At 73.9% G+C, this 56,729-nt stretch carries 49 protein-coding genes and 1 tRNA gene (2 of these 50 only partly in view); 29 read left to right on the plus strand and 21 right to left on the minus strand.

Going from position 1 to position 56,729, the window contains the following annotated elements; translation table 11 throughout:
• On the minus strand, nt 1–47 hold the 5' portion of the coding sequence (locus MF672_RS40375; protein ID WP_242374898.1) for a GntR family transcriptional regulator. The gene continues 688 nt to the left of window position 1, outside the view; the window shows 47 of its 735 coding nt (coding positions 1–47); the start codon lies at nt 45–47; its stop codon lies beyond the left edge, outside the window.
• A gap of 98 nt (nt 48–145) precedes the next feature.
• On the minus strand, nt 146–1,435 hold the full coding sequence (locus MF672_RS40380; RefSeq protein ID WP_247815667.1) for an MFS transporter: 1,290 nt from the start codon (nt 1,433–1,435) through the stop codon (nt 146–148).
• 89 nt (nt 1,436–1,524) lie between these two features.
• Here MF672_RS40380 and sucC point away from each other — a divergent pair, with 89 nt between their 5' ends.
• From sucC to MF672_RS40410, 6 genes are read left to right on the plus strand one after another with little or no spacing between them, the layout of a single operon-like run.
• On the plus strand, nt 1,525–2,658 hold the full coding sequence (gene sucC, locus MF672_RS40385) for an ADP-forming succinate--CoA ligase subunit beta (protein WP_242382991.1): 1,134 nt from the start codon (nt 1,525–1,527) through the stop codon (nt 2,656–2,658).
• Nucleotides 2,659–2,661: 3 nt separating this feature from the next.
• Nucleotides 2,662–3,543 carry a succinate--CoA ligase subunit alpha gene (gene sucD / locus MF672_RS40390; protein WP_242382990.1) on the plus strand — a complete coding sequence of 294 codons (882 nt, stop codon included), beginning with the start codon at nt 2,662–2,664 and terminating at the stop codon, nt 3,541–3,543.
• Nucleotides 3,540–4,304 carry a hydroxypyruvate isomerase family protein gene (locus MF672_RS40395; protein ID WP_242382988.1) on the plus strand — a complete coding sequence of 255 codons (765 nt, stop codon included), beginning with the start codon at nt 3,540–3,542 and terminating at the stop codon, nt 4,302–4,304. The genes sucD and MF672_RS40395 overlap by 4 nt, the downstream gene beginning before the upstream one ends.
• Nucleotides 4,301–5,161, plus strand: a complete 861-nt coding sequence (locus tag MF672_RS40400; RefSeq protein ID WP_302893360.1) for a 2-hydroxy-3-oxopropionate reductase — start codon at nt 4,301–4,303, stop codon at nt 5,159–5,161. Before MF672_RS40395 ends, MF672_RS40400 begins: the two co-directional genes overlap by 4 nt.
• Nucleotides 5,158–6,879, plus strand: a complete 1,722-nt coding sequence (gene gcl / locus MF672_RS40405) for a glyoxylate carboligase (RefSeq protein ID WP_242382987.1) — start codon at nt 5,158–5,160, stop codon at nt 6,877–6,879. The genes MF672_RS40400 and gcl overlap by 4 nt, the downstream gene beginning before the upstream one ends.
• A gap of 13 nt (nt 6,880–6,892) precedes the next feature.
• Nucleotides 6,893–8,422 carry an aldehyde dehydrogenase family protein gene (locus tag MF672_RS40410; protein ID WP_242382985.1) on the plus strand — a complete coding sequence of 510 codons (1,530 nt, stop codon included), beginning with the start codon at nt 6,893–6,895 and terminating at the stop codon, nt 8,420–8,422.
• 44 nt (nt 8,423–8,466) lie between these two features.
• Here MF672_RS40410 and pstS read toward each other — a convergent pair whose 3' ends face one another.
• Nucleotides 8,467–9,519, minus strand: coding sequence for a phosphate ABC transporter substrate-binding protein PstS (gene pstS / locus MF672_RS40415; protein ID WP_242382983.1), 1,053 nt, complete (start codon nt 9,517–9,519; stop codon nt 8,467–8,469).
• A gap of 78 nt (nt 9,520–9,597) precedes the next feature.
• Nucleotides 9,598–9,948, minus strand: a complete 351-nt coding sequence (locus tag MF672_RS40420; RefSeq protein ID WP_242382981.1) for a DUF6703 family protein — start codon at nt 9,946–9,948, stop codon at nt 9,598–9,600.
• A 67-nt stretch (nt 9,949–10,015) separates the two neighbouring features.
• On the opposite strand from MF672_RS40420, the gene MF672_RS40425 reads away from it, so the two are divergent.
• Nucleotides 10,016–10,294 carry an antibiotic biosynthesis monooxygenase family protein gene (locus MF672_RS40425; protein WP_308210620.1) on the plus strand — a complete coding sequence of 93 codons (279 nt, stop codon included), beginning with the start codon at nt 10,016–10,018 and terminating at the stop codon, nt 10,292–10,294.
• A 106-nt stretch (nt 10,295–10,400) separates the two neighbouring features.
• The gene (locus MF672_RS40430) at nt 10,401–11,786 is read left to right on the plus strand and encodes a glycine--tRNA ligase (RefSeq protein WP_242382977.1); all 1,386 of its coding nucleotides are present in this window, start codon (nt 10,401–10,403) and stop codon (nt 11,784–11,786) included.
• Here the strand turns inward: MF672_RS40430 and MF672_RS40435 are convergent.
• The gene (locus MF672_RS40435) at nt 11,776–13,269 is read right to left on the minus strand and encodes a cytochrome b (protein ID WP_247815668.1); all 1,494 of its coding nucleotides are present in this window, start codon (nt 13,267–13,269) and stop codon (nt 11,776–11,778) included. The two genes, MF672_RS40430 and MF672_RS40435, sit on opposite strands and share 11 nt — an antisense overlap.
• Before the next feature lie 232 nt (nt 13,270–13,501).
• Between MF672_RS40435 and ppdK the strand changes: the two genes are divergently transcribed.
• Both ppdK and MF672_RS40445 read left to right on the plus strand, forming a co-directional pair.
• Complete coding sequence (ppdK, locus tag MF672_RS40440; protein WP_242380549.1) at nt 13,502–16,138, plus strand: pyruvate, phosphate dikinase; 2,637 nt, start codon at nt 13,502–13,504, stop codon at nt 16,136–16,138.
• Between the two features lie 133 nt (nt 16,139–16,271).
• Nucleotides 16,272–16,430 (plus strand): hypothetical protein, encoded by a 159-nt coding sequence (locus MF672_RS40445; protein WP_242380551.1) that lies wholly within the window; start codon nt 16,272–16,274, stop codon nt 16,428–16,430.
• 9 nt (nt 16,431–16,439) lie between these two features.
• Here MF672_RS40445 and MF672_RS40450 read toward each other — a convergent pair whose 3' ends face one another.
• Nucleotides 16,440–17,966, minus strand: coding sequence for a M48 family metallopeptidase (locus tag MF672_RS40450; protein WP_242380553.1), 1,527 nt, complete (start codon nt 17,964–17,966; stop codon nt 16,440–16,442).
• An 80-nt stretch (nt 17,967–18,046) separates the two neighbouring features.
• On the opposite strand from MF672_RS40450, the gene MF672_RS40455 reads away from it, so the two are divergent.
• Both MF672_RS40455 and MF672_RS40460 read left to right on the plus strand, forming a co-directional pair.
• The gene (locus MF672_RS40455; RefSeq protein ID WP_242380555.1) at nt 18,047–19,297 is read left to right on the plus strand and encodes a deoxyguanosinetriphosphate triphosphohydrolase; all 1,251 of its coding nucleotides are present in this window, start codon (nt 18,047–18,049) and stop codon (nt 19,295–19,297) included.
• A 77-nt stretch (nt 19,298–19,374) separates the two neighbouring features.
• On the plus strand, nt 19,375–20,532 hold the full coding sequence (locus tag MF672_RS40460; RefSeq protein WP_242380557.1) for an NAD(P)/FAD-dependent oxidoreductase: 1,158 nt from the start codon (nt 19,375–19,377) through the stop codon (nt 20,530–20,532).
• Here MF672_RS40460 and MF672_RS40465 read toward each other — a convergent pair.
• A complete protein-coding gene (locus tag MF672_RS40465; protein WP_247815771.1) occupies nt 20,510–21,430 on the minus strand; it encodes a M23 family metallopeptidase in 921 nt (306 codons plus the stop codon). The genes MF672_RS40460 and MF672_RS40465 overlap by 23 nt on opposite strands.
• A 157-nt stretch (nt 21,431–21,587) precedes the next feature.
• On the opposite strand from MF672_RS40465, the gene dnaG reads away from it, so the two are divergent.
• Together dnaG and rpoD are read left to right on the plus strand one after the other, a co-directional pair.
• Nucleotides 21,588–23,429 carry a DNA primase gene (dnaG, locus tag MF672_RS40470; protein WP_242380561.1) on the plus strand — a complete coding sequence of 614 codons (1,842 nt, stop codon included), beginning with the start codon at nt 21,588–21,590 and terminating at the stop codon, nt 23,427–23,429.
• A 361-nt stretch (nt 23,430–23,790) separates the two neighbouring features.
• Nucleotides 23,791–24,894, plus strand: coding sequence for an RNA polymerase sigma factor RpoD (gene rpoD / locus MF672_RS40475; RefSeq protein ID WP_241563834.1), 1,104 nt, complete (start codon nt 23,791–23,793; stop codon nt 24,892–24,894).
• An 82-nt stretch (nt 24,895–24,976) separates the two neighbouring features.
• On the opposite strand, the gene MF672_RS40480 is transcribed toward rpoD, so the two are convergent.
• The 7 genes from MF672_RS40480 to MF672_RS40510 form a co-directional block, all read right to left on the minus strand.
• Entirely contained in the window at nt 24,977–25,786 is an 810-nt protein-coding gene (locus MF672_RS40480) for a transporter substrate-binding domain-containing protein (protein WP_242380565.1), read from the minus strand.
• A complete protein-coding gene (locus MF672_RS40485; protein WP_242380608.1) occupies nt 25,783–27,141 on the minus strand; it encodes a GlnX family signal transduction membrane protein in 1,359 nt (452 codons plus the stop codon). Before MF672_RS40485 ends, MF672_RS40480 begins: the two co-directional genes overlap by 4 nt.
• A gap of 2 nt (nt 27,142–27,143) precedes the next feature.
• Nucleotides 27,144–27,824, minus strand: a complete 681-nt coding sequence (locus MF672_RS40490; protein WP_242380567.1) for an FHA domain-containing protein — start codon at nt 27,822–27,824, stop codon at nt 27,144–27,146.
• A complete protein-coding gene (locus MF672_RS40495) occupies nt 27,824–29,113 on the minus strand; it encodes a vWA domain-containing protein (RefSeq protein ID WP_242380569.1) in 1,290 nt (429 codons plus the stop codon). Before MF672_RS40495 ends, MF672_RS40490 begins: the two co-directional genes overlap by 1 nt.
• On the minus strand, nt 29,106–29,963 hold the full coding sequence (locus MF672_RS40500; protein WP_242380572.1) for a PP2C family protein-serine/threonine phosphatase: 858 nt from the start codon (nt 29,961–29,963) through the stop codon (nt 29,106–29,108). Before MF672_RS40500 ends, MF672_RS40495 begins: the two co-directional genes overlap by 8 nt.
• A 131-nt stretch (nt 29,964–30,094) precedes the next feature.
• Nucleotides 30,095–32,242 (minus strand): serine/threonine-protein kinase, encoded by a 2,148-nt coding sequence (locus tag MF672_RS40505; protein ID WP_242380574.1) that lies wholly within the window; start codon nt 32,240–32,242, stop codon nt 30,095–30,097.
• Complete coding sequence (locus MF672_RS40510) at nt 32,239–33,408, minus strand: hypothetical protein (protein WP_242380575.1); 1,170 nt, start codon at nt 33,406–33,408, stop codon at nt 32,239–32,241. The genes MF672_RS40505 and MF672_RS40510 overlap by 4 nt, the downstream gene beginning before the upstream one ends.
• Nucleotides 33,409–33,591: 183 nt before the next feature.
• Between MF672_RS40510 and MF672_RS40515 the strand changes: the two genes are divergently transcribed.
• Genes MF672_RS40515 through MF672_RS40525 form a run of 3 tightly spaced genes read left to right on the plus strand, consistent with a single transcriptional unit; the run spans nt 33,592 to nt 35,527 of the window.
• Nucleotides 33,592–33,750 (plus strand): hypothetical protein, encoded by a 159-nt coding sequence (locus MF672_RS40515; protein WP_242380577.1) that lies wholly within the window; start codon nt 33,592–33,594, stop codon nt 33,748–33,750.
• A 32-nt stretch (nt 33,751–33,782) separates the two neighbouring features.
• On the plus strand, nt 33,783–35,057 hold the full coding sequence (locus MF672_RS40520; protein ID WP_242380579.1) for an amylo-alpha-1,6-glucosidase: 1,275 nt from the start codon (nt 33,783–33,785) through the stop codon (nt 35,055–35,057).
• A complete protein-coding gene (locus MF672_RS40525; protein WP_242380581.1) occupies nt 35,054–35,527 on the plus strand; it encodes a hypothetical protein in 474 nt (157 codons plus the stop codon). Before MF672_RS40520 ends, MF672_RS40525 begins: the two co-directional genes overlap by 4 nt.
• A 26-nt stretch (nt 35,528–35,553) precedes the next feature.
• Here MF672_RS40525 and MF672_RS40530 read toward each other — a convergent pair whose 3' ends face one another.
• A complete protein-coding gene (locus tag MF672_RS40530) occupies nt 35,554–35,883 on the minus strand; it encodes a YtxH domain-containing protein (RefSeq protein ID WP_242380583.1) in 330 nt (109 codons plus the stop codon).
• 127 nt (nt 35,884–36,010) lie between these two features.
• Between MF672_RS40530 and MF672_RS40535 the strand changes: the two genes are divergently transcribed.
• The 4 genes from MF672_RS40535 (at nt 36,011) to MF672_RS40550 (ending at nt 38,764) form a co-directional block, all read left to right on the plus strand.
• Nucleotides 36,011–36,085, plus strand: a tRNA-Asn gene (locus tag MF672_RS40535).
• A 272-nt stretch (nt 36,086–36,357) separates the two neighbouring features.
• Nucleotides 36,358–36,753 carry a hypothetical protein gene (locus MF672_RS40540; protein ID WP_242380585.1) on the plus strand — a complete coding sequence of 132 codons (396 nt, stop codon included), beginning with the start codon at nt 36,358–36,360 and terminating at the stop codon, nt 36,751–36,753.
• Nucleotides 36,754–36,906: 153 nt separating this feature from the next.
• Nucleotides 36,907–37,368, plus strand: coding sequence for a hypothetical protein (locus tag MF672_RS40545; protein WP_242380586.1), 462 nt, complete (start codon nt 36,907–36,909; stop codon nt 37,366–37,368).
• 259 nt (nt 37,369–37,627) lie between these two features.
• The gene (locus MF672_RS40550) at nt 37,628–38,764 is read left to right on the plus strand and encodes a nitric oxide synthase oxygenase (RefSeq protein WP_242380588.1); all 1,137 of its coding nucleotides are present in this window, start codon (nt 37,628–37,630) and stop codon (nt 38,762–38,764) included.
• Here the strand turns inward: MF672_RS40550 and MF672_RS40555 are convergent.
• Complete coding sequence (locus tag MF672_RS40555) at nt 38,736–39,440, minus strand: tyrosine-protein phosphatase (protein ID WP_242380591.1); 705 nt, start codon at nt 39,438–39,440, stop codon at nt 38,736–38,738. The two genes, MF672_RS40550 and MF672_RS40555, sit on opposite strands and share 29 nt — an antisense overlap.
• 51 nt (nt 39,441–39,491) lie before the next feature.
• On the opposite strand from MF672_RS40555, the gene MF672_RS40560 reads away from it, so the two are divergent.
• Nucleotides 39,492–40,265: an enoyl-CoA hydratase-related protein gene (locus MF672_RS40560; RefSeq protein ID WP_242380593.1), complete on the plus strand. Its 774-nt coding sequence runs from the start codon at nt 39,492–39,494 to the stop codon at nt 40,263–40,265.
• Between the two features lie 11 nt (nt 40,266–40,276).
• On the opposite strand, the gene galK is transcribed toward MF672_RS40560, so the two are convergent.
• Nucleotides 40,277–41,389, minus strand: coding sequence for a galactokinase (galK, locus tag MF672_RS40565; RefSeq protein ID WP_242380595.1), 1,113 nt, complete (start codon nt 41,387–41,389; stop codon nt 40,277–40,279).
• Between the two features lie 43 nt (nt 41,390–41,432).
• On the opposite strand from galK, the gene MF672_RS40570 reads away from it, so the two are divergent.
• Nucleotides 41,433–42,302: a 1-aminocyclopropane-1-carboxylate deaminase/D-cysteine desulfhydrase gene (locus MF672_RS40570; RefSeq protein ID WP_242380598.1), complete on the plus strand. Its 870-nt coding sequence runs from the start codon at nt 41,433–41,435 to the stop codon at nt 42,300–42,302.
• Here the strand turns inward: MF672_RS40570 and MF672_RS40575 are convergent.
• The 3 genes from MF672_RS40575 to MF672_RS40585 form a co-directional block, all read right to left on the minus strand.
• The gene (locus tag MF672_RS40575; RefSeq protein ID WP_242380600.1) at nt 42,227–42,898 is read right to left on the minus strand and encodes a DUF6766 family protein; all 672 of its coding nucleotides are present in this window, start codon (nt 42,896–42,898) and stop codon (nt 42,227–42,229) included. The genes MF672_RS40570 and MF672_RS40575 overlap by 76 nt on opposite strands.
• A 79-nt stretch (nt 42,899–42,977) precedes the next feature.
• Entirely contained in the window at nt 42,978–43,364 is a 387-nt protein-coding gene (locus tag MF672_RS40580) for a hypothetical protein (RefSeq protein ID WP_242380602.1), read from the minus strand.
• 38 nt (nt 43,365–43,402) lie between these two features.
• Entirely contained in the window at nt 43,403–43,951 is a 549-nt protein-coding gene (locus MF672_RS40585; protein ID WP_242380603.1) for a hypothetical protein, read from the minus strand.
• Between the two features lie 123 nt (nt 43,952–44,074).
• Between MF672_RS40585 and MF672_RS40590 the strand changes: the two genes are divergently transcribed.
• From MF672_RS40590 to MF672_RS40610, 5 genes are all read left to right on the plus strand, one after another.
• Nucleotides 44,075–48,730 carry a tetratricopeptide repeat protein gene (locus MF672_RS40590; protein ID WP_247815669.1) on the plus strand — a complete coding sequence of 1,552 codons (4,656 nt, stop codon included), beginning with the start codon at nt 44,075–44,077 and terminating at the stop codon, nt 48,728–48,730.
• 994 nt (nt 48,731–49,724) lie between these two features.
• Nucleotides 49,725–50,444, plus strand: a complete 720-nt coding sequence (locus tag MF672_RS40595; RefSeq protein WP_242378736.1) for a TetR/AcrR family transcriptional regulator — start codon at nt 49,725–49,727, stop codon at nt 50,442–50,444.
• A gap of 1 nt (nt 50,445) precedes the next feature.
• Nucleotides 50,446–52,929 carry a PEP/pyruvate-binding domain-containing protein gene (locus MF672_RS40600; RefSeq protein ID WP_242378735.1) on the plus strand — a complete coding sequence of 828 codons (2,484 nt, stop codon included), beginning with the start codon at nt 50,446–50,448 and terminating at the stop codon, nt 52,927–52,929.
• Between the two features lie 84 nt (nt 52,930–53,013).
• Nucleotides 53,014–53,484 (plus strand): hypothetical protein, encoded by a 471-nt coding sequence (locus MF672_RS40605; protein WP_242378733.1) that lies wholly within the window; start codon nt 53,014–53,016, stop codon nt 53,482–53,484.
• A 21-nt stretch (nt 53,485–53,505) separates the two neighbouring features.
• Nucleotides 53,506–54,423, plus strand: coding sequence for an oxidoreductase (locus MF672_RS40610; RefSeq protein ID WP_242378731.1), 918 nt, complete (start codon nt 53,506–53,508; stop codon nt 54,421–54,423).
• 6 nt (nt 54,424–54,429) lie between these two features.
• Here MF672_RS40610 and MF672_RS40615 read toward each other — a convergent pair whose 3' ends face one another.
• A complete protein-coding gene (locus tag MF672_RS40615; RefSeq protein WP_242378730.1) occupies nt 54,430–56,412 on the minus strand; it encodes an APC family permease in 1,983 nt (660 codons plus the stop codon).
• 176 nt (nt 56,413–56,588) lie between these two features.
• On the opposite strand from MF672_RS40615, the gene MF672_RS40620 reads away from it, so the two are divergent.
• A protein-coding gene (locus MF672_RS40620; protein WP_242378729.1) for an elongation factor G crosses the window boundary here: on the plus strand, nt 56,589–56,729 show its start. 1,878 nt of this gene lie beyond the right edge of the window; the window shows 141 of its 2,019 coding nt (coding positions 1–141); it begins with the start codon at nt 56,589–56,591; the stop codon falls past the right edge of the window.

The raw sequence follows: 56,729 nt of genomic DNA on the forward strand, positions 1-56,729 counted from the left end.
TGGATCTTGGCGGCCGCCGGCTGACCGGCCTGCTCCGACAGCAACATGGTCACCTCTCCAGGAGCCGTTAATGGTTTTTGGTCGACTGCCTACAGCATACCGTTCGCCGCGCCAACGCGGCCGGTGAACCTCGTCACAGGGGTGGTCAGGCGGGCAGCGTGACCGGCAGGCCGGGCAGCCGCAGGCGGAGCGCGGCCAGGGCGGGCAGGGCCGCGAGCGCCGCGGCGACCGGCAGGGCGGTCGCGGGGGCGCTCAGCGCGGCGGCGGCCAGCACGGCCGCGCCGGCGCCCGCGAGGGCCTTGGCGCTGTAGACGACGGCGTGGATCTCGCCGTGCCGCTCCACGCCGAAGAACTCGCGGACGAGGCTGGCGAGCAGCGGGTAGAACGCCCCGCCGCCCAGCCCGGCGGCCACGGCGCCGAGCCACAGCAGCACCTCCCGCCCGCCCGGATGCGGGGCGGCGGGCGGCGCGACGGCGGCCGTCAGCAGGAGCTGGCCGAGGGCGAGCGAGCCGAGCACGGCGGCCAGCGTGCGGCGCCGGCCGAACCGCTCCGAGCAGCGCATCGCCAGCGACCGGCCGGCGCCGTTCAGCGCCACCAGCACCGCCACCGCCGCCCACGACCCGGTCGCCGCCACCACGACCACGTCGGCCACGGACACCGCGCCCGCGCAGGTCAGGATGAGCGCGAGGGCGGGCAGCGCGCGGGTGCGCAGGGCCTGGGGGAGGAGGAACTGGCGGGCCGCGTCCGGGGTGACGCGCAGCCGGGCCGCGTCCAGGGCGTAGGTGCGCGGGTCGAGGTCGCCGGGCCACCACAGCGCGGGGGCCGGGCGCAGCCGCCGCGCGGCCGCCCCGACGGCGACGGCGGCCACGGCCGCGGCGGTCAGGAACGCGGCCGGCGTCGCGCCCGGGGCGAGCCCGGCCCACACCAGGAACGGGACCGCGCCGTAGCCGAAGGCCCCGGTGGCGAGCCCGACCCGGGCGGCGGCCCGCTCCGGGTACCAGGAGGCGACGACCTCGCAGCACACGCCGTAGACCAGGCCCGCGCCGAGGCCGCCGAGCAGCGCGTACCCGGCGAACGCCACGACCCCCGCCATCACCGCCCCCGCCGCCGCCCCCGCCGCCGGCCCGGCCAGCCCGGCGGCGGCCAGGCCGGTCGCGCTCAGCGCCGCGCCGGCCGCCAGCGCCGGGCGTACGCCGAGCCGGCCCCGGCGCACCAGGCGCAGCGCGGGCAGCGCGCCCGCGGCCTGGCAGGCGATCCAGGCGGCGAGCAGGGTGAGGCCCGCGCCCTCGCGGGCGAGGAGGGCGGCGAAGCCGTACTGGAGGGGGCTGATCGCCGCCATGGCGGCGAGGGCGAGCCGGAACATGCGGGTGCGGTCGGCGGGGACGGGCCCGGGGAGGTACGTGCGCCCGCGCCAGTCTCGGATTGCATTCTCCATACTGTATGGAGTATCCCGCTCTCGGATTCCTGTCGAGGCCCTGGACGGAGAATATTCCATACGGTATACCGTAGACAAAGGAGGCTCGCATGGACCTGTACGAACACCAGGCGAAGGAGCTCTTCGGGCGGCACGGCATCCCGGTACCGCGCGGCGCGGTCGCGGCCACCCCGGCCGAGGCCCGGGCGATCGCGGCCGAGCTGAACCAGCCCGTGGTCATCAAGGCCCAGGTCAAGACCGGCGGACGCGGCAAGGCCGGCGGCATCAGACCGGCCGCCGGGCCGGCCTCGGCCGAGCAGGAGGCCGCCCGCGTGCTGGGCATGGACATCAAGGGACACCGCACGCGCCGCGTCCTGGTGGAGGCGGCGACGGTGCCGTTCGAGGAGTACTACGCCGCCTTCCTGGTGGACCGCGCCGAGGGCGGGTTCCTGGCGATGGTGTCCGGCCAGGGCGGCATGGAGATCGAGGAGCTGGCGGCGAGCGACCCCGACGCCGTCGTCCGGCTCCCCGTGGACCCGGTCACCGGCGTCGACGCCGGCACCGCGCGGCTGCTGGCCGCCAGGGCCGGCCTGCCCGAGCAGGCCGCCGAGGCGCTGGAGCGGCTGTGGCGGGTGCTGGTCGCCGAGGACGCCCTGCTGGTCGAGGTCAACCCGCTCGTCTGCACCACCGACCAGCGCATCGTGGCGCTCGACGGCAAGGTCACCCTGGACGGCAACGCCGCCTTCCGGCACCGGCGCGACCTCGCCGAGCCGTCCGACGGCGGCCTGGAGGACCGCGCCCGCGCCAAAGGGCTCAACTACGTCAAGCTCGACGGCTCGGTGGGCGTCATCGGCAACGGCGCGGGGCTGGTGATGAGCACCCTCGACGTGGTGGCCGGCGCGGGCGCGGCCCCGGCGAACTTCCTGGACATCGGCGGCGGCGCCTCCGCCCAGGTGATGGCCGACGGGCTGGAGATCATCCTGGCCGACCCGGACGTGCGCTCGGTGCTGGTCAACGTCTTCGGCGGCATCACGGCCTGCGACGCGGTGGCCAACGGCATCGTCACCGCCCTCGAACTCCTCGGCGAGCGCGGCCGCGGCCGGCCCATCGTCGTGCGCCTGGACGGCAACAACGCCGAGCTCGGCCGGCGCATCCTCGACGAGGCCCGGCACCCGGCCGTCCGCCAGGTCTCCACCATGGACGGCGCCGCCGCCACGGCGGCCGGACTCGCGGCAGGGGCGTGACAGATGGCGATCTTCCTCACCAAGGACAGCCGGGTGCTCGTGCAGGGCATGACCGGCGCGGAGGGCACCCGGCACACGGCCCGCATGCTGGCCGCCGGCACCGACGTGGTGGCCGGGGTCACCCCGGGCAAGGGCGGCCGGTCGGCGGACTTCGGCGAGCGCACCGTCCCGGTGTTCGGCTCGGTGGCCGAGGCGGTGGAGGAGACCGGCGCGGACGTGTCGGTGGTGTTCGTGCCGCCGCGCTTCACCGGCGGGGCCGTGGAGGAGGCGGTGGCGGCCGGGGTGCCGCTCTGCGTGGTGATCACCGAGGGCGTGCCGGTGCACGACACCGTGCGCTTCCGCGCGCTGGCCCAGGGCCGCACCCGGATCATCGGGCCCAACTGCCCCGGCCTGATCAGCCCCGGCCAGTCGTCGGCCGGCATCATCCCCGCCGACATCACCTTCGCCGGCCGCATCGGCCTGGTCTCCAAGTCCGGCACGCTCACCTACCAGCTCATGTACGAGCTGCGCGACCTCGGCTTCTCCACCTGCGTCGGCATCGGCGGCGACCCGGTCGTCGGCACCACGCACATCGACTGCCTCCGGGCGTTCCAGGACGACCCGGGCACCGACGCCATCGTCCTCATCGGCGAGATCGGCGGCGACGCCGAGGAGCGGGCCGCGGCCCACATCGCCGGGCACGTCACCAAGCCGGTGGTCGCGTACGTGGCCGGGTTCACCGCTCCCGAGGGCCGGACGATGGGGCATGCGGGCGCGATCGTCTCCGGCTCCTCCGGCACCGCGCAGGCCAAGAAGGAGGCCCTGGAGGCGGCCGGCGTGCGCGTCGGGAGGACCCCCTCCGAGACCGCGCGGCTGATGCGCTCGGTGCTGGCGGGTGCGCGGTGAGGTTCAGCGTCAACGCCTCCATCCTGCTCACCGGCCTGCCGCTGCTGGAGCGGCCGGCCGCCGCGGCCAAGCACGGGTTCGACGCGATCGAGCTGTGGTGGCCCTTCGACGGGCCGGACCCGTCCGGGGCCGAGCTCGCCGCGCTGCGCGGCGCGATCCGGGACGCCGGGGTCCGCCTGACCGGCCTCAACTTCGACGCCGGCGACATGGCGGCGGGCGAGCGCGGCCTGCTGGCCCGCCCTGACGGCTCGGGCCGCTTCCGCGCGAACGTCGGGCCCGCCGTCCGGCTGGCCGGGGAGCTGGGCTGCACCGTGCTGAACGCCCTCTACGGCAACGGCCCCGGCACCGACAGGGAGCTGGCCGTCGCCAACCTGCGCCGGGCCGCCGACGCCGCCGCCGGCATCGGCGCGACCGTGGTCGTCGAGGCGCTCAACTCCCACGAGAACCCGCACTACCCGATCACCTCGTCGGCGGCGGCGTTCGCGCTGATCGACGAGGTGGACCGGGAGAACGTGGCCTTCCTGGCCGACCTGTACCACCTGCACCGGATGGGCGAGGACGTCCTCGCGCTCATCGACCGGCACGGCGCCAGCCTCGGCCACGTCCAGGTCGCCGACGACCCCGGCAGGGGACGGCCGGGCAGCGGCGACATGCCGTACCCGGAGATCTTCGCCCGGCTGTCGGCCGCGGGCTACCGGGGACACGTCGGCCTGGAGTACCGGCACGAGGGGCCGGGCGCGTTCGACTGGAGGCACGCGTGAACATCGGCTTCATCGGACTCGGCATCATGGGCAGCCCCATGGCCGCCAACCTGCTCAAGGCGGGCCACACGGTGTGCGGCTACGACGTCAGCGCCGCGCGCGTCGAACAGCTCGCCGCCCTCGGCGGCAAGGCCGGCACCGGCGTGGTGGACGCGGTCGGCGGCGCCGACGCGGTGATCACCATGCTGCCCGACTCCCCGCAGGTCGAGGAGGTCGCGCCGCTCGTCGTCGAGTACGGCCGCCCCGGCCTGCTCTACGTCGACATGAGCACGATCAGGCCCGAGACCTCCCGCCGGGTGGCGCGCGAGGCCGCGGCCGCCGGCGTGCGGGCCCTCGACGCCCCGGTCAGCGGCGGCGAGCGCGGCGCGGTCGACGCCACCCTGTCGATCATGGTGGGCGGCGACCGGGAGGCGTTCGAGGCCGCCCGCCCGCTCCTCGGCACGCTCGGCACCACCGTCGTGCACGTCGGCCCGGCCGGGGCCGGGCAGACCGTGAAGGCGGCCAACCAGCTCGTCGTCGGCGGCATCTACGGCCTGGTGGCCGAGGCCATCGTGCTGCTGGAGGCGAGCGGCGTGGACCCGGCGGCCGGCCTGGACGTGCTGGCGGGCGGCCTGGCCGGCTCCCGCATCCTGGAGCTCAAGCGGCACACCATGATCAAGCGGGAGTTCGCCCCCGGCTTCCGCATCGACCTGCACCACAAGGACATGGGCATCGCCGTCGCCGCCGCCCGCGAGGCCGGGGTCGCGCTGCCGCTCACCGGCCAGGTCGCCCAGCTCGTCGCCGCCGCCAGGGCGCAGGGGCACGGCTCGCTCGACCACTCCGCCCTGCTCAAGGTCGTCGAAAGGCTGAACGGATGAAGCGGATCCCCTGTATGGAGGCCGTGACGGCGGTGCTGGAGTCGGAGGGGGTGGACACCGTCTTCGGCATTCCCGGGGCGGCCATCCTGCCGCTCTACGCCGCGCTGCGGAAGAGCTCCGTCCGGCACGTCACGGTCCGCCACGAGGAGGGCGGCACGCACGCCGCCGACGGCTGGGCCAGGGTCACCGGGAACGTCGGCGTCTGCATCGGCACCTCCGGCCCGGCCGGCACCAACATGATCACCGGCCTCTACACCGCGCTCGCCGACTCGATCCCCATGATCTGCGTCACCGGCCAGGCCGTGACCTCCAAGCTGCACCAGGAGGCGTTCCAGGCGGTGGACATCGTGGAGGTCGCCCGGCCGGTCACCAAGTGGGCGGTGCAGCTCAAGGAGCCCGCGCAGGCGCCGTGGGTGTTCCGGGAGGCGTTCCGGGTCGCCCGCTCGGGGCGGCCCGGCCCGGTGCTCATCGACCTGCCGCTCGACGTGCAGCGCGGCACCTGCCGGTACGACCGCGACCTCGACGCCCCGCTGCCGGTCGAGGTGCCGCGCCCCCTGCCCGCGGCGCTGCGGCGGGCGCTGGACCTGCTGGAGGGCGCCCGGCGGCCGATCCTGCTGGCGGGCGGCGGCGTGATCATCGGCGAGGCCGCCGAGGAGCTGCGGGCGCTCGCGGAGCACCTCCAGGTGCCCGTGCAGGTGACGCTCATGGGCAAGGGCGCCTTCCCCGAGGACCACCCGCTGTTCGCCGGGATGGCCGGCGTCCAGACGCAGACGCGGTGGGGCAACGCCGCGTTCCTGGACAGCGACCTGGTGCTCGCGGTCGGGGCCCGCTTCGGCGACCGGCACACCGGCGACCTCGACGTCTACCGGCGCGGGCGCACGTTCATTCACGCCGACATCGAGCCGACGCAGCTCGGCCGGGTCTTCGAGCCCGACCTCGGGATCGTCGGGCACGCCCGGCCGGTGCTGGCCGGGCTGCTGGAGGAGGCGCGCGCCCGCGGCGGCCCGCGCGAGCCGGGCAGGTGGCCGCGCCGGGTGGCCGGCCTGCGCCGCACCATGAACCGGCGCGACGACTTCGACGACGTGCCGATCAAGCCGCCCCGGGTGTTCAGGGAGCTGAACGGCTTCTTCGGCCGCGACACCACGTTCGTCACCGCCATCGGGCTCTACCAGATCTGGTCCGGCCAGTTCCAGACGACGTACCTGCCGCGCCGCTACCTGGTGTGCGGGCAGGCCGGGCCGCTCGGCTGGGAGGTGCCGGCCGCGATGGGCGTCAAGTGCGCGCACCCGGAGCGGCAGGTGGTGGCCGTCGTCGGCGACTACTCCTTCCAGTTCCTCATGGAGGAGGTCGCGGTGGCCGCCCAGTACCGCATCCCGTTCGTCATCGTCATGATCAACAACGAGTACCTGGGGCTCATCAGGCAGGCCGAGCTGCCGTACGACATGAACTACGCCGTGGACCTGCACTACGGCGAGGGCGGCATCGACCACGTCAAGGTCATGGAGGCGTTCGGCTGCCCGGCGCGCCGCGTCGAGCTGCCCGGCGACCTCCGCGACGCGCTCGCCTGGGCGAGCGCCGAGTCGGCCCGCGAGCGGCTGCCGGTGCTGGTGGAGGTGATGGTCGAGCGCGAGGCCAACGCCGCCATGGGCCCCGCCCTGGACGCGGTCAAGGAGTTCGAGCCGCTGCCCGAGCTCATCACCGCCGACTGGTCCGACTGAGGAGGGAACCGACATGCGGCTCAAACCGGGTACGGCCTGGCGTGACGCCTACGACCGCTGCTGCGCGGCGGCGCCCGAGGCCTTCCACGACGACCGGGTGCTCAACCACTGGGGCGGCATCTGGCAGCGCGACGGGCGCCCGGTGCCCGGCTTCTCGCCGCTGGACGGCACCGCCATCGCCGGCCCGCCCCGGCTGGACCGGGCGGGCGCCGGCCGCGCCGTCGCCGGGGCCGTGGAGGAGCACCGGCGCTGGCGGCACGTCCCGCTCGCCGAGCGCAAGGCCATGGTCGCCGCCGCCGTCGAGTCCATGGCCGCGCACCGCGACCTGCTCGCCCTGCTGCTGGTCTGGGAGATCGGCAAGCCGTGGCGGACCGCCCGCGCCGACGTGGACCGCTGCCTGGACGGCGTGCGCTGGTACCTCGGCGAGATCGACCGCATGACCGCCGGGCGCACCCCGCTGCCCGGCCCGGTCAGCAACATCGCGAGCTGGAACTACCCGATGAGCGTGCTCATGCACGCCATGCTCGTGCAGGCGCTGGCTGGCAACGCGGTCATCGCCAAGACCCCGACCGACGGCGGGCTGTGCTGCCTCACCCTGGCCTGCGCGCTCGCCGTCCGCGAAGGGCTGCCGTTCACGCTGGTCAGCGGGGGAGGGGCGGACCTGTCGCCGGTGCTGGCCGGCGGGCGGGCGCTCGGCTGCGTGTCGTTCGTGGGCGGCAGGGACGCCGGGGCGAAGGTCGCCACCTCCCTCGCCGACGTCGGCCGGCGGCACGTCCTGGAGCAGGAGGGCCTCAACTGCTGGGGCGTGTGGGAGTACGGCGACTGGGACACCCTCACCCGCCAGATCCGCGCCTCCTTCGACTACGCCAAGCAGCGCTGCACCGCCTACCCGCGCTTCGTCGTGCAGCGCGCGCTGTTCCACGACTTCCTGCGGGCCTACCTGGCGGCGGTGGACGCGCTGCGCTTCGGCCACCCGCTCGCCGTGGCCGACCCCGAGGACCCGCTGCCCGAGCTGGACTTCGGGCCGCTGATCAACGCCTCCAAGGCCAAGGAGCTGGCCGACCAGGTGGACGAGGCGGTGGCGCGGGGCGGGGTGCCGGTGCACCGCGCGTCCCTGGCCGCCGGACACTTCCTCCCAGGCCAGGATTTATCCGCCTACTTCGCCCCGACCGCCCTCCTCAACCCGCCTCCCTCCTCACCACTCCACCACGCCGAGCCCTTCGGCCCGGTCGACACGATCGTCCTGGTCGACACCGAGGCCGAGCTGCTGGCCGCCATGAACGCCAGCAACGGCGCGCTCGTCGCCACCCTGTCCTGCGACGAGGAGCGGACCTTCCACCGGCTCGCCCCCCAGGTGCGCGCCTTCAAGGTCGGCCACAACCGGCCACGGTCGCGCGGCGACCGCGAGGAGCTGTTCGGCGGGCTGGGGGCGTCGTGGCGGGGCGCGTTCGTCGGCGGCGACCTGCTGGTCAAAGCGGCCACCTCGGGCCCCGACGGCGAACGCCTCCCCGGCAACTTCCCCCACTACACCCTCCTCCCCTGACCCCGCCCACCCGCCCTCGCACCCTGTGGGGGCGGGCCCGGGCGTCAGTCCGTGACGTTGAGGCGGGCGCGGACGCGGGCGAGCAGGGGCTCGGGCAGCGGCGCGTACCCGTACAGGGACAGGTACGACTGCCCCGCGTCCCCCGCCGTGTAGCTGAGGAAGGAGCGCACCACCGGGTCGGGCTCGGCCGCGCAGGCGATCTCGTACGTGACCATCACCAGCGGGTACGCCTCCGGCACCCGGGCCGCGTAGCCGGCCGTCACGACCAGGTCGCGCCCGACCCGCGCGCCCCGCACCGCCGCGCTGGCGCTCTCCGGCGACAGGGCCGCGTACCGCCCGGCGGCGTTGCGGAGCCGGGCGGTGCTGAGCCGGGCGCTCCCGGCGAAGCCGTACTCGACGTACCCGAGGGAGTCCCTGGTGTGCTGGACGGCCTGGGTGATGCCGCCGGAGCCCGCGACGCCGCGTCCCGCGCCGGTCCACCTGGTGTCCGGCCGGTGCGGCCAGCGGCCGGTGGCCCTGAGGTAGGCGGTCAGGTTGTGGGTGGTGCCGGAGCCGTCGGAGCGGTGGAAGACGCGCACGGCCGCGTCCGGCAGCCGCCGGCCGGGGTTGTCGGCGGCGAGCTGCGGGGCGTCCCACCGGGTGATGCGCCCGGTGAGGAGGCCGGTCAGCGTGGCGGGGGAGAGCTGCAGGTCCGGCACGGACGGCAGGTTGTAGACGATCGCGACGGGCCCCACCACCATGGGCAGGTGCTCGGCCCGGCCGCCGCACCGCCGGTCGGCCCGTCGCTGCTCGCCGGCGTTCATCGGCACGTCGGAGCCGGCGAACGCGGTGCGGCCCGCGACGAAGTCGGCGATGCCGGCGCTCGACCCGTTGGCCCGGTAGCGCACGCGCAGCATCGGGTGGAGGCGCTGGAACTCGGCGCGCCAGGCGTCCATCGCGCCTTTCTGCGCGGTCGAGCCCGAGCCGGTGATGGACGCGGTGACCGGCGGCGGCTCGCCGGTGACGTCGCCGCGCGACAACATCAGGGCCACGCCCACCCCGGCGGCGCCGGCGGCCAGGACGGCGGCGGCGATCAGCACCATGGTCGGCTTGCCCACCCGCCCAGGCTAAGAGGCCGCCTCCGGCGAGCGGCGGAGCGACCGGCCGTAGGCGGCGACTTTACGATCGGCCGCCCGTCAGCCCGGGAGCAGCCCGAAGCGGGTCGCCGCCAGGAGCGCGATGAACACGATCATGGCGACCCGCAGCACCCTCCCGCCGGGCCGCAGCGACGGCCACGACAGGTACGCCAGCCAGGCGATGAACACCAGCACGACCAGCGCCGCCGCCCCGCCCAGCGGGTTGGCCACCGCGAGCCCGGTCAGCAGCAGCACCACCAGCAGCAGCGGCGGCACCCACCTCGGCACCTGCGTGAAGAGGTACGCCATCGGCACCGCGCTCCGCCGTTCCACGGCCTTGCGCAGCCCGCCCGCGCCCTCGGTGAAGAACCGCTCGCCCTGCGGAAGCGGGCGCTTGTTGTCAGAGGCCACGTGCAGAGCCTACGGGAGAGGGCACGCCTTGTGGCCGCCGCGCCTCTAGGCTGTTCAGGTGCTCGCCGTGATCCGATACACCGTTCCAGAGTCCCAGTCCCAAGACTTCGCCAAGCAGGGCCAGACCATCCTCGACACGTTCGCCGCCCAGCCCGGCTTCCGGCGGGGCCGTCTGGCCCGATCGGTCGACGAGCCCAATCTGTGGGCCCTGGTCACGGAATGGGAGGGCGCCGGGTTCTACCGCAGGGCGCTGTCCGCCGCCAGGATGGTGATGTATCCACTGATGATCCTCATGGTCAACGAGCCCAGCGCGTACGAGGACGTCTACACGCAGGACGGGGCGTAACGCCACAGAGCGTTACTCGCGCGCGAGACCGCGCGCCCGTCCCCTAAGCTGGGATCTCATCACTTTCACACTCGCCGACCTCCAGCCGGAAAGAGAATCAACCAAAATGGCACGACGCACCGACGTCATGGACACCATCGTCAGCCTCGCCAAGCGCCGCGGGCTCGTCTACCCGTCGAGCGAGATCTACGGCGGACTTCGCGCGTCGTGGGACTACGGTCCTCTGGGTGTCGAGCTGAAGAACAACGTCAAGCGGCAGTGGTGGCTGTCGATGGTCCAGGCCCGCGAGGACGTCGTGGGCCTCGACTCCTCGGTCATCCTGGCGCCCGAGGTGTGGCGGGCCAGCGGCCACGTCGAGACCTTCACCGACCCGCTCACCGAGTGCCTGTCCTGTCACAAGCGCTTCCGGGCCGACCACCTGACCGAGGCGTACGAGGAGAAGAACGGCCACGCGCCCGAGGGCGGCCTGGCCGACATCACCTGCCCCAACTGCGGCAACAAGGGCACCTTCACCGAGCCCCGCCAGTTCAGCGGCCTGCTCAAGACCTTCCTCGGCCCGGTCGAGGACGAGTCGGGCCTGGCCTGGCTGCGTCCCGAGACCGCGCAGGGCATCTTCATCAACTACCTCAACGTGCAGCAGTCGGCGCGCAAGAAGATCCCGTTCGGCATCGGCCAGGTCGGCAAGTCCTTCCGCAACGAGATCACGCCGGGCAACTTCATCTTCCGCACCCGCGAGTTCGAGCAGATGGAGATGGAGTTCTTCGTCAAGCCCGGCACCGACGAGGAGTGGCACCAGTACTGGATCGACGAGCGCTACCGCTGGTACTCCGACCTCGGCATCAACAAGGACAACCTGCGCCTGTACGAGCACCCCAAGGACAAGCTGTCCCACTACTCCAAGCGCACGGTCGACATCGAGTACCGCTTCAACTTCGCCGGCTCGGAGTGGGGTGAGCTGGAGGGCATCGCCAACCGCACCGACTTCGACCTGACCGCCCACTCCAAGGCGTCGGGCGTCGACCTCAGCTTCTTCGAGCAGGACACCGGGGAGCGCTACGTCCCCTACGTCATCGAGCCGGCGGCCGGCGTCGACCGCGCCACGCTGACGTTCCTGCTCGACGCCTACAGCGAGGACGAGGCCCCCAACGCCAAGGGCGTCATGGAGAAGCGCACGGTCATGCGGCTCGACCACCGGCTCGCGCCGGTCAAGGCCGCGGTGCTGCCGCTGTCGCGCAACGCCGACCTGTCGCCGAAGGCGCGCGACCTCGCCGCGCAGCTCCGCCGCCGGTGGAACGTAGAGTTCGACGACGCGGGCGCGATCGGCCGCCGCTACCGGCGCCAGGACGAGATCGGCACGCCGTTCTGCATCACCGTCGACTTCGACACCCTGGAGGACCAGGCGGTGACGATCCGCGAGCGCGACAGCATGGCGCAGGAGCGCATCGCGATCGACGGCGTCGAGTCCTACCTGCGCCAGCACCTCAACGACTGATCCCGCCGCACGTCGCACGTCGCACGCAGGGCCGCTCGCCGCACGGCGGGCGGCCCTCGCCGTTCCCGGCCGCGGGGGCCGCGGGGGGCCGCAGTCGCCGAGCCCGCAGGCGCCCCGGCCTCAGGCCGCCCGCCGGGCCGCGCCGGCGGCAGAGCGCCCGGGTGAGCAGGAACGCGACCACCGGCAGCACGAACACCGCCACCCGCAGCCCCACGATCACCGCCTGGTAGGTGCCGGCCGGCACGGTCAGCAGCGCCGCGGGCGCGGGCGGCGGCGCGGCCGGCCCGGGTGCGGCGGTCACGGCGGGCGGGGCCGCCGAGACCCACGTCCCGGCCCAGAGCACGGTGAAGAAGGTCAGCACCGCGACCCCGAGCCCGGTGCGGACCGGCGCGTCCGAGGGCCGGTCGAGGAGCTGGTGGTGCCCGGTGTCGCCGGTGCGCCGCCGCTCCAGGAACGGGTAGGCGAGCAGCACCAGGAAGAACGCCGTCAGGACCGCCATCGGGATCCAGAGCCCGACCTGGAGCACGTACCCGCCGACGGGGATCTCCCAGGCCGGGGTGAGGCGCAGCGCGCCGTCCAGCACCCCGTAGTACCAGAACGGCTGCGCCGACGGCGGGGCCGCGCCGGGCGTGTACGCCCCGTGCTCCCACACCGGGTTCACCCTGACCAGGGTGGCCAGCAGCGTGATCGCGCCCATGGTGAACAGCGCGGTGGCCCCGTTCTTGATCGCGAAGTAGGGGAAGAACGGCCCGCCGGTCACCTTGTCCTCGGCCGTCGCGGTGGCCTTGCGCTCGGTGTGCTTCTGCCGCCAGGTGAGGATCAGCGCGTGCAGCGGCACCGCGGCCAGCAGGATGCCCGGGATCAGGATGACGTGGGTGAGGAAGAGCCGCGGCACGGCGTCGCCGGGGAAGGCGCCGCCGAAGCCGAACGCCGACAGGTACGTGCCGATCAGCGGCACCGACAGCAGCAGCCCCTGCGCCTCGCGCAGCCCGCTGAAGGCGAGCTGGTCGCCCAGCATGGACACGCCGATGAAGCTGTTGGCCAGCACCATCACGAACAGCACGACGCCGAGCAGCCACGTCAGCTCGCGCGGCTTCCTGAACGCGCCGGTGAAGAAGACCCGGCACAGGTGGGCCACGATCGACAACACGAACACGGTGGCCGACCAGTGGTGGAGCTGGCGCATCAGCAGGCCGCCGCGCACCTCCAGACTGATCTCCCGCACCGAGGCGAAGGCGACGTCCGGGTTGGGCTTGAAGAACAGCGTCAGGAACGCGCCGGTCAGCAGCAGGAACACGAACGAGTAGAGCGCCAGCTCGCCCAGCAGGAACGACCAGTGGCTGGGGAACAGCTTGCGGAGCTGCGGCCGCAGCCAGCGGGCGAAGGGCAGCCGGTCGTCGAGGTAGAGCGCCGAGCCGCGCGCCGCGCGGGCGGCTCCGGCGACGGCCGTGGCGCGCCGCCTGGGCTTGGTAGGAGTGGCCATGGGCGCCTCCTGGCGAGGGGGTGATCCGATTCTGCACCCGCTCCGCTGCTTTCACAAGAATTGGTTTATACCAATTGGTCTAATCCAATTTTCGGCTAAGTCGCCGTATAATTGGATTAGACCTCTCGTGAGGCTTCCACCTGCAGAAACGATGACCTATGCAAGGAGTGCAGTTTCATCATCAAATTCGCCGGTAGAGTCCGGCTCAGAGGCGCGTTGGATTGGAGCTGTGGTGGCCAAGTACGTTTACGACTTCACCGAGGGCAACAGGAATCTCAAGGATCTTCTCGGCGGTAAAGGCGCGAACCTCGCGGAGATGACCAATCTCGGGCTGCCGGTTCCCCCCGGATTCACGATCACCACCGAGGCGTGCCGCCACTACCTGGCGGAAGGCGCCGTGCACGACGGTCTCGACCAGGAGGTGGCCGAGCACCTCAAGGCGCTCGAGGAGCGCATGGGCCGCAAGCTCGGCCAGGCCGACGACCCCCTGCTCGTCAGCGTCCGCTCCGGCGCGAAGTTCTCCATGCCCGGCATGATGGAGACGGTGCTCAACATCGGGCTCAACGACGAGTCCGTGCACGGCCTGGCCAAGCAGGCCGGCGGCAACGAGCGCTTCGCCTGGGACTCCTACCGCCGGCTCATCCAGATGTTCGGCAAGACCGTGCTCGGCATCGACGGCGACCTGTTCGAGCAGGCGCTCGACGCGGTCAAGGGCCGCCGGCACGACACCGACCTGGACGCGGGCGAGCTGCAGCGGCTGGTGGAGACGTACAAGGGCATCGTGCGGGAGCAGACGGGCAAGGACTTCCCGACCGACCCCCGCGAGCAGATGCGGCTGGCCATCAACGCGGTCTTCGACTCCTGGAACGCCCCGCGCGCGATCCTCTACCGCCGCCAGGAGCGCATCCCGGCCGACCTCGGCACCGCCGTGAACGTCATGGCCATGGTCTTCGGCAACTACGGCGACGACTCCGGCACCGGCGTCGCCTTCACCCGCGACCCCGGCACCGGCCGCCAGGGCATCTACGGCGACTACCTGCAGAACGCCCAGGGCGAGGACGTCGTCGCCGGCATCCGCAACACGATCCCCCTCGAAGAGCTCGAACGCCTCGACAAGACCTCCTTCGACGAGCTCGTGCGCATCATGGAGACCCTGGAGACGCACTACAAGGACCTGTGCGACATCGAGTTCACCATCGAGCGCGGCAAGCTCTGGATGCTCCAGACCCGGGTCGGCAAGCGCACCGCCGCCGCGGCCTTCTGCATCGCCACCCAGCTCGTCGACCAGGGCCTCATCACCCTCGACGAGGCCGTCACCCGCGTGACCGGCGACCAGCTCGCCCAGCTCATGTTCCCCCGCTTCGACGGCGGCGCCGAGAAGAAGAAGATCGCCAAGGGCATGAACGCCTCCCCGGGCGCGGCCGTCGGCAAGGCCGTCTTCTCCTCCGAGCGGGCCGTGGAGCTGTCCGGGCAGGGCGAGGAGGTCATCCTGGTCCGCCGCGAGACCAACCCCGACGACCTGGCCGGCATGATCGCCGCCAAGGGCATCCTCACCAGCCGCGGCGGCAAGACCTCGCACGCGGCCGTGGTCGCCCGCGGCATGGGCAAGACGTGCGTGTGCGGGGCCGAGGAGCTGGACGTCTCGACGGCCGAGCACCGGTTCACCGCGCCCGGCGGCGTCGTCGTCGACGAGGGCGACGTGATCTCCATCGACGGCACCTCCGGCGAGGTGTTCCTCGGCGAGGTGCCGGTCGTCGCCTCGGCCGTGGTCGAGTACTTCGAGGGCGCCGAGCCCGACGACGAACTGGTCAGGGCCGTGGACCGGATCATGCGCCACGCCGACGCCCAGCGCCGTCTCGGCGTGCGGGCCAACGCCGACACCCCCGAGGACGCCGCCCGCGCCCGCCGCTTCGGCGCGCAGGGCATCGGCCTGTGCCGCACCGAGCACATGTTCCTCGGCGAGCGCCGGCAGCTCGTGGAGGACCTGGTGCTGGCCGCCACCGACGAGGAGCGCCAGGCGGCCCTGGACGCCCTGGAGCCGCTGCAGAAGTCCGACTTCATCGGCATCTTCCAGGCCATGGAGGGCGCGCCGGTCACGATCCGGCTGATCGACCCGCCGCTGCACGAGTTCCTGCCCGACATCACCGACCTGTCCGTCAAGATCGCCACGTCGCAGGACGTCACCGACAAGGACCGCGCGCTGCTGGCCGCCGTCAAGCGCCTGCACGAGCAGAACCCCATGCTGGGCCTGCGCGGCGTGCGCCTCGGCCTGGTGATCCCCGGCCTGTTCGCGATGCAGGTGCGGGCCATCGCCCAGGCCGCCAAGGAGGTGCCGGGCGCGCGTCCCGAGATCATGATCCCGCTGGTCGCGGCCGTGCAGGAGCTGGAGTCCGTACGCGAGGAGGCCGTCAGGATCCTCGCCGAGGTCGGCGTGGAGGCGCTCATCGGCACCATGATCGAGGTGCCGCGGGCGGCGCTCACCGCGGGCCAGATCGCCGAGGCCGCCGAGTTCTTCTCCTTCGGCACCAACGACCTCACCCAGATGACCTGGGGCTTCTCCCGCGACGACGTCGAGGCCGCCTTCTTCTCCCGCTACCTCGACCTCGGGATCTTCGGCGTCTCGCCGTTCGAGACCCTGGACAGGGAGGGCGTCGGGCGGCTGGTGCGCATCGCCGTCGAGGAGGGCCGGGCCACCCGCCCCGACCTGCACATCGGCATCTGTGGCGAGCACGGCGGCGACCCCGACTCGGTGCACTTCTGCCACGACGTGGGGCTCGACTACGTGTCCTGCTCGCCGTTCCGGATCCCGGTGGCGCGGCTGGAGGCGGGCCGGGCCGCGCTCAGCGACACCGACTCCGACACCCGCTGACCGGCGCGCGGGGAAGGGGCCTGTCCGCTTCAGGACGGCCCCCTTCCCAAGCGCGCGCCGGCGGCGCACGCTGAGCGCAGGGGGCCCGTGAGCCGAGAAGGCGGTAGCGGTGCCGAAGTCGACCTTGGGGAAAGTGATCGTCCTCGTGCTGGTGCTGGGGTTCGTCGTCTACGCGGCCAAGAAGCCGCAGAGCGCGGCGCAGACCGTCCAGGACGCGGTCAGCGTGAGCACCAACGCCCTGCTGACCTTCGGCGACGGGGTCGGCACGTTCCTGGAGAACCTCCAGGGCTGAGCCGCGCGGTCACGGCGCGGCGGCGGGCAGCTGGGGAGCGGAAGGCTGGGGAGCGGGAGGCTGCTCCACCGGCACGTAGTCGTGCCGCATGCCGTGATCGCCCAGCCAGCGCCGCAGCCCGGCGACGGCCGCCGGGTTCGCCGCGACCTGCGCCGCGTACTCCGCCAGCGCCACCTCCTCGCCGTCGTCGAACAGCAGCCGCGCCGGCCCCGACCACGACAGCGTCCAGCGGGCCTGGCCGAGCTGGATGAGCACCGCCTCCAGCGCCTGCCCCAGCACCCCGGCCAGCAGCGTCTCCGACGGGTTCCAGCCCAGCTCCAGCAGCCGCGCCTCCAGCTCGGCCTGCCGCCCCCGCGCGATGGCCTCGAAGGCCGCGTCCAGGTACGGCTGCGCGGCCCCCATGACCCGCTGCCCGGCGACCGCCAGGTCGTGCAGGGCCTCGGCGTTGCGGCCGGCGTACATGCCCTGCGCCACCAGCTCCTCCCACGGCACCGGCCGCAGCGCGGTCAGCGCCTCGGGCGTCCACATGGAGTTCTCGACCGCCTGCACCGCTACGTTCGGGTCGGCCAGCAGGGCGAGCGCCGGGCGCGGGTCGGGGACGTGCTGCGGCTCCGGCAGGCGCTCGATGGCGGCCAGCCGCTCGGCGAGGCCCGGGTGCGAGTCGTACGGCGAGACCTCCTCCGGCTCGGCCCCCAGCCTGGCGAGCTGCGCTTGCCGCTCCGGGTCGCCCATCATGCGCTGGAAGCCGTCGAACACGGTCGCCGGCCGCGCCCCGCCCGCGCCGGTCAGCGACAGGTACGCGTTGACGTACAGGTCCCAGCCCAGCGCGGTCGCGTGGATCTTGGTGAGCGCGCCCGCCATGGCCTGCCGCCCGCTGATCGACACCGCGAACTCGTCGGCCTCCAGCTCCTGCCGGCGCGAGACGGCCTGGGAGATCCGCAGGTACAGCTTGGCGTACCAGGTGAACACCTTCTGGATGAACGGATGGTTGCCGAGGCCCTGGACGGTGGCGATGAGCGAGACGCGGCCCCGGTAGACCGGCGCGCCCAGCCGCGTGTGCGCGCCGCTGTAGTGGCCGAGCTCGTGGCCGAGCACCGCGCGCAGCTCGTCCACCGTGAGCTGCTGCAGCAGCGGCAGGCCGATGAACATGCGCCGCCGCGTCGCCCGCAGCCCCAGCCAGCGGGTGTCCTCCGACACCGCGGCGTTGACCTCGGCGACCAGCCGGATCTCGTCCGGCGGCGCGGTGCGCACCCGCCGGGCCAGGTCCTCGACCGTCTGCCAGAGCACGGGCTCGTGCTCGCGGCCGACGGCCACGCCCGGCTGCTCGCCGCCCTGGCGGCGGCTCACCATGAACAGGGCCCGCACCAGCGCGCCCGCGGCCAGGGTGAGCACGATCGCCAGCTTGAGCGCGCCGGCGTGGAAGTCGACGAGGAGCAGGACGTCGAGGAACACCGCGGCCGCCAGGACGAGGCCGACCAGGACGTAGAAGCCGGCGAGCAAGAAGAAGGCCAGCACCGCTCGGAACGCTGTGGTCATGGGGAAGGACTCCCGGGGAAGGGGTTCTCGCGAGGCTCGACACTAGCGGAGACATGAAACTGGATAAAATCGCTGAACCAATGCCGTACTACGACGAGCACGACCAGGAGCGTTGGGTTCCGGAACCTCCCGGCAATCCGGAACGATCCGCGTTCGAACGCGACCGCGCCCGCGTTTTGCACAGCGCCGCACTCCGCAGGCTCGCCGCCAAGACCCAGGTGGTCGGCCCCGGCGAGCACCTCGGCGGCGGCCAGCACATCCCCCGCACCCGGCTCACGCACTCGCTGGAGTGCGCCCAGGTCGGCCGCGAGATGGGCGCCTCCCTCGGCGTCGACCCCGACCTGGTGGAGACCGCCTGCCTGGCCCACGACCTCGGCCACCCGCCGTTCGGGCACAACGGCGAGCTGGCGCTCAACCGGCTCGCCGCCCCCTGCGGCGGCTTCGAGGGCAACGCCCAGAGCCTGCGCCTGCTCACCCGTCTGGAGGCCAAGGTGCTCGCCGAGGACGGCCGCAGCGCCGGGCTCAACCTCACCAGGGCCGCGCTCGACGCCTCCGTCAAGTACCCGTGGACCTGCGACAAGGGCGCCAAGTTCGGCGTGTACGACGACGACCTGCCGGTCTTCAAGTGGATCAGGGAGGGCGCCCCCGAGGGCCGGGTCAGCTTCGAGGCGCAGATCATGGACTGGGCCGACGACGTCGCCTACTCCGTCCACGACCTGGAGGACGCGCTGCACTCCGGCCACGTCACCCCCGAGGCGCTGCGGTCGCCCGCCGAGCGCAGGCTCGTGTGCGAGACCACCCGCACCTGGTACACCCCCGGCGCCGACCTGAACGAGCTGGAGGAGGTCTTCGCCCGGCTCATCGCCGACCCGCTCTGGCCGCGCCGCTTCACCGGCTCCCTGCCCGACCTGGCCGGCCTCAAGGCGCTCACCAGCGGCCTCATCGGCCGGTTCTGCCGCTCGGCCCAGGCCGCCACCGCGCAGGCCGTCACGGCCTCCTCCGGGGCCGGGCGGGAGCACCAGGCGCGCCACCGCGCCGACCTGGTCGTCCCGCACGCCACCCGGCTGGAGTGCGCGCTGCTGAAGGGCGTCACCGCCCACTACGTGATGACCACCGAGGACCACCACGCCAACCAGGCCCGCCAGCGCGACCTCATCACCGAGCTGGCCTCGCTGATCACGCTCGGCGCGCCCGGCACGCTGGAGCCCGCCTTCCGGCCCGCGTTCCTGGAGGCGGCCGACGACGCGGCCCGCGTCCGGGTGGTCATCGACCAGATCGCCTCGCTCACCGACACCTCGGCGGTCGCCTGGCACCGGCGCCTCACCAGGTGAGGCCGCCCGGCGCCGCGGGGGCCGCCACCTGAGCCAAGTCGCTTTTCCGATCCCCGCCCCGGGCGGATACTGCGCGCATGGCCACATATGTGATCGTCGGCGGCGGGCTGGCCGGGGCCAAGGCCGCGCAGACACTGCGCGAAGAGGGCTTCGACGGCGAGATCGTGTTGTTCGGCGCGGAGCACGAACGGCCCTACGAACGGCCGCCCCTGTCCAAGGACTACCTGACGGGCAGGAGCGAGCGCGAGGCCGTCTACGTGCACGCCCCCGGCTGGTACGCCGAGCACGGCGTGGACCTCCGCCTCGGCATGCGGGTGACCCGCGTCGAGCCCGAGCACCACGTGGTCCGGCTCGGCAACGGCTCGCGCCAGCCCTACGACAAGCTTCTGCTCGCCACCGGCGCCGCCCCCCGCCGCCTGCCCGGCCCCGCCGCCTACCTGCGCACCCTGGACGACTGCGAGGCCATCAGGCGGCGCCTGGCGGAGGTGGGGAGCGTCCTGGTGATCGGCGCCTCCTGGATCGGCCTGGAGACGGCCGCCGCGGCCCGCGCCGCCGGCTGCGCGGTGACCGTCGTCGAGCCCGAGCCCACCGCGCTCAACCGGGTGCTCGGCCCCGAGATGGGCGGCCTGTTCGCCCGCCTGCACGCCCGCAACGGGGTGGACCTGCGCTTCGGCATCGCCGCCGCCGAGGTGACCGACACCGGCGTGCGCCTCAGCTCGGGCGAGCGGCTCACTGCCGACCTCGTCGTGGCCGGCATCGGCGCGGTGCCGGAGGCCGAGCTGGCCCGCGAGGCCGGGCTGGAGGTCGGCCTCGGCGTGCGCACCGACGCGAGCCTCCGCACCTCGCACCCCGACGTGTACGCCGCCGGCGACGTGGCCGAGTCCTACCACCCCCTGTACGGCCGCCACCTGCGCCTCGAACACTGGGCCAACGCCCTGCACGGCGGCCCCGCCGCCGCCCGCGCCATGCTCGGCCACGAGGTCGTCCACGACCTCGTCCCCTACTGCTACACCGACCAGTACGACCTCGGCATGGAGTTCTCCGGCGACATCGAGGGCTACGACGAGATCGTCTACCGCGGCGACGTGGACGCCCTGGAGTTCGTCGCCTACTGGCTGCGCGACGGCAGGGTCGTCGCCGGCATGAACGTCAACGTGTGGGACGTCGCGGACGGCATCCAGGAGCTCATCCGCTCCCGCGCCCCCGTCGACCCTAAGGAACTGTCGTCGGGTTGAGCGTGTTCTTGTCCGGGATCTCCACCTTGGCGGTCTTGCGCGGCGTGGGCCGGGGCGTCTTGCTCGGCGTCGGCGTCGGCTGCCGCGCGGCGCCGCACTGCACGGCGCACGGCGGCGTCTCGCCCAGCTTGGCCCGCAGCTTCAGCGTCTCCTCGCGCGGCGACAGCGTGCGGTTGCCCTTCGCCCACGCGTCGAGGTAGTCCCACGGCTCCACCATGCCGCGCCGCACCCACCAGTAGGCCGGCCCGGTCTTCCAGGAGATCGCGAAGTACAGGTTGGGGCCGGCGTCGCGGGCGTTGCCCGTGCGGCCCACCCGCCCGAGCACGTGACCCGCCTTCACCCGCAGGCCCGGCTTGACGTCGGCGGCCACCGAGTCGAGGTGGCCGCCCAGGTAGCGCACGCCGTCGTCGCCGACGATCGTGACGAACCGGCCCTCCCGGGCCGAGCCCTCGTCCGTGGACGGGCTCCACCTGTTCTGGACGTTGACCTCGTCCACGACGCCGTCGACCGGCGCCACGAACGCGCACCCCTGCCCGGCCCAGATCGTCGTCTTGGGCAGCACCAGCAGCTTGCGCTGGTAGCTGGTCTTACACCCCTTCACCGGGAAGGTGTAGGTGTACTTCGACAGCTTCGGCGGCGGCACCAGGACCGGCTCCTCGCCCTGCGGCGGCTGCTCGGCGGCGGCCTGGTGCTGGACCGACGGCGTGGGGCCTGGGGCGGTGGAGGCGGCCGTCGCGGTGGCCGGGCCCGAGGGCGCGCCGGAGGGCGGCGCGGTGGAGGGCGACCCGGCGCTGACGCCCGCCAGCCCCGTCGCCTGGGAGCAGGCGCCCGTCAGCAGCCCGGTCACCAGCACGGCGCCCGCGACGGCCGCCCATCGTCCGAGATGCCCCGATCGCATGATCTCCACCCGTGTCACCGTTTCCACGAACAACCTTTACCTTTGTAGCCGACCGGGGACCCCCGCCGAGCCGCTTTGCGGTGATCGCCCCGCCGGGGTGAGCCCATTCTGTCGGCAGGTGCGGGGAACGTCTCCGGGGCGGCATAGACTCACCGGCGTGGCTGGCCGGATCCGTGACGTCGACATCGCCCTCGTGCGCGAACGCTCTCCCATCGCCGAGGTCATCGGCGAGCACATCCAGTTGCGCAACGCCGGTGGCGGCAACCTGAAGGGCCTGTGCCCCTTCCACGACGAGAAGAGCCCGTCCTTCAACGTCACGCCCGAGCGCGGCATGTACTTCTGCTTCGGCTGCGGGGAGGGCGGCGACGTCATCACGTTCGTCGAGAAGATCGAGCACCTGTCGTTCAGCGAGTCGGTCGAGCGGCTGGCGCAGCGGGCCGGCGTCCAGCTCCAGTACGAGCAGGGCGGCTACGTCCCGCGGCGCGACCACGGCGAGCGGGCCCGGCTGATCGAGGCGCACCGGGCGGCGGCGGAGTTCTACGCGGGCAAGCTGTTCGCGCCCGACGCGGCGGCCGGGCGGCGGTTCCTGTCGGAGCGGGGGTTCGAGCGGGCCGACGCCGAGGCGTTCGGGGTGGGTTACGCGCCCAACGAATGGGAGGCGCTGACCCGTCACCTGCTGGGCCGCGGGTTCTCGGCGGAGGAGCTGGTCAAGGGCGGGCTGGCCAAGGAGGGGCGGCGGGGGCCGATCGACCGGTTCCGGGGGCGGCTGATCTGGCCGATCAGGGACGCGACGGGCGATGTGATCGGTTTCGGCGCACGGAAGTTGCTTGATTCCGATGACGGGCCGAAATATCTGAATACGCCTGACACGCCGCTTTACAAGAAGAGCCAGGTGCTTTATGGCATCGACCTCGCCAAACGGGAGATCTCCAAGCGCTCGCAGGCGGTGATCGTCGAGGGCTACACCGACGTGATGGCCTGCCATCTGGCGGGGGTGCCGACGGCGGTGGCCACCTGCGGCACGTCCTTCGGCGAGGAGCACATCAAGATCCTGCGGCGCTTCCTGCTCGACCAGGCCGAGTTCAGGGGCGAGGTGATCTTCACCTTCGACGGCGACGCCGCCGGGCAGAAGGCGGCGCTGCGGGCCTTCGCCGACGAGCAGAAGTTCGTGACGCAGACCTACGTCGCGATCCAGCCCGACGGGCTCGACCCGTGCGACCTGCGGGTCAAGCAGGGCGACGCGGCGGTGCGCGACCTCGTCGCCAGCCGTGAGCCGCTGTTCCAGTTCGCGATCAGGAGCACGATCTCCCGCTTCGACCTGCGCAGCAACGAGGGCAAGATCGCGGCTCTCGACGCCGCCGCGCCGATCGTGGCCGGCATCAAGGACGCCGGGCTGCGCAAGCGGTACGCGATCGACCTCGACCGGTGGCTCGGCTTCATGGACGAGCGGTTCGTCATGGAGCGCATCTCGGCGGTCGCCGGGGCGCAGCAGGGCCGCCCGCAGCGGGCCCCGCGGGCGGCGCCGGTCGATCCGGGCGTGCGGGTGGAGGCCGAGCTGCTCAAGCTGGCCGTGCAGCGTCCCGCGCTGCTCGGGCCGCGGTTCGACGCGCTCGACGCGCAGGCGTTCACCGCGGCCGACCACGTGGCGCTGCACCAGGTCGTGACGGCCGCGGGCGGGGTGGCGGCGGCCGGTCACGGCGGCCGCGAGTGGGTCGACCGGCTGCTGGAGCACGCCCACGAGGAGGGCCTGCGGGCGCTGGTGACCCGGTTCGCGGTGGAGCCGATCCAGGCCGACGCGCACGCCGAGGAGCGCTACGCGGCCGCGATGCTGGCCGCCCTGGAGGCCATCGCGGTCGACCGGGCCATCGCGCAGGTCAAGTCGCGCATCCAGCGGCTCAACCCGGTGGAGGAGCAGCAGGAGTACAACCGGCTCTTCGGCGAGCTGGTGGCGCTGGAGCAGCAGCGCCGGGTGCTGCGCGACCGGGCCGCCGGAAGCTGATCTCCCGGGTCCGGTCGATAACGGTTCGGCCGCGACTTCAAGCGTCAAACCCGGGTGGTTGACCAGGGAACTTGGCGCGTTCCACGATGGGACAAAGCAGGAGGACAACGGGCCTCGGGCAGCGAAAGAGTTGCGTCCGGCCGCGCGGTCCCGCCGGGCGCGAGAATGATGATCGCGTAATTGACTTTACCTTTCCTGATCAAACTGCGGCTAAACCTTATTCCGATCTCAATTCGGTAAGGGCCGGAGCCTTACCTTCGGTGACAAAAATGGGTCTGCCATTTGATGGAACCAATACTGCAGACTGTCTCCCGTGGGTGCATCGGTGCTGCCAAGTGGACCGCCATCGGTAGATCTTCAAGTGGCGGACCTCGTCGCGAAGGGAAGGGAGCGCGGGAGCGTAACCGTCGATGACGTCGCAGCCGCGCTTGACCGATCCGAGCTGCCGTCCGACGCGCTGGAGCGCGTCGTGCGGATGCTCGCCGAGAACGGCGTGGAGGTCCTCGAGCCCCAGGGCGACGAGGAATCCACCCGCGCCGATGAGGAAGACGTAGGCAAGCGGGCGCCGACCAGCGATCTGGTCCGTATCTACCTCCGGGAGATCGGCCGGGTGCCGCTGCTGACCGCCGAGGAGGAGGTGGAGCTCGCCAAGTCGATCGAGGCCGGCCTGTTCGCCGAGGACAAGCTGGCCAACGGGGTCTCGCGTCTGGCCTTCCCTGAGTTCAGGGAGCTCGTCTGGCAGGGGACGCGGGCCAAACAGCGGCTCATCGAAGCCAACCTCAGGCTCGTGGTGTCGATCGCCAAACGGTACGTCGGCCGCGGCATGCTGTTCCTGGACCTGATCCAGGAGGGCAACCTCGGCCTCATCCGGGCCGTCGAGAAGTTCGACTACACCAAGGGCTACAAGTTCTCCACCTACGCGACCTGGTGGATCCGTCAGGCGATCACCCGGGCGATCGCCGACCAGGCGCGGACGATCCGCATCCCGGTCCACATGGTGGAGACCATCAACAAGCTCGTCCGGGTCCAGCGCCAGCTCCACCAGGACCTCGGCAGGGAGCCCATCCCCGAGGAGATCGCCAAGGAGATGGACCTCCCCGTCGACCGCGTGGTGGAGATCCAGCGCATCGCCCAGGAGCCCGTGTCGCTGCAGTCGCCGATCGGCGAGGAGGACTCCGACCTCGGTGACTTCATCGAGGACGCCGACGCCGTCGTGCCCATGGAGGCCGCGGCCTTCATCATGCTGCAGGACCAGCTCGACGACATCCTGGCGACGCTGTCGGACCGCGAGCAGCGCATCATCCAGCTCCGCTTCGGCCTGGCCGACGGGCACCCGCGCACGCTGGAGGAGGTGGGCAGGGAGTTCGGGGTCACGCGGGAGCGCATCCGCCAGATCGAGTCGAAGACCCTCGCCAAGCTCCGCCACCCGACGCGGGCGCAGATGTTGCGCGACTACCTCGACTGAGGGCGTCCCAGACGCCCTGAGGACGGACGCACGGCCGTGAGCGGGCCGGGGCGCGGGTTCGCCGCCCCGGCCCGCTCGGCGTTCAGGAGCAGCCCTCGAACTGCGGGACCGCGATCGTGGTCAGGTTCAGCCCCGATGTGCCGAACCACTTGTGCAGCAGCTTCGCCGCCGTCCCGTCCTGGTACATGTCGGTGATCGCCCGGTTGACCTCCTCGCACCCCGGCACGTCGTCCTTGCGCAGCCCGACCCCGGTGCGCTGCTCGTTGAACTGGGCGTTGGCCAGCCGCAGCCCCGAGCCGTCCTGCTTGGCCAGGCCCGCCAGGATGACGTCGTTGGTGGTGACCGCGTCCACCTGCCGGCTCTTCAGCGCGCCGAGGCACGCCTTGTAGTCGGCGAACGGCACGAGCTGCGCCGCCACCTTGCGCTCGTCGGTCACCCGCTGGGCCGCGTTCGAGCCCTTGACCGCGCAGATGCGGTGCCCCTTGAGGTCGCGCACGTTCTTGAACGTCTCGTCCGGCCGCATCAGGATGTCCTGGTAGGAGATGTGGTACGGCCCCGCGAACAACACCTTGGCCTTGCGGTCCTGGTCGATCGTGTACGTCGCCAGCACCATGTCGGCCCGCCCGTCGAGCAGCACCTTCTCCCGGTCGGCCGCCAGCACCGGCATGAAGGTCCACCTCTTGCCGAGCTTGCGCGCGATGTAGCTCGCGACGTCCACGTCGAAGCCCTCGAACGTCCCGTCCGGCTTGCGGAAGCCGACCGAGGGCAGGTCCGGCCGGACCGCGATGACGAGGTCGTCCTTGTCGGCGATCGACTCCGCGCCGCCGCTCGCGCAGCCTCCGGCCGCCAGCGCGGCCACCAGGGCCGCCGTCACCGCCAGCACCCGCTTCACCGGTACTCCTTGAGTCGTGGCCACACGCCGGCGAGCACCAGCAGGCCGATCCCGCCGATGCCGAACGGCAGCAGCCGCCACAGGTTGTCGAGGACGTTCTCGCCGCGCCCGATGGCCCGCTCGAAGGCGTCCTCGTGCTGGCCGGCGAGGGCCACCACCGACCGGTCGTAGGCGTCGAACGCCTGCGTCGCCGCCGTCAGCCGCTCGGCCACCGCCTCGTTGGCGCGGCCGCTCAGCGCGAGCGAGCGGAAGGCGGTGTCGGCGGCCTGGAAACGCTGGTAGGCGTGGATGACGTCCTGGCCGCGCGGCCCGATCAGCTCCGGCCCCAGCAGGCCGAGGATCCGCTGGTCGCCCTGGGCCACCTTCGCCTGGTAGGTCTCCAGGTTGCCGGCCGCGACGTAGAAGACCGTCTGCGACTTGTCCAGGAACGTGTGCTCGTAGGTGTCGGCGCGCTCCTTGTCCAGCAGGTAGCGGCTCTGGTCGCCCTGCATGCTGTTGCTGACCGCGCGCGTCCTGGCCAGCGTCAGCACCGAGTCGAACCCGGTCTTCTTGGCCTCCCGCAGCGCGTCCTGGTCCTGCCCCAGCACGCTCACCCCGAACACCAGCGCCACCGCCGTCGTCACGGTGGCCACCAGCAGCGCCGGGCCGAACACCCGGCGGAAGCGCCGGGCCAGGAAGACCTGCAGCCACAGCAGGCAGCCCAGCGCGAGCAGCCCGGCCACCGCCACGGCGGCCCGCAGCAGCGGCAGCATGAGCGTCTTGTCGTCGTAGGTGCGGCGCACGATGGTGCCGTTCTCCAGCGTCAGGTTGTACGCCTGCGGCAACAGCACCAGCCGCATCAGATCGGTGGCCTGCCGGTAGGTCGCCACGACCTCAGCCGGCGGCGGGCCCGGCGCGTGCCTGGCCCGCTCGTCGAGCAGCAGCGCCTGGCCGGCCAGCCGCTCGTAGCGGCCGAGGCCGTCCAGCACCGACTGCACGGTCCGCCGCTCGGCCGGGTCGTCGCCGGAGAGCTGGAACGCCTTCAGCAGCGCCTGGTTGGCCTCCGAGCGGCGGCGCTCGTACTGGGCGAGGGCGTCGCGGCGCTGGGCGGGGTAGCCGTCGCCCATCACCAGCGCGTTGGCGACCTGGGCGTCCATGTCGCTGAGCGCCAGGTAGAGCCCGGCGGTCGCGACGACCTGCGGCCCGGCGTCGCGGCCGATGACCCGCAGCCCGTCGCGGGCGGTGGCGCTGCCCACCGCCAGCGCCGTGAACAGCAGCGCCAGCGCGGCGACGGTGACGCCGGTGATCACCCGGATCCGGCCGGGCACGGTGCGCCGCCTCCGGGGCGGCGCCGCCGCGGGCGGGGCCTGGACCATGGTCACGGCGTTCCCTCCCTGATCGTGATGACGGTCCACGCGCCCACGTGGATGCGGTCGCCGGGGCCGATCCTGATCGGCACGTTGACCTTGAGCGGCTTGCCGTTGACCTGGGTGCCGTTGGCGGAGCCCGGGTCCACCAGCGTCCACGTGCCGTCCGGCTGGGCCAGCAGCACGGCGTGCAGCCGCGAGACGCCCGGGTCCTCCGGCGGGCCGGTCAGGTCGATCTCGGGCGTCACGTTGCCGGCCCGGTTGCGCCGGCCGATCCGCACCTGCTCGCCGTGCAGCGGGAAGGAGCGCTCCGGGCAGTACGGCGGGAACGCGACGGCGTCGGCGTCCGGCCCGCCCTCGGCGATCACCTTCTCGTAGTAGGCGCGGTCGGCGGCCGTCACCGCCTCCCAGCGGGCCCCGGTGACGGGCGGCGGGAGGACCGCGCCGGCGCCGCTGTAGTCGTGGCCGCACACCTCGCAGAACTGCCCGGCGCGCGGCGTCCGGCAGACGGGGCAGCTCTCCACGGACCCGTCAGGTGCGGGCCCGGCGGTCTCCGGGGCGGGAGCGGCGGCGCCAGAGGGGACGCCAGAGGGGGCAGCGGCGGCGGCGGGGGCGGGAGCGCCCATCTGGGCGCCGCACACGTCGCAGTAGTCGTCGGCGCCCGACGCGTGCCCCTGCGGGCAGGTCGCCATCAGTTTCCTTCCTTGCGCAGCCTGCTGGTGCGCACAGAGCCGGTGTCGAGCTCGATCTCGTCGGCCTTGTCCACGTGCCTCCGCAGCCGGGCGGTGCCGGTGGCCGGGTCCACCTCGACCACCTTCTCCAGCAGCCGGGCGGTGTCCTCGCGGCCCGACTCGACGGCGAGCTCGCGGGCCTTGGCCAGGCGGGCGGTCGCGAGGTCCACGTCGCCGGCGGCGCGGGCGCTCAGCCCGTCCTGGATCAGGTCGTGCAGCTCGGCCTGGCCGGTGTAGTGGGCGACCTTGCGGTTGATGCGGGTGGACTGCGCCAGGTCGTCGGTCCACTGGGCGAGCACGTTGCCGCTGGCCAGGACGTCCCCGGTGTCGGGCCGGACCAGCTTGACCCAGCCGGCCCTGATCTCCTGGCCGATCTGCCCGGGCGGCACCTCCACGCACACGTGGTACTCGCGTTCCTCCGCGCCCCACGAGCCGGTCGGGTAGTCGCCGGTCAGCGGGTTGACGTCGGCGCGCTTGCCGGTCAGGTCCATCAGCACGGGCGAGACCTGCTTGACGAACTTCAGCCGGGCCGTCTGCGGCACCCACACCCGCAGCGCCAGCTCGGCCACGGTCTTGCCCATCGACGTCTGCGTGAGCCGGCGGAAGTACTCCGGCAGGTCGCCCTGGTCGCGGACGAAGTCGAACGTGCCGAGCATCGCCTCGGCCACCTTGCGCAGCTCGGCCGGCACCCAGTCGTCGCCGACGCCGAGGCAGTCCACCACGAACCGGCCGCTCCAGGCCGACAGCACCGAGGCGAACACCTCGGCGCGCTCGTTGTTCTGGCCGTCGGTCATCAGCAGCGCGTGCCGGATCGCCGACGGGTGCGCGGTCAGCAGGTGCCCGGCCAGCTTCAGCCACTCGCCGATCGCGGTGCCGCCGTGCGCCAGCAGCCGCTCGACGGCCCGCATCGCCTCCGCCCGGGTGGCGGGGGTGGCCTTCACCAGGTGCGGGTTGCCGCCCGGGTACACCATCCTGGCCTGCTCGGTGCCGGCGATCACCGCGAAGTGCACGCCGTCGCGCAGCGTCTGCACGGCGGTCGCGGCGGCCTGGCGGGCCTCGCGGATCTTGCTGCCGCTCATCGAGCCGGACGTGTCCACGATGATCACTTCGGCGGCCTCCGCCGGTGCGGACGCCTGCGCCGCCACGCCACCGGAGGAGCCGACCGTGAGGATGGCGTGCACCTCGCGGCCGTCCAGCGGCAGGTACTTGTTCTGGTCGATGGTCAGCGTGAAGGTGGGCTGGTCACTCACGTGCGTCTCCTAGGGGGATCAAGGCGATCGTGATGTTGTCCTGGCCGCCGGAGTCCAGCGCGTGCCGCAGCAGCTCGCGGGCCAGCTCCAGCGGTTCCCCCGTCTGCTCGGGGCCTCCGGGACCGGGAAGGGTGCAGCCGTCCAGGTAGCGCCACAGGCCGTCGCTGCACAGCAGCAGCAGGCCGGGCGCGGCCGGGGCGAAGTCGCGCACGTGCAGCGGCACATCCTCGGCGTCCGCGCCGAGCCAGGCGGTGATCTCGCCGGTCTCGATCGCGTCGTCCGTGGTCAGCAGCTCGGGGACGATCGGGGTTGCCGCGGTAGGTGGGGGCGCGGGCAGCCAGTACGCCCGCGTGTCGCCCGCCCAGGCGAGGCTCGCCCGGCCGTCCCTGACGACGGCCGCGAGGTAGGTGCAGGCGGGCGCGTCGTGCACGGACGTCGCGAGCTTCGACACCGCGCGCCCGGCCAGCTCGAACGCCTCCTCGTGCGGCAGCCCCCTGATGAGGGCCGCGCCCGCCGCCTCGACGGCCACTGACGACGCCTCGTCGGCCCGGGGTGAGCTGCCGACGCCGTCGCAGACCACGCCCACCACGGTCCGGCCGAGGGACAGCAGCGCGACGGCGTCCTCGTTCCTGCTGCGCCGCAGGCCCTTGTCGGTGACGGCCGCGGCGGGGCCGTCGTCCAGCACGGTCTCGGCGTGGTCGCGGCCGGTGGGCTGGCGCAGGCCGCAGCGCTCGCAGTAGCCCTCGGCGTCCACGGCGGCGGCCCCGCAGGACGCGCACGTGGGCGCGCCCAGCGTGTGGCCGCACTTCTCGCAGTAGAGGTACCCCTCGTAGACGGCGGTCCCGCACACGGGACACACCCCCGCGTCGGCGTCCGCCGGCCCGGCCGGTCCCACAGCGTCCGCCTGCCGAGCCGCAGCGTCCGCCTGCCGAGCTGCGCTCGGAGTGCTGTGCTGGATGTCCTCGCCCCGCTGCGGATCCATCACAGCCACGTCCTTGGTCTCACGGCGTTCGCCTGGTCGATGAGGGCGTGGCGTTCCTGGCGGGTGGCGGCGGCCACGGCGAGCCGGCGGTAGATGGACTCCAGCCGCCTGCGCAGCCCCGGCTCGGTGAACCTCGCCTCGGCGAGGGTCAGGTCCGGCGGCGGCGGATTGCCCTCCAGCCAGGCCAGCCCGCCGTGCAGCAGCTCGGCGGTGAGCAGGTCGCGGCGGCGGGCGTCCAGGTCGGCCAGGCGGGCCAGCCGGTCGGCCGCCGTCACCAGGTCCGCCGGGACGATCGCGGCCGGGTCCGGCCGGCGCGCCGCCGAGACGGCCAGCGCCACCTGCGCCGCCACCCGGTGGCTGGACGTGGCCGGCACCTCGTCCAGCACGCTCAGCCGGCCCGTCCTGGCCAGCCCGAACGCCGCGCTCACGTAGCCGTGGTCGGTGCGCCAGACCGTGTCGTACCAGGGGGAGGCGTGCTGGCCCGCGGACTCCAGCGCGTACGCCAGCGCCAGCTTGGGGGCGGGCTCGCCCGGCAGCAGCGACAGGCAGGCGTCGAACATCCGCACCGCCTCGTCGGCCTGCCGGGTGGCCAGCGCCAGCACGCCCCGGTACCAGGTGACGCGCCAGTCGCCGGGCAGCTCGGCGGCGAGCCGGTTGAGCACCACGGGGGCCTCGGCGGCGGCCTCCTCGGCCAGCAGCCGGGCCCGCATGAGCCGGGTCTCCGGCGTCTGCGGCATGGCGGCGAGCTGTTCGATCAGCTCCTTGCTGTCGCGGCCGAGCAGCCCGGCGAGCGCGCCCGCCGCCGGGTCGGCCGGGTCCACCAGCGGCACCGGCAGCGCGGCCGCGGCGTCCGCCGGGTCGAGCGGCGCGAGCACCGCGTCGCCGCCCTCGGCCAGCGCCGTGCCCACCGCGCCCCGCTCGGGCCCGAACAGCGTCGAAGGATGCGGGTACGGCACCCGGTCCTCCTGCGCGCACACCTCGCGCAGCACGCCGACGAGCTGCTCCTCCATCTCCCAGGCGCTCTGGAAGCGTTCGGCCGGGTCGTCGGCGGTGGCCCGGCGCAGCAGCCGGGTGAACGACGGGTGCCCGCAGTCCTGCGGCAGCGGCGCGGCCTTGCCGTTCTGCACCGGGCTGAACCCGGGGATCGCCAGCACGGCGAGGGTGCGCGCCACCGTGTAGAGGTCGGAGGCCACCGTCGCCGGCTGCGTGTCCAGCTCGGGGGCGTGGTAGCCGACGGTGGCCCAGGAGGTGCCGGGCGGCGAGCCGATCGGCTGCATCGCGCCGAGGTCGATCAGCTTGAGCTGGCGGCCCACCCGGATCACGTTGGCCGGCTTGAGGTCGCAGTAGACCATGCCGTTCTCGTGCAGGTAGCCGAAGGCGTGCAGGATCTCCCTGCCGTACATGAGGGTCTCGCGCAGCGGCAGCGGGCCCTGGCGGCGCAGCTCGTGCAGCGACTGGCCGCCGACATACTCCATGACGATGTAGCCGAGCCCGGCCGAGCGCTGGAAGTTGAAGATCTTGACGATGTTGGGGTGGTCGACGGTGGTCAGGAAGCGCCGCTCGGCCTCGGCCGCGGCCAGCGCCTCGGCGTCGTTGGTGTTGAGCAGGCCCTTCAGCACCACCCAGCGGCCGTCCAGGTTCTCGTCCGAGGCCAGGTAGATCCAGCCGAGGCCGCCGTGCGCCAGGCAGCCGAGCACCCGGTACTGGCCCGCCACCAGGTCGTCCTTGTCGAGCTTCGGCGCGAACGAGTACGGCGTGCGGCAGTGCGGGCAGAACCCGTCGGTCAGCCCGGGCCGGCCGCCCCGCGAGCGGCCCACGGGCTTGCCGCAGTCGGGGTTGGCGCAGAAGCGCTTGTTCTCCGGCACCTCCGGGTTGGCCAGCACGGCGGCGGCCGGGTCGCGGTAGGGCACCGACGGCAGGTCGGCGAGCGTGGCCAGCACCCCGGCCCGCGACCGGCCGCTGCTGACCGGGCCCGTCATGGGCCGGCTGACCGGGTTGGTGGCGGGGGAGGAGGGCTGGGTGGGCGGTGAGAGCGAGGCCGAGGGGGTCGCCGCGGGGGCCGGCGCGGCGGACGCGGCGTGCCCGCACAGGTCGCAGTAACCCTCCTCGATGGTGCCGGTGCAGCCGGGTTGCGCGCAGCGGGTCATGCTCTACCTCCGTGGATGGCGCGCTGGTAGTTCTCGACGGCCGCGGCCGCCTGGGTCAGGTCGCAGGGGGCGCTCCACAGCAGGGCGCGGGCCCGTTCGAACAGTTCGGCGGCGGCCGGGTCCTCGGCCAGGCCCTTGCGCACCGCCATGACCTGGCAGGCGCCGAGCCGGCCGCGCAGCTCGTCGCGCCGGCCGACCAGGCCGTACAGGGCCTTGGCGGTGGCCTGCGCCTGCTGGGCCGCCGCGCCGGCCTCCTCCTCCAGCCGGGCCAGCCGCTTGGCGCGCTGCACCCACGGGTCGGCCGAGACGTCGAGCGCGTCCAGCGCGCCGGCCAGGGCGTCGACCCGGCTGCGCGGCTGCGCCTGCGGCGGCAGCGCGATCTTGACGACGACCGCGCCGTGGGCCAGCCGGGCCTCGCTCTCGGCGGCCCGCACCCGGTCCAGCGCGGCCACCAGGTCCTCGCGGCGGCGGGCGAACTCCTGCTTGACGGTGAGCGCCAGCTCCAGCTCGGCGGCGGCGGCCGTCAGCCGCCGGACGGTCAGGTCGAGGTCCGGCTCGACGGCCGCGCCGAGCGGGTCCGCGACGACGTCGGCGCGTAACCGCTTCAGCTCGGCCTCGGCCGTGCCGAGCCCCGGCGCGCTCTCCCCGAGGGCGCTCTCCAGCTCGCGGACGCGGCGCAGGGAGGCGTCGGCGGCGTCGAGGCGGGGCAGCAGGTCGCTCCAGCGCTGGTCGATGTCGGTGAGGGCGGAGGTGACCTCGCGGAAGGCGGCGTCCATGCGGGTCACGGTCTGGTCGAGCGTCAGCCGCTCGTCCGGCGGCGGCAGCAGCGAACGCTGCTCGACCGGCTTGGCCGCGGCCCGCAGCACCACCGACGGGCCGGCCAGCAGGCCGGTGAGCTGTTCGAGCTGCTCGGAGCCGAGCCGGGCGCGCGTGGCCCTGAGCTGCTCGGCGTCGCGCAGCACGGCGCGGTAGGCGTCGTTCAGGCTCCAGAGCCTGGCCAGCGCCTCCTGCGCGGCCGCCCACCGGCGCTCGGTCGCCCCGCGCAGGGTGGCGCCCCTGAGCAGCTGGTAGGTGGTGTGGGATTCGAGATCGAGCAGGTCGCCGGAGATGCGGTCGCGTTCGTCGGCGCGGGCACGCAGCGCGTGCTCGACGCCTTCCCTGCTCATAGGTGGTCCCAGGCTCATCACGCTCCCCGCGAAGAGACCCCCTGTGCCCCGTTATACCGGCACAACGGAGGGTCTAGTCGCTTTAGTTCCTTTTGCTGCGAGGGTCGGGGGGACCCCTGACTTGTCCCTGATTCAACCCCGTGTCGCCTGCAATCGGCTTAACGATCTCTTAGCGTGATGAACATGGGACGCATACTTCTGATCATCGCGGCGGTCGTCGCCGCACTCGTACTGCTCGGCCCCCTCGTGGGGTTCGCGCTCACGCTCCTCAAGTGGGGGCTCATCATCGGCGCCGTCGCCTTCGGCGTGCTCTTCCTGTCGAAGTGGGCCAGAAGGACATAGCTTCTGAGAGGATCCGCAGTCATAGTTGGGTGATGGAGGCGCGGCCGGCGGTTGACGATGCCGCGCTCGGGCGCGAGGCGATGGCCGTGCTCGAGGCGAACTGGACGGGCTCTGGCACCGTGCCCGCCCCAGGGCTCTATCCCCACCAGTGGAGCTGGGACTCCGCGTTCGTCGTCATCGGTCTGGCCAGGCGCCGGCCGGACCGGGCCCGCGACGAGCTGCTGAGCCTGCTGCGCGGGCAGTGGGCGACCGGCATGGTGCCGCACATCGTCTTCCACACGCGGGAGGCGTACTTCCCCGGGCCGTCGGTGTGGCGCTCGCAGGAGCACGCGGCCGCGCCGCACGTCCTCACCTCGGGGCTCACCGCGCCGCCGCTGCACGGGCTGGCGCTGTGGTGGCTCTACCGGCACACCGGCGACGAGGACTTCGTGCGCGAGGCGTACCCCGCGCTGGTGGCCCAGCACGACTACCTGGCCTCGGCCCGCGACCTCGGCGGCGCCGGGCTGGCCGCGATCGTGCACCCCTGGGAGTCGGGCATGGACGACAGCCCGGCCTGGGACGAGCCGCTGCACAACCTGCCCGCCATCCGCTACGGCTACCGCGGCGTCGAGCTGGCCGAACGCCACCCCGACAGCGACCACGACCGCTACGTCTGGCTCGCCATGCGCTACCGCGACGCCGGCTACAGCGCCGACTACCTGCGCGAGGACCACCCGTTCGCGATCGAGGACCCGATGTTCAACGGCATCTGGCTGGCCTCCTGCCAGGCCATGGCCGAGCTGGCCCCGCTCGCGCGCGCCGACCCCCGCCCGCACGCCGAGCAGGCCGAGCGCATCAGGCGCGCGCTGGTCGAGCGCCTGTGGGACGGCTGCTTCTACGCCCGCGACCTGCGCGCCGGGCACCTCATCCGGGTCGCCACGGTCGGCGGGTTCGGGCCGCTGCTCGACCCTGGGCTGCCCGGCGAGCAGCTGCGGGCGGGCATCGAGCTGCTGGAGTCGGCCCGGTTCATGGGGGCGACCGGCTATCCGGTGCCGAGCTGCGAGATCCGCGCCGGGCAGTTCGACCGCACCCGCTACTGGCGCGGCCCGTCCTGGGTGAACACCAACTGGCTGCTGCGCCGCGCGGCGGCCGTGCACTCGCTCGACCACCTGGCGCAACAGCTCACCAACGGCACCCTGCGGCTGGTCCGGCAGGCCGGCTTCCGTGAGTGCTTCGACCCCTTCGACGGCAGCGGGCGCGGCTGCCGCGACTTCTCCTGGAGCGCGGCTCTCACCCTCGACCTGCTCGCCGATACCGTGGTGGAGTGAACATCTTCCGCCGCCTGCCCGCCGACCTGCGCCGATCGCTCGACCTCCAGAAGGGGGAGCGGGTCCTGACCTTCGCCGCCTCCGACACCGGCCACGTGGTCGCCACGAACCTCGCGCTGCTGCTCGCGGACGGCACGCGGGTGCCGTACGAGGAGGTCGACAAGGCGTCCTGGGACGAGCAGGGGCTCACGCTGGTCACCGTGGACGGCACCCGTCACGCCGAGCGCGTCGCCGAGCCGCGTATGCTGCCCGAGACCCTGCGCGAACGGGTCAACTCCACGATCGTGGTCAACAAGCACGTCAGCCTGCCCGGCAGGGGCGGCGTGCGGCTGGTGGCCAGGCGCCGGCCCGGCGGCGAGGTGCTCGGCTGGACCCTCGTCTTCGACGACGGCCTCGACCCGGCGGACCCCGGCCTGCGGGCGCAGGCCGAGCAGGCTCTGGAAGGCGTACGGCGCAGCATGGGTGTGTGATCGGGCACACACCCATGCGCACCCCCCTAGTACGTGATGCCCGACTCCCGTGACTTCTGTTCCAGGCCGTCGGCCTTGGCCACGTCGTCGTCCGGCCAGCCGGTGCCGCCGTCGTGGTGGGCGTCGCCGCCCAGGAACGGGATCCGCTGCTGCAGCGTGTCGCCCACCTTGGTCCTGGCCACGTCCGCGTACCTCGACGCCTGCGCGCCGACCACGCCCGCGACCTCCTGGACCCGGGGGTTGTCGGCCACGCGTTGCGCCGCGCGCTTGATCTGCTCGTAGCGCTCACGGCCCGCCCGGCTGCCGAGCACGTAGCCGATCGCCAGTCCAAGGGTGAATGTCATCCGATATCGCATTTCGCACCTCCGCTGTCACCGGGCCTACCCCAGTTACGATGCGACACGCACTCCAGGAGTGCGCTAATCTATTCATGCGCACGACGGAGGGGCCGCAAAGCCCAGCCGAGCAGCGTAAACAGGTCGATCCCGCGTAGCTCAACGGCAGAGCAGCCGGCTGTTAACCGGCAGGTTATAGGTTCGAGTCCTATCGCGGGAGCCACCAAAAGGTCGACAACGCAGGCCCTCCCACCGGTAACAGGTGGGAGGGCCTGAGTCGTTCGGGGGCCGTCCGCCGGGCGCGTCGCTACACTCGCTCGCCATGACGCGGTCATCCGGACGACTCGGGCTGCCTCGGCCTGATCGGCGGCCTGCCGCCGGTGCACAACCCGGGCCTGCCGTGGACGATGCCGGTCCTCGGGGCCGCCGCGATGGCGATCGGCCTCGGCGGGCTCGCCCTGGTGGTGGACGGGCTCACGGCATGATCGGCTCCTCGTGAGGCCGGCGGCGGCGGTCCTGGCGGCGGTGCTGCTGCCGGTCCTGGCGGGCTGCGGCAGCCCCGTGGACGAGGCCGCCGCCAGGACGCGGGTCGAGGCCGAGCGGATCGGCCGCGTCATGACCCTGGTCAACGCCCGGCGCTCGGCCGCCGACTACGCCAGGACCGCCGAGAACGAGCGCGGCCCCTACGACCTGCGGGTGCGCGCGCTGGCGGCCCGCGGCGACAAGTTCGAGGGAGGAGCCGTCGTGGTGCTCCAGATCACCGTCACGGGGACCTTCAGCGGGCGCTTCGGCGGCAAGGGCGCGACGGTCAGCGCGACCCGCTGCTACCGCTACACGATCGAGAACCGGACAGACGACGACGAACCGGAGGAGGTCGCCTGCCGCCGCTGACCGGGGCGGCGGCCTACGCGTGGGCGGGCTCGGCGGGCGGGCTTATGGGCGGCATAGGTCGCTGAAGATCACTTCGGGTGTCTTAAGTTCCGGTTCAGGCGGCCAGGAGGACCCTCCAGGTGTCACATTCACCTCGGGGAGGGAGACCCCCACATGAAGGTGCAGCAGCGCCTCGCGACCGTCGCGACCGCCACCGTGCTCGGGCTGGCCGGGCTCGCCGGCAGCGCGCTGGCCGACGACGGCGGCCCCGTCGTGGCCGGGCCGGACGGAACCGTCACGGTGCACGGGGACGGCCAGGTCAAGGTGCACGGGGACGGCCCGGTCAAGGTGCGCCCCGGGCCGGGAGCGCCGGGCGGGCGGATGGCCTGCCGGGCGCGGGGCGGCAAGGCCGTGAAGCTGTCCAGGGTCAAGGTCGCCGAGCTGGTCAAGGAGCGGGTCATCGACCCGGCGGAGGCCTGGGACCTGGCCTCGGACGGCGTCACCGTCGTCCCGGCCGACCAGGTGGTGGTCACGCTGCCCGCCAGGGAGCTGCCGCGCAGGGTCGCGGGCAAGCACTGGCGCTCCGGCCGCGGCGTCCACCTGACCTGCGTCTGGACGGAGTTCTCCGTCCGGTAGCGAGCCCGGCAGGCCCCCGCCCGCCGGGCAGGGGCCTGCCGGTCATTTCACCGTTCGTGAGGATACGGTCACACGATTTCCGCTTTCCCGGGACAAGCGCGGCATCGGCCCGCCAGGATGGGGACCGCCGGTCCCGCTGGGCCGGAGCCGCGTGAAGATCTGCGAGAGGTGGCGCGGAGAGGGCGCCGCCGCCAGGACGTGCCGCCGCGACCCGGAATCCGGCGGGGCGATCCGACGACGGAGAAGTGCTGACAGCCGCGTGCGTACCTGGATCAGGTCCCTCACCCCCTTCGACATGCCCGCCGCGCGGGGCCGCCCGGTGCCGGCCACCGACCCGCGCGAGGCGGACCGCTTCATCAGGCTCTACCACGCCGAGAACCCGGACGCGGGCGGCCCCCAGGCCCGGCTGCGCGACGTGGCCCGCGAGATCGCCCGCACGGGCACCTACACCCACACCGCCGACGAGCTGGTCTTCGGCGCGCGGGTGGCCTGGCGCAACAGCAGCCGCTGCATCGGCCGCCTCTATTGGCGCTCGCTCCGCGTCCGCGACCGCAGGGACGTCACGACGGCCGAGGGGGTGGCCCTGGAATGCGTCGCGCACCTGAGGGAGGCCACCGGCGGCGGCCGGATCCGGCCGACGGTGACGGTCCTGCCGCCGGACGCCCCCGCCCGTCCCGGGCCGCGCGTGCTCAACGACCAGCTCGTCCGCTACGCCGGCCACCGCGCCCGCGACGGCCGCGTCATCGGCGACCCCCGCAACCTGTGGCTCACCGACCTGGCGCGGACCCTGGGCTGGCGCGGCGGCACGGGCGGCAGGTTCGACGTGCTGCCGCTGATCATCCAGCCGGGGCTCGGCGACCCGCTGCTCTGCAACCTGCCCGGCGACGCCGTGCTGGAGGTGCCGCTGACGCATCCCGACTACGCGTGGTTCGCCGGGCTCGGGCTGCGCTGGCACGCGGTGCCCGCCATCTCGGACATGTGCCTGGAGATCGGCGGCGTCTGCTACCCGTGCGCGCCCTTCAACGGCTGGTACATGGGCACCGAGATCGGCGTGCGCAACCTCGCCGACCACGACCGCTACGACCAGCTCGGCGCGGTCGCCGCCCGGCTCGGGCTGGACACCTCCACCGAGCGCTCGCTCTGGCGCGACCACGCGCTGGTGGAGCTGAACGTGGCGGTGCTGCACTCGTTCGAGCGGGCGGGGGTGACGATGAGCGACCACCACACCGAGTCGCGGCGGTTCCTGACGCACCTGGCGAAGGAGGAGCGGGCGGGGCGGGTGTGCCCGGCCGACTGGTCGTGGATCGTGCCGCCGCTGTCGGGCGGCGCCACGCCCGTCTTCCACCGGTACTACGACACCAGCGTCCTCACGCCGGCGTTCGTCCATCATCGATGAGCCGCCGCCGCAGTGCCGCGGCCTCGCCCTCGGTCAGGCCGGCCGCGGCCAGGCGGCGCCCGGCCCCGTCGAGCGCGGACAGCACGGCGGCCCGCGCGGTCGTGCCCGCCCGGTCCAGGTACGCCTGGACGCGCAGGTCGTCGTCGGGCTCCCCGAGCAGGGCGTAGAGCGGGCGCAGCCGGCCGGCGGACAGCTCGTAGTCGGCGGCGATGTCCGCCGCGTCCGCGCCCGCGAGGGCGAGCAGCAGCAGCACGACCAGGCCGGTGCGGTCGCGGCCGGCCACGCAGTGCACGAGCACGCCGCCCGGGGGCGCCGCCGCGACGGCCCGCAGCACCCGCACGCACCGCTCGGCCCGGCGCTCCAGGAACGCCCGCAGGTAGAGCGGGGTGCCGCTGTGCTCGTGCCGCTCGCCGGGCTCGTGCAGCGGAGCCGCGACGACGGTCATGCCCGGCGGGCGCAGCCCGGGCGGCGTGCGGTGCTCGCCGGGCACCCGCAGGTCCACGATCGTCCGTACGCCGTGCGCGGCGGCGGCCCGCCAGCCGGCCTCGGTCAGCCGATCGGGGGTGTCGGCGCGCACCAGCGCGCCCCAGCGGGTGCGGAGGCCGCCCGCGACCGGCAGGCCGCCGAGGTCGCGGACGTTGTGGCAGCCGTCCCACGCGAGGTGCCGGGAGTCCATACCGGACACGGTACTTGCCGCCACGTGGCAGAACATGGTTCTGTTGGTGACATGTCGGAACTCGTGCTCGCAGCCGTCGACCAGGGCGTGCTCACCCTGACCTTCAACCGTCCCGAGACGCTCAACGCCTGGACGGACGCCATGGGCAGGCGCTACTTCGACCTGCTGGAGGAGGCCGAGCGGAACCCCGAGGTGCGGGCCGTGGTGGTCACCGGCGCGGGCAAGGGGTTCTGCTCGGGAGCGGACTTCAAGACCCTGAACGCCATCCAGACCGGCTCCTACGACGAGAAGCCCGACCCGCGCCCCAACACGTTCCCGACGAGCATCGCCAAGCCGATCGTCGCGGCCGTGAACGGCGCCTGCGCCGGGCTCGGCATGGTGCACGCGCTCGTCTGCGACCTCGTGTTCACCGCCGAGGACGCCAAGTGGACCACCGCGTTCCCGCGCCGGGGCCTGGTCGCCGAGTACGGGCTGTCGTGGGTGCTGCCGCGCGTCATGGGGCAGCAGCGGGCCATGGACGTGCTGCTGTCCGGGCGGGTGTTCACCGGGCGGGAGGCGTACGAGCTGGGCCTGGCCAACCGGGCCGTGCCGGGGGAGTCCGTGGTCGCCGAGGCGCAGGCGTACGCGCGGGAGCTGGCCGCCTACAGCTCGCCGGCGTCGATGGCGGTGATCAAGCGCCAGGTGTGGCGCGACTGGGACGTCACGCTGGAGGAGTCGGCGAAGACGGCCACCCAGGAGATGCTGGCCTCCTTCGGCCGCCCCGACTTCGCCGAGGGCGTGGCGAGCTTCCTCGAACGCCGCCCCCCGGCCTTCCCCGCGCTCTAGGGGGAGCCTCCTCAGGCGATCCGGTGCGCGCCCTTGGCGGGCGTGGCCGGCAGGAACCGCGGCGGCTGGAAGCCGCGCTCGGCGTAGGCGGCCGTGACGGAGTCCTGGACGGACCGCAGCCGGTCGTCGGCCACCAGCGCGATGGCCGAGCCGCCGAAGCCGCCGCCGGTCATCCGCGCGCCCCGGGCGCCGCCCCTGACGGCGGCCTCGACGGCGACGTCCAGCTCGGGCGAGGACACCTCGTAGTCGTCGCGCAGCGACAGGTGCGAGGCGTTCAGCAGGGCGCCGATCTCGTTGACGGCGCCCGCCCGCAGCAGGCCGATGAGCGCCTCCACCCGGTGGTTCTCGGTGACGACGTGCTGGGTGCGCCTGCGCTCGGCGCCGGAGAGCCGGTCGAGGGCGGCGGCGAGGTCGGTGACGTCGCGCAGGGCCGGGACGCCGAGCTTGCGGGCGGCCGACTCGCACTCGGCGCGGCGCTTGGCGTACTCGCCGCCGGCGTGCTCGTGGTGGACCTGGGTGTCGATGATGAGGATGCTCAGGCCGTGGGCGGCGAGGTCGAGCGGGATGGCGCGGGAGGCGAGCGAGCGGCAGTCGAGGAACAGCGCGTGGCCCTCCTCGCACAGCGCCGACGCGGCCTGGTCCATGATGCCGCAGGGCATGCCGACGAAGTCGTTCTCGGCCTTCTGGCTCAGCAGGGCGAGCTCCATGGGGCTGAGGCCGAGCTGGTGCAGGTCGTTGAGCGCGGAGGCGACGGAGACCTCCAGGGCGGCGCTGGAGCTGAGGCCCGCGCCCTGCGGGACGTCGCCGTCGATCGCGATGTCCGCGCCGGCGACGCGGTCGCCGAGCATCTCCAGGACGCCGACGACGTAGCGGGCCCAGCCCTTGGACTCCTCGTGGGTGGCGAGCGTGAGCGGCTCGCCGGGGGACTGCAGGGACAGGAGGCGGACGGTGCGGTCGGCGCGCGGGGTGACCGCGGCGCTCACGCCCCACGGCACCGCGAACGGCAGCACGAAGCCGTCGTTGTAGTCGGTGTGCTCGCCGATCAGGTTGACCCGGCCCGGCGCGTGCCAGACGGTCTGGGGATCCGCACCGAAGGCGGCGCGGAAAGCTTCAACAACGCGCATAATCCAACACTCCTCAACAAAGGCCCGACCGTAGACTAGCGCCATGGAGGAGCTTCTGGATCCAGGGCTCGGCCGGGTCCGGGTGTTCCTGATGCCCGACGACAACAAGCCGCGCAAGCTCAAGTACAACCTGGGCCACCGCAGGATCCTCGCCTTCGGCGGCGCGTACTCCAATCTCATCAGAGCGGTGGCCGAGGCCGGGCAGCGGCACGGCATCGAGACGATCGGCGTGATCAGGGGCGAGGAGCACCTGCCGCTCAACCCGGTCCTCGCCCGCGCCGCCGCCTGCGGCATGACCCTGACCTACCTCGACCGGGCGGCGTACCGGCGCAAGCACACCGAGGAGGTGCGCGCGGCCCTCCGCGCGCGGTGGGGCGAGGACGTCGCCATCCTCCCGGAGGGCGGCAGCAACGCGGCGGCCGTGCGCGGCTGCGCCGAGCTGCCGGGCGAGATCGGCGTCCCGTACGACGTGGTGTGCTGCCCCGTCGGCACCGGCGGCACCCTCGCCGGCCTCGCGGCCGGGCTGCCCGAGGGCAAGCGGGCGCTCGGGTTCGCGGTGCTGAAGGGCGGCGCCTTCCTCGCCGGCGAGGTGGCCAGGCTGCAGCGCGAGACGTACGGGCGGACGTGGGACAACTGGTCGATCGAGCTCGGCCACCACTTCGGCGGCTACGCGCGGACCACGCCCGAGCTGGAGGAGTTCGCCGCCCGGCACGGCGTCGAGCGGATCTACGTGGCCAAGATGCTCTGGGGCGTCCTCGACCTGGCCCGGCGCGGGGCCTTCGAGCCGGGCGCCCGCGTCGTCGCGGTGCTCACCGGGCGCCGCGACGACGCCGGGGCTCAGCCCTCCACCCCCGTCGCCGCGTGCGGCGCGCCGACCGGCTTGGACTCGGGCGAGCCGCGCTGGCGCAGGTAGATCGACAGCACCACCATCGACAACACGGCCAGCAGCTCGGACTGCCAGTTCTGCAGGCTGCGGTTCCAGAACTCGGGCGAGGTCACGTACGCGCCCCACGACACCGGGTCGCGCAGGTCGCCGAGGCGCTCGGCGTTGTAGGCGGACTGCCCGGCCACCGACTGGGCCAGCCACGACAACACCCAGATGAGCCCCATCACCAGGCCGAGCGAGTTGCTGAACATCCACAGCCGCAGCCCGCGCGCCTTGGCCCAGGCCGGCGAGTCGGCCTCGGCGTGCGCGCCGACCTGCTGCTCCTTGTCGGACTCGGCGCCGGCGTCCTCGACGGCCTTGGACTCGGTCGAGCCCTTCTGCACCAGCCAGACCGTGAGCACGATGTACAGGAAGAACTGCAGGTACTCCGACTGCCAGTTCTCCGCCACGTTCACGGCGAAGTCGGAGGAGGCGACGTACTTCCAGATCGAGATCGTCTGGTCGCCCAGGGCGCGCTGCTGGTCGTTGAAGTCCAGCATCCCGGCCACCGCCTGCCCGCCGAGGGCCAGCAGGAACATCACCAGGAAGGCCAGGGCCAGCGAGTTCTCCTTGATCCACTTCACAGTCTCGACCACCCGATGGCGAAGAACCACGCCAGCCCGACCACGATCAGGAGCGTGGTGATCGTGAACATCACCCGCATCAGTCCTCCACCTCGCACTCGTACGGCAGGTCGCGCACCGGCTCGCAGCCCGCGGCCCTGACCCGCCATCCGTCCTGGAAGCGATGCAGGAAGAGCGTGTCGCCGGCCAGCCGCACCTGGGCGTCCTCGCCCCACACGCTCACGTCGGTGACGGCGCCCCCGGGGCCCAGCTTCAGCTCGCGCAGCGCCTCGGCGCACGTCTGGCCGCGGTCGGGGAGCTTGTCGGCGGTCTTGGGGGCGAGCATCCCGCACGCGGCGTCGTCCTGGTCCGCGGCGAGCGCCGCGTGGAACCGCTCGGCCGCCCGCGCCGGGGCGGCCTGGTCCGGGGCGCAGCCGGCCAGGGCCAGCGCCAGCCCGAGGGCCGGCGCGATGAGCAGGATTCTCATGGATCGCGTGCTACCCGGCCGTCACTGAAACATGCTGTCTAGTGATCGAGCTGATCGAGCACGGGGCTGACCAGAGCGTTGAGCTCGCGGGCCAGCACGGTGACCGCGCGGCGGGCGCGCTGCTCGACCTCGTCGTGCGGGCCCTCCGGCTCCGGCGGCAGGTCGTCGAGCGGCAGCGGCGCCTCCACCAGCAGCGACGCGCGCAGGAACGGGATGCGGGCCAGGTCCTGCTGGGACGGCTCGACGTACTGGCCGAAGGTCTCCTGCCAGCCCAGCCAGCCGCGGTCGCGCCACCAGGCGCGCGAGCGGGTCAGCTCCTCCGGCAGCGGCGAGACCAGCCGCACGCGGGCGTAGAGCGTGCCGTCCCAGGTGTTGCGGTGGCAGGTCGCCTCCAGCACGCGGCGGTCCCACCGCACGTAGCCGGGGGTGAGCGAGGGCGGCGTGGCCAGCCGCCACGCGGCGCACGCGAACCTGACGGGGGCGATGTCCCCCCACTCGAACTCGTCCAGGTTCTTGCGCACGTGCACGGCGTAACGCCCGTCGCGGTCCCTGTCGAAGTCCTGGTCGATCCAGAACGCCTTGGCCATGGGACCCACGCTACGGCCCGCGCGCGGTCCCGGAGGCGCGGACCGGAGATCTCGGAATGCCCTGTGACGCAGGGCGACGGATGTGTAGCTTTTTCACATTGTCGGCTGACTTGGGAGTGAAGAATGGCGTCAGAACAGCTCGACGCGGCGATGGACTGCTGGAAGGCGGGAGAGCTCGACCGGGCCGCGGCGCTGTTCAGGCAGATCGCCGCCACGGGCGACCCGGAGGCGTCCCACCTGCTGGCCGGGCTGCTGCAGGAGCAGGGCGACCTCGACGGGGCCGAGGCCGCGCACCGGGCGGTGATCCAGTCCGGCGACCCGGTGTTCGGGCAGCGCTCGGCCATGGCCATGGGCATGATGCTGATCGCCGCCAAGGAGTGGGCGGCGGCCCACCGGGTGCTGACGATCGCCTCGGACGGGGCCGACTTCGAGGTGGCCGCGCTCGCCGACACCTCGCTCGTGCTCGTGTGCACCCAGCTCGGCGACGCGCCCGGCGCGGAGGAGGCGCTGGAGCGGGCCCGCCGCTGCGACAGCGCCGCCGTCGCCGAGCTGGCCGCCCGGCTGGAGCTGCCCGACTTCGACCAGGACCCGGCCACCGCCCGCGCCCGCTACGCCGCCGCCGAGGACGCCGACGACCTGCGCGACCTGCTGACCTGCGGCGACCCCGAGATCGTGACGCTGTCGGCGTTCCGGCTCTACCGGCTGCACGCCGAGGCCGGCGAGTACGAGGAGGCGCGGGCGGCCTGCGAGCACGCGATCGCCGTCGGCCACCCCGACCACCTGTCCATGGCGCACAACCTGCTCGGCGCCGTGCTGGTGGACCTGGGCGAGTACGCCGAGTCCGCGGCCGCCTACCGGGTGGCCGCCGAGGACCCGAGGCCCGGCGTCCGGCTGCCGTCGCTCATCGAGCTGGCCAAGGTCACCGCGCAGCTCGGCGACGAGGACGAGACCGAGGCCGTGCTGCGCCGGGTCGTCGCCACCGGCCACCCCGAGTACGCCGTGCAGGCCCAGGCGTGCCTGGCCCAGATGCTCGCCGAGACCGGCGACGCCGCCGGCGCGCTCGACGCGGCGCGGGCGGTGCTGGAGGCGGGCGAGAGCGAGTGGGCGGCGTTCTGCGTCACGCTGCTCGGGACGCTGCTCGACCGGGAGACGGGGGCGTACGAGGAGATCATGGAGCTGGCCCGGCTGGCGGCCGACCACCCCGACCCGGACGCCGCGTTCAAGGCCCGGCTGCTGCTCGACCACGGCGAACGCCGGCGCCCGCTCGCCGACCCCGTCGCCGAGCAGGCCGTCCAGGACGTGGACGCGGCGCTCGCCCGGCTCCGGGCCGGCGACCTGGACGGCGCCAGGGAGCTGCTGCGCGGGGCCGCCGACTCCGGGGCCGGCCGGCAGGCCGTGCGGGCCATGGTGGCGCTGGCCGAGCTGGAGCTGGGCGAGGGCGACCGGGAGCAGGCCGACGAGCTGCTGGCGTACGTGGCCGAGGGCGACGACCTCGTGCAGGGCTTCGCCGCCGCCTTCCTGCTGACCCTGCTGCGCGCCTCCGAGGACGGCGAACCGCACCCCGTCCTGCGGGCCGTGGTGGACCACCAGCGGCTCGGACGGGAGGAGGGGCTGGCCCGCTACCGCGCGGTCGCCGGCCACCCCGACCCGGACGTGGCGGCGGTGGGCTCGGCGGTGCTCGCCCAGGTGCTCGCGTCCTTCGGGTTCCCGCTGTCGGACACGTCGCGGCTCGTGGACCGGGCGGTGGGGGCCGGGTCGCCGCTGGCGCTGTCGTACGCGGCGGCGCTGGCCAGGGAGCTGCTGCCGGACCGGGAGGAGGTCGTGGAGCTGCTGCGGCGGGCCCGCGCGGAAGGGGACCCGGCGCTCGCCCCCTGGGTGGGGTACCAGCTCGGCGTGCTGGTGGAGGAGGACGACCCGGGGGAGGCGCGGGCGGCGTACGCGGCGGCCCTGGACGCTCCCCACCGCGGGCTGCGGAGCGAGGCGGCCGGGTCGCTGGCCGCCCTGTACGAGCGGCAGGGCGACCTGATCGCCGCCGCGCGGCTGCACGAGCGGGCCCTCGCACGGGAGGACGGGGAGGCGGCGGCCCGCGGCGCGTGGCTGCTCGGGCTCACCCGCATGCGCCTGGACGACCCGGAGGGGGCGCGGGCCGCCTTCGCCCAGGCCCGCGACCCCCGCCCGACACCCCCGCCCGGCCCTGGCGCGGCGACGGCGGGGAGCACGGGTGGCCGGATCGCGACGCTCGGCCGGTTCGCCCGCCGCCTCCTCGACGGCGACCACGCCGCCGCCCGCGCCGCCCTGGCTGAGCTGCGCGAGGGCGGCGACACGCTGCTGGCCGGCATGCTCGCCCTGGAGACCGCCCACTGCCGGCAGCGGCGCGGCGACCACGCGGCGGCCGGGGCCGCGCTCACGCTGGTGGCCGAGGCCGGGCATCCGGGCCTCCGCCAGGAGGCGCACTGCTACCTGGGGGCGCTGCGCGAGGAGACGGGCGACGCGGAGGGCGCGCTCGCCGCCTGGGACCGGGCGGCCGCGGGCGAGGACCCGGCGACGGCCGTCGTCGCGCTGAACGACCGCGCCCGCGTGCTGGCCCGCCTCGGCCGGCACGCCGAGGCCGCCGACGCCTGCCGCCGCGCGCTCGCCCTGGACGACGAGCGCCACCCCGGCACGGTGGCGCGCCTCGCGGACGCGCTGGTGGCGACCGGCGACCCGGAATCCGCCCGGGACCTGCTGACCGAGACCTTCGGCCCGGCCGAGGCCCGCCTCCGCCTCGCCACCGCCCTCCACACCCACGGCGACCCCCTGTCCGCCCTCGCCACCCTCAACGCCGACCCCGGCATCCCGGCGGGGCCCGCCCACCACGCGACCCGCCCGACGACCGGAAGACGACCGGCCGAAGGACCGGTGGGGGAGGAGCTGTCCTCGGTCACAGGGCCGCTGGCGCAAGGGCCGCTCCCGACCGGAGCGCCGACGGGCGAAGGGTTGCTCCCGACAGGAGGGCCGGTGGGCGACGGGCCGCTTCCGGCCGGAGCGGCGATGGGCGAAGGGCCGCTCCCGCTAGGAAGGCCGGTGGGCGACGGGCCGCTTCCGGCCGGAGCGGCGATGGGCGAAGGGCCGCTCCCGCTAGGAAGGCCGGGGGGAGAGGGGCCGCTCCCGGTCAGAGGCCCGGTAGGGGCGCAGTTGCCCCCAGCCGGGCGGTCGGCGGGGACAGAGCCGCGTCCGACCGTGGGGCCGGTGCCGCCGCCGGCCGGGGAGCCGGCCGGGGACGGGCCGCTTCCGGGCCGTGGGGTGACGACGGGGGAGTCGCTTGCGGGGGGTGGGTCGGCCGGGGCGGAGGCGCGGTTGCTCGGGGAGGTGCTGGCCCGGGTCGGGGAGGCGGCGGGGGCGAGGGCGGCGTTCGAGCGGGCCGTGCTGGCCGACCCCGTCACGGCCCCGCGCACGCTGCTGACAGCCGCCCGGCTGGCCGCCGAGGCCGGGGACACGGCGTACGCCCACGCCGCCTGGGAGCGGGCCGCCGAGCAGGACGGCGACCCCTGGGCCGCCGCCGTCGCCAGGACCCGCCTGGGGACGGCCGCCGCCGAGGAGCGCGGCTGGGTGCTGGCCGCCGACGGCGACCGGCCGGGCGCGCTCACCGCGCTCGCCGAGGTCGTCGGCTCGCCCGCGCTGGCGGAGCTGGTGCTGGCGCTGGACGACGGCGACGCGCCGGCCGCCCGCCGCCTGCTCGCCGCCCTCACCGGCGACGACCGGCGCGACGGCCTGTTCCACACCTTGCGCGCGGCCAGGGACACCGGGGACGGGACGACCGCCAGGCGGCTCTACCGGCTGGTGATCGAGCTGGGCGACCCCGAGGCGGTCGCGGAGGCGTACCTGTCGATGGGCGCGAGCTGGGCCGAGGACGGCCACCCCGGCCGCGCCGAGCTGTGCCTCCTGCCCGCCACCGAGCACCCCGCCACCGCCCACGCCGCCTGGCACGACCTGGCCATCGTCCGCCGCCGCCGGGGCGACCTGGACGGCTCGCTGGAGGCCCTGCGCGCCGGGATGCCCCGCACCGCGGCGGCGCTCGCCGACGCGCTGGCCGAGCGCGGCGACGCGCCGGGCGTGCGGCGGGCGCTGGCGGACGGCGCGGCGGCCGGCGACCTGGAGTGCCTGCGCCTGCTGGTCGCCCACCTGGTGGCCGGGCGCGACCCGAGGCCGCCGCGGAGGCGGCCGAGCGCGCGGTGGCCACCGGCGACCCGGAGACGGTCGCCGTGGGGTACGGCGGCTGGGGCGACGCCTGCCGGGACGCGGGCGACCTGCCCGGCGCGGCCCAGCTGTACCGGCAGGGGATCGCGAGCGGTTTCGCCCCGCTGGTGCCCGTCCTGCGGACGCGCCTGGCCGCGATCCTGTACGACATGGGCGACCGGGAGGGCGCGTACGAGCAGGCGGAGGCGGCCGTCGCGGCCGGGGAGCCGCAGGTGGCGGCGACCGCGCATCTGCTGGTCGGCCGCTGGCGGCACGGCGAGGGCGACCCGCTCGGGGCGGCCGAGGCGTTCGCCGCCGCCGCGCGCGCCGGCGACGGCCCTCCGGAGGCGGAGGCGATGGGGGAGCTGCGGGCGCTGGCGCGGCAGGCGTCCGGGCGCGGCGCCCACGACGACGCCGTGCGGATGCTCGACCTCATCGGCCCGCAAGCCGCCGAGCTGGCCCGTGAGCTGGGCGAGGAGTGCGACGACCCGGCCGCCGTCGGGGCGTACTTCGCGCGCACCGCGCGGGGCCCGTTCGCCGAGCTGCAGACCGCCGACCGGCTGACCGTGCTCGGCGAGCGCGCCGCCGCGCGGGAGATCTTCGAGCGGCTCGGCGAGCACGACGACCCCGACGTGCGCTTCGCCGCCGCCGGCAGGCTGCTGGAGCTGCTGGACGGCGAGGGCGACGACGAGGCGTTCTACGACCTGGCCCGGCGCCGCGCGGCCGACGCCGACAGCCCGGTCAGCGGCGTGTTCGGCAGCCTGCTCGGCATGTTGCAGGACAGCAGGGGCGAGACCGCGGAGTCGCTGCGCACGCTGCGCGAGGCGGCGGCCGGCGGCGCGCCGATCGCGCTGTTCACGCTGGCCCAGACGCTGGTGGGCGCGGGTCTGGTGGAGGAGGGGCGGGTGACGTACCGGCGGGTGCTGGACGCGGGCGACCCCGCCCTGGCCGCGCGGGCGATGCTGGCCCTCGGCCGCACCCACCACGACGAGGACGAGGACCTGGCCCGCGCCTGGTACACGCGCGCCGCCGAGTCCGCCGCGGCCCCCGGGGCGGATCCGGACGCCGAGCCGGCCGACGCGCGCACGGGCGCGCTGGCCGCGATGTGCCTCGGCGCGCTGGCCAAGCGCAACCGCGACTTCCCCGAGGCGCTGACCTGGTACCAGCGGGTCATCGACGCGGGCGACGCCGAGTCGGGGCTGGCCGCCGCCCACCTGGGCGAGCTGTGCTACTGGCTCGGCGACCGCGACGGCGCGCTGCGCTACTACGAGCTGACCCTCGGCCTGACCGAGGAGCCCGCGCTCGTCGCCGAGGCCGCCTGCCGCTCGGGCGAGATCCGGTACGAGCGCGGCGACGTCGACGCGGCCCGCCGCCTGCTGCGGGCCGCCGCCGACTCGGCTGACCCGTCCTTCGCCCCGCAGGCCGGCACCCTCCTCGCCAGGATCGCCCGGCTGCCGGGCGTCGAGCACTGATCGCCGTACGGGATCGCCATGACCCCCTTGCCGTCTATTGAATGACCAAATAGTCTCATCCAGTCAAACAAATGGGGTGAGACGGAATGGCCAAGGCCGGACGACCGCCGCAGGACCCGGCGCGCCAGCTCGAACGGGCGCACCGGATCCTCGACGCCGCCGCCGAGCTGATCGCGCGCTGGGGCTACGACAAGACCACGATCGACGACGTGGCCCGCCGCGCCGGCGTCGCCAAGGGCACCATCTACCTGCACTGGCGCACCCGCGACCAGCTCTTCGGCGCGCTGCTGCGGCGCGAGCGGGTGCGCCTGCTGGAGGAGGTCAAGGCGACGCGGCCGGCCACGCTGCACGAGCTGTTCGGCCGCTTCGTCCGCACGACGCTGAGCCGCCCGCTGCTGCGCGCGGTGCTGCTCGGCGACGACGAGGTGCTCGGCAAGCTGACGCGCATGAAGCGCACCAGCACCACCAGCCTGCAGCTCGGCCCGCACTTCGACGCCTACCTCGACCGGCTGATCGAGCACGGCGCGGTGCGCAAGGAGCCGGGCGACCACCTGATCGTGATCAGCTCGATCGTGTACGGCTTCGTGGCCCTGCCCGACCTGCTGCCCGAGCGCTCGCGCCTGTCCGGCGAGCGCATCGCCGAGCTGGTCACCGACACGCTGGAGCGGGCCATGAGCACCGGCCGCGCGCTGCCGGAGCAGGACAGGCGGGCCGTGGCACAGGCGACTTTGGACATTCTGGACGCCATGGAGGAGGTCGCCCGCCGTCAGCTGGCGGTCGCCCTCGGCGCTGAGGAGCGTGGGTGACGTGAAGGCTGTACTCCCTCTCGACGACGCGGCGGCCGATCTGGCGCTGACCGGCGGCAAGGGGGCCTCGCTGGCCCGGCTGGCGCGGGCCGGGCTGCCGGTGCCGCGCGGGTTCCACGTCACGACCGAGGCCTACCGGGCGTTCGTGGCCGGCTTCGGCGACGCGATCGACCCGGGCGACCCCGAGGCGACGGCCGCCCTGTTCGCCCGGCACGAGGTGCCCGCGGCCGTCGCGGCCGAGATCCGGCGGGCCTACGCGGCGCTCGGCGACGACGTCCCGGTGGCGGTGCGCTCCTCGGCGACCGCCGAGGACCTGCCCGGCATGTCGTTCGCCGGCCAGCAGGACACCTTCCTCAACGTGCGCGGCGACACGCTGCTGGAGGCGGTCAGGCGCTGCTGGGCGTCGTTGTGGAACGCCCGCGCCGTCGCCTACCGCGACCGGCAGGGCGTGCCGCACGAGGACGTGGCGCTGGCCGTGGTCGTGCAGGAGCTGGTGGACGCCGACGCGGCGGGCGTGCTGTTCACCGCCGACCCGGTGACCGGCGCGCTGGACGAGACCGTGATCAACGCCTCCTGGGGGCTCGGCGAGGCCGTCGTCGGCGGCGCGGTCACCCCCGACACGGTCGTGCTGCGCGAGGGCGCCGTGGTGCGCGAGCAGATCTCCGACAAGACCGTCATGACCGTCCGCGTCCCCGGCGGCACGGAGGAGCGGCCGGTCCCGGACGAGCTGCGCCGCGCCCCGGTGCTGACCGCCGCCCAGGCGGCCGAGCTGGCCGCGCTCGGGGCCCGGGTGCGCGAGCTGTACGGCGTCCCCATGGACGTGGAATGGGCCCGCCGCGCCGACGGCTCCTTCGCCGTCCTCCAGGCCCGCCCCATCACCGGGCTCAAGGTGCGTCCCGAGGAGTGGAACGACAGCCTCAAGGGCGAGTACCTGTGGACCGCCGGCAACCTGGGCGAGGCCATCCCCGACGTGATGACGCCGATCACCTGGTCCTACGTCCAGCTGTTCATCCACGAGGCCATGTCCGCCTCGGCGCTGCCCGGCTTCGACATGGTCGGCAACATCGGCGGCCGGTTCTACATGAACCTCAGCATCGTCCACACCATCGCCGCCGCCATGGGCATGAGCAAGCGGGCCGCCGCGACGGAGAACGTCTTCGGCAAGCTGCCGCCCGGCCTCGTCGTGCCGAAGGTGAACCTGTCGCGGTGGGAGATCCTCCGGCGGGTCGTGCCGATGGCGATCGGCCTGCAACGCCGCGTCAGGACGAACCTCAAGGCCATGCCCGCCTTCCTCGCCGGCTCCCGGTGGCGCTGCGAGGAGCTGCGCGCCCGGATCGCCGCCACCGGCTCCCCCGCCGAGCTGGCCGCCCTGTGGGAACGCGAGATCCTGCCGCACGTGGTCACCTCCTGCCGGATGCTGGAGGCCGCCGGCCGCCAGGGCGGCGCGACGCTCGTGTGGACCCGGGACCGGCTGCGCAAGATGATGGGCGAGGCCGACGCCGAGGCCATGCTGACCGGCGTCAACGCCGACGGCGGCCTGGCCAGCATGGACCTGCTCAACGGCCTGTCGCGGCTGTCCCGCGGCGAGATCACCCGCGAGGAGTTCGCCGCCGCCTACGGGCACCGCGGCGCGCACGAGTTCGAGGTGTCCGTGCCGCGCCCCGGCGAGGACCCGTCCTGGATCGACGCCCGCCTCGCCGGCCTGCGCGACCTGCGGGCCGGCACCGAGGAGCTGCTCGCCCGCCAGGAGCGCCTGCGGGAGGAGGCGTGGGCCCGCTTCGCCCAGCGCTACCCCGGCCAGGAGGCCAGGATGCGCGAGCGGGTGCGGCGCTGGGCGGGGGTCGTGCGCGACCGGGAGCGGACGCGCTCGGAGAACATCCGGGCCTTCTGGGTGCTGCGGGCGTTCACGCTGCGCGCCGGGGAGCTGACCGGGCACGGCGACGACGTCTTCTTCCTGCACCTGGAGGAGCTGCTGGGGCTGCTGCGCGGCGACGCCGCCGCCCTGGAGCGGGTGCCGGCGCGGCGGGCCGCCCACGAGCTGTACGCCGCGCTGCCGCCGTACCCGGTGCTGATCGTCGGCCACTTCGACCCGGTGCGCTGGGCCGCCGACCCCGGCCGGCGGGCCGACGTGTACGACGCCCGCGGCGGCCTGCCGCCGGTCAGCGACACGGTGAGCGGCTTCCCCGGCGCGCCCGGCGTCGTGGAGGGCGTCGCAAGAGTGATCGCCGGGCCGGAGGACGGCGACCGGCTCCAGCCGGGCGAGATCCTGGTGACCACGCTGACCAACGTGGGATGGACGCCGATGTTCCCGCGCGCCGCGGCCGTGGTGACCGACCTGGGGGCGCCGCTGTCGCACGCCTCGATCGTGGCCCGGGAGCTGGGCATCCCGGCCGTCGTCGGCACCGGCAACGCCACCATGCGGCTGCGCGACGGCGACCGCGTCCGGGTGGACGGCGAGCGCGGCACCGTCGAAGTGCTGACGTGAGGCCGCCGCCCGGTCCGCGGGCTACTTGACGCCGGGCATCAAGTACTTGATGATGGGCGTCAAGCAGCCGTGCCCGGAGGCCCCATGGACACCCGCACCACCACCCGCACCACCACCCGCGCCGACCTCGCCGCCGACCTCAGGCGGATCGTCGGCGCCCGCCTGCTCGACCCGCTCGACATCCTGTTCGGCGCGGGGGAGGAGCTGCGCGAGCGGCTCGGCGAGCAGGCCGACCAGTGGGCCGACACGCTGCTCGGCGACGACGACCAGGCCGCCGCCTTCACCGCCATCCGCCTCGTCGGCGCCCTCTACCCGGCCGACGGGCCGTTCGACCCGCCGCCCGCCTGGTGGGGCACCCCGTTCGGGCGGGCCGTGTTCCGCCGGGCGGGGCACCCGGCGGCCGACGCCGTGCCGTTCTCGGTGGCCGCGGCCGTGCTCGGCATCAGCCGCCAGGGCGTGCACGACCTGACCGTACGCGGCAAGCTCCAGCGCGACCCCGGCGGCGGCGTGACCGTCGCGTCCGTCCGCGCCCGGCTGGCCTCCCGCACCATCTGACTCCTGAAAGGACCAGCTCCGATGACCTTAGGTGGAACGTTCCAGCTCGCCGGTGAGCTGCCCGTCGGCCGGCTCGGCTACGGCGCGATGCAGCTCCCCGGCCCCCAGGTCTGGGGCCCGCCCGCCGACCCCGGCACCGCGCTCGCCGTGCTCCGCCGGGCCGTCGAGCTCGGCGTCACCCATCTCGACACCAGCGACGCCTACGGCCCCCACGTCGCCAACGACCTCATCAGGCAGGCGCTCCACCCCTACCCGGACGACCTGGTCATCGCGACCAAGGTCGGCGTCGTGCGCGACGAGTGGCGCTCGTTCGAGGCCGCCGCCGAGCCGGACGCGCTGCGCGAGCAGGTCGAGGAGAACCTGGCCCGGCTCGGCCTGGCCCGCCTCGACCTGGTCTACCTGCGGGTCGGCGGCGACGGCCTGCTCTTCCCCGCCGAAACCCCGTTCGCCGAGTCCTTCGGCGCGCTCGCCGACCTGCGGCGCCGCGGGCTCATCCGGCACCTCGGGCTGAGCGGGGTGAGCGTGGAGCAGCTCAAGGAGGCCGCCGAGATCGCCCCCGTGGCCGCCGTCCAGAACCGCTACCACCTGCTCGACCGGGGCAGCGAGGACGTGCTGCGGGCCTGCGAGGAGCGCGGCGTCGCCTTCGTCCCCTACTTCCCGCTGTCCGCCGGGCTGCTGCGGCCCGGCCTCGACACCTCGCAGCTCCCGCCCGGCATGGCGCCGACGGCCGGCCAGGAACGCGTCCTCGACGAGGTCGCCGCCCGCAACGGCGCCACCCGCGCCCAGGTCGCGCTCGCCTGGCTGCTCGGCCGCTCCCCGGTCGTGCTCGCCATCCCGGGCACCGGCTCGCCCGCCCACCTGGAGGAGAACGCGGCGGCGGCCGGCCTCACCCTGCCCGCCGACGACCGCGCCGCCCTGGACGCCCTGCACACCCTCTGACGGCGCTCAGCCGCCCACGTGGATGCCGGGGCGGCGGGCCGGGTCCTTCTCGGCGGCGCGCAGGATCTCGCGCACGACCGGCGCCGTGTCGCCGCGCCCCAGGATCAGGTAGCGCAGCAGGTGCAGCAGCGGCGCGCCCTCCGCCCACTCGAAGTAGCAGTGCGGCCGCACCCCGGTCGCGTCGCGCAGCGCCAGCAGGATCGCGGCGATCGCGTTGGGCGCGGCCGGGCTCTCCGCGCGCAGCACGCGGTGGCCGTCCACCTCGACGCCGCGCACCCGCAGCACGTCGCTGAAGCTGGACGGGTCGATGACGTCGATCTCCAGGAACAACACGTCGGCCCGGCCGGGCACCGGGTTCATGCCGCGCTGCTCGGCCTCCTTGGCGGCGTACTCGGCCTTGTCGCCCCGCTGCCGGCGGTTGGCGATGAGGTTGAGCGCGCCGTCGTAGGCGAGGGAGTCGGTGACGAAGCGGCGCGCGGCCTCGTCGAACTCGATGCGGTCGGCGCGCAGCTCGGTCGTCCGCGACACGCGGGAGACCAGCGAGATCACGATGATGCCGAGGATGAACAGCGCGGAGATGGTGATGCCGTCCGGCTTCTCCCTGATGTTCTCCACCAGCGCGTACAGCAGCACCAGCGTCAGCACCGTGAAGCCGGCGGCCGCGCCCCGCTGCCGCGCCCGGACCGCCGAGATCAGCACCGCGAACGCGCCGGAGACCATCATCGCCAGGATGCCGGTCGCGTACGCGCCGGCCTGCGCGTTCACGTCCGCGCCGAAGGCGATCGTGAGCGCGACGCAGACGCCGGTGTAGACCAGCACGACGGGCCGCACCGCGCGCCCCCACTCGGGGGCCATGCCGTAGCCGGGCAGGTAGCGGGGCACGATGTTGATCAGCCCGGCCATCGCCGACGCCCCGGCGAACCACAGGATGAGGATCGTGCTGACGTCGTACGCCGTGCCGAACACCTCGCCCAGCCGCACGTGCGCCAGGTACGCCAGCGCCCGCCCGTTGGCCTGCCCGCCCGGCTGGAACTGCGCGGCCGGGATGAGCACGGTGGTGACGAAGCTGGTGGCGATCAGGTAGACGCTCATGATCAGCGCCGCGGTGGTCAGCAGCTTGCGGGTGTTGGCGATGCGCGAGCCCAGCCGCTCCTCGGGCGTGGCCCCGCGCGCGGCCACCAGCGGCATCATGCTGACCCCGGTCTCGAACCCGGACAGGCCCAGCACCAGCAGCGGGAAGGCCAGCACCGCCGGCCCGACGACCCCGCCGAACCCGCCGTGCGAGGCGGTCAGCCCGTCGGCCCAGCGCGTCAGCGCGTCCGGCGTGGCCAGCACGTCGGCGATCCCGACGGCCACGACGACGGCGTTCAGCACGAGGAACAGCGCCACCAGCGGGATCGCCACCCCGACCGCCTCGGTGAAGCCCAGCAGGAACACCCCGCCCAGCACCAGCAGCAGCACCACGGTCAGGATGACCTCGTGCCCGTGCAGGAAGGCCGGGAAGAACGGGTTCTCCACGACGTGCACGGAGGCGTCGGCCGCCGACAGCGTGATCGTGATGATCCACGACGTGGCCACGAAGCCGAGCAGCACCAGCACGAACAGCTTGCCCCGCCAGAACGGCAGCAGCCGCTCCAGCATCGCCACCGACCCCTGCCCGTGCGGCGACTCCTTGGCCACCCGCCGGTACATCGGCAACATGCCGAGCAGCGTCAGCGCCACGATCAGCAGCGTCGCGAGCGGCGACAGCGACCCGGCCGCGAGCGCGGCGATGCCCGGCAGGTACGCCAGCGTCGAGAAGTAGTCGACGCCGGTCAGGCACATGACCTTCCACCAGGGCTGCGGCTTGGCGTGCCCCTCCTCCGTCTCCGGGCCGACGGGGTGGACCTGGTGCTTCAGCAGCCAGCGCGCCAGCCCACCGGACGGAGGCGCCGGCCGGGACGGACTGTCCACCACCGCCGGAACAGCAAGCTCACCGGTACCGCTCACCGGACTTCCTCTCCTCGTAATGTCGGACACCACCCTAGAACCCCGGCGCTAAATGAGTTGCCCCGGCACCGGGCCCTCTGATCTCCTTGCCGGAGATCCGGGAAAGGAGCAGACATGCGAGCGACTGTCGTGTCCATCAGCGAAAGAACGGCACTACTCGAAGGACATGACGTTCGTTGCGCACGCTCAACCTGGGAATCCTGGCGCATGTCGACGCCGGCAAGACGAGCCTGACCGAGCGGCTGCTGCTCGCCGCCGGGGTCATCGACGAGCTCGGCAGCGTTGACGACGGCAGCACCCGCACCGACTCGCTCGAC

Source organism: Actinomadura luzonensis, assembly GCF_022664455.2.
In the GTDB taxonomy this organism is placed as follows: Bacteria; Actinomycetota; Actinomycetes; order Streptosporangiales; family Streptosporangiaceae; genus Nonomuraea; species Nonomuraea luzonensis.

What these genes read in the sequence shown, in the direction of transcription:
- MF672_RS40380 (WP_247815667.1), bottom strand. Translation starts at nt 1,435, where the DNA reads ATGGAGAATGCAATCCGAGACTGGCGCGGGCGCACGTACCTCCCCGGG.
- sucC (WP_242382991.1), top strand. Translation starts at nt 1,525, where the DNA reads ATGGACCTGTACGAACACCAGGCGAAGGAGCTCTTCGGGCGGCACGGC.
- sucD (WP_242382990.1), top strand. Translation starts at nt 2,662, where the DNA reads ATGGCGATCTTCCTCACCAAGGACAGCCGGGTGCTCGTGCAGGGCATG.
- gcl (WP_242382987.1), top strand. Translation starts at nt 5,158, where the DNA reads ATGAAGCGGATCCCCTGTATGGAGGCCGTGACGGCGGTGCTGGAGTCG.
- MF672_RS40410 (WP_242382985.1), top strand. Translation starts at nt 6,893, where the DNA reads ATGCGGCTCAAACCGGGTACGGCCTGGCGTGACGCCTACGACCGCTGC.
- MF672_RS40430 (WP_242382977.1), top strand. Translation starts at nt 10,401, where the DNA reads ATGGCACGACGCACCGACGTCATGGACACCATCGTCAGCCTCGCCAAG.
- MF672_RS40435 (WP_247815668.1), bottom strand. Translation starts at nt 13,269, where the DNA reads ATGGCCACTCCTACCAAGCCCAGGCGGCGCGCCACGGCCGTCGCCGGA.
- MF672_RS40450 (WP_242380553.1), bottom strand. Translation starts at nt 17,966, where the DNA reads ATGACCACAGCGTTCCGAGCGGTGCTGGCCTTCTTCTTGCTCGCCGGC.
- MF672_RS40455 (WP_242380555.1), top strand. Translation starts at nt 18,047, where the DNA reads ATGCCGTACTACGACGAGCACGACCAGGAGCGTTGGGTTCCGGAACCT.
- MF672_RS40460 (WP_242380557.1), top strand. Translation starts at nt 19,375, where the DNA reads ATGGCCACATATGTGATCGTCGGCGGCGGGCTGGCCGGGGCCAAGGCC.
- MF672_RS40465 (WP_247815771.1), bottom strand. Translation starts at nt 21,430, where the DNA reads ATGCGATCGGGGCATCTCGGACGATGGGCGGCCGTCGCGGGCGCCGTG.
- MF672_RS40485 (WP_242380608.1), bottom strand. Translation starts at nt 27,141, where the DNA reads ATGGTCCAGGCCCCGCCCGCGGCGGCGCCGCCCCGGAGGCGGCGCACC.
- MF672_RS40490 (WP_242380567.1), bottom strand. Translation starts at nt 27,824, where the DNA reads ATGGCGACCTGCCCGCAGGGGCACGCGTCGGGCGCCGACGACTACTGC.
- MF672_RS40505 (WP_242380574.1), bottom strand. Translation starts at nt 32,242, where the DNA reads ATGACCCGCTGCGCGCAACCCGGCTGCACCGGCACCATCGAGGAGGGT.
- MF672_RS40510 (WP_242380575.1), bottom strand. Translation starts at nt 33,408, where the DNA reads ATGAGCAGGGAAGGCGTCGAGCACGCGCTGCGTGCCCGCGCCGACGAA.
- MF672_RS40515 (WP_242380577.1), top strand. Translation starts at nt 33,592, where the DNA reads ATGGGACGCATACTTCTGATCATCGCGGCGGTCGTCGCCGCACTCGTA.
- MF672_RS40520 (WP_242380579.1), top strand. Translation starts at nt 33,783, where the DNA reads ATGGAGGCGCGGCCGGCGGTTGACGATGCCGCGCTCGGGCGCGAGGCG.
- MF672_RS40530 (WP_242380583.1), bottom strand. Translation starts at nt 35,883, where the DNA reads ATGCGATATCGGATGACATTCACCCTTGGACTGGCGATCGGCTACGTG.
- MF672_RS40545 (WP_242380586.1), top strand. Translation starts at nt 36,907, where the DNA reads ATGAAGGTGCAGCAGCGCCTCGCGACCGTCGCGACCGCCACCGTGCTC.
- MF672_RS40555 (WP_242380591.1), bottom strand. Translation starts at nt 39,440, where the DNA reads ATGGACTCCCGGCACCTCGCGTGGGACGGCTGCCACAACGTCCGCGAC.
- MF672_RS40560 (WP_242380593.1), top strand. Translation starts at nt 39,492, where the DNA reads ATGTCGGAACTCGTGCTCGCAGCCGTCGACCAGGGCGTGCTCACCCTG.
- galK (WP_242380595.1), bottom strand. Translation starts at nt 41,389, where the DNA reads ATGCGCGTTGTTGAAGCTTTCCGCGCCGCCTTCGGTGCGGATCCCCAG.
- MF672_RS40570 (WP_242380598.1), top strand. Translation starts at nt 41,433, where the DNA reads ATGGAGGAGCTTCTGGATCCAGGGCTCGGCCGGGTCCGGGTGTTCCTG.
- MF672_RS40580 (WP_242380602.1), bottom strand. Translation starts at nt 43,364, where the DNA reads ATGAGAATCCTGCTCATCGCGCCGGCCCTCGGGCTGGCGCTGGCCCTG.
- MF672_RS40585 (WP_242380603.1), bottom strand. Translation starts at nt 43,951, where the DNA reads ATGGCCAAGGCGTTCTGGATCGACCAGGACTTCGACAGGGACCGCGAC.
- MF672_RS40590 (WP_247815669.1), top strand. Translation starts at nt 44,075, where the DNA reads ATGGCGTCAGAACAGCTCGACGCGGCGATGGACTGCTGGAAGGCGGGA.
- MF672_RS40595 (WP_242378736.1), top strand. Translation starts at nt 49,725, where the DNA reads ATGGCCAAGGCCGGACGACCGCCGCAGGACCCGGCGCGCCAGCTCGAA.
- MF672_RS40605 (WP_242378733.1), top strand. Translation starts at nt 53,014, where the DNA reads ATGGACACCCGCACCACCACCCGCACCACCACCCGCGCCGACCTCGCC.
- MF672_RS40610 (WP_242378731.1), top strand. Translation starts at nt 53,506, where the DNA reads ATGACCTTAGGTGGAACGTTCCAGCTCGCCGGTGAGCTGCCCGTCGGC.